Annotated in this window: 44 protein-coding genes, 2 tRNA genes and 1 pseudogene (2 of these 47 cut by a window edge); 29 read left to right on the top strand and 18 right to left on the bottom strand. The window is 30.4% G+C overall.

The features are described 5' to 3' along the window. The 11 genes from ACQY1Q_RS02870 to ACQY1Q_RS02920 all read left to right on the top strand — a co-directional run. Positions 1-7331 carry the 3' portion of an amino acid adenylation domain-containing protein gene (locus tag ACQY1Q_RS02870; protein WP_431003780.1) on the top strand. Its footprint begins 5383 nt before the window's first position, so 7331 of the gene's 12714 nt are visible here — the last part of the coding sequence; its start codon lies beyond the left edge, outside the window; the stop codon is at positions 7329-7331. Between the two features lie 2 nt (positions 7332-7333). Further along, positions 7334-9013: a cyclic peptide export ABC transporter gene (locus ACQY1Q_RS02875; RefSeq protein WP_431003781.1), complete on the top strand. Its 1680-nt coding sequence runs from the start codon at positions 7334-7336 to the stop codon at positions 9011-9013. 12 nt (positions 9014-9025) lie between these two features. Further along, complete coding sequence (locus ACQY1Q_RS02880; protein WP_431003782.1) at positions 9026-9463, top strand: hypothetical protein; 438 nt, start codon at positions 9026-9028, stop codon at positions 9461-9463. Positions 9464-9478: 15 nt separating this feature from the next. After that, on the top strand, positions 9479-10186 hold the full coding sequence (locus tag ACQY1Q_RS02885) for a thioesterase II family protein (RefSeq protein WP_431003783.1): 708 nt from the start codon (positions 9479-9481) through the stop codon (positions 10184-10186). Between the two features lie 68 nt (positions 10187-10254). Further along, positions 10255-12780 carry a TonB-dependent receptor domain-containing protein gene (locus ACQY1Q_RS02890; RefSeq protein ID WP_431003784.1) on the top strand — a complete coding sequence of 842 codons (2526 nt, stop codon included), beginning with the start codon at positions 10255-10257 and terminating at the stop codon, positions 12778-12780. A gap of 746 nt (positions 12781-13526) precedes the next feature. Beyond that, on the top strand, positions 13527-15497 hold the full coding sequence (locus ACQY1Q_RS02895; protein ID WP_431003785.1) for a hypothetical protein: 1971 nt from the start codon (positions 13527-13529) through the stop codon (positions 15495-15497). 25 nt (positions 15498-15522) lie between these two features. Continuing rightward, complete coding sequence (locus ACQY1Q_RS02900) at positions 15523-17592, top strand: M50 family metallopeptidase (protein ID WP_431003786.1); 2070 nt, start codon at positions 15523-15525, stop codon at positions 17590-17592. Positions 17593-17615: 23 nt separating this feature from the next. Next, a complete protein-coding gene (locus tag ACQY1Q_RS02905; RefSeq protein ID WP_431003787.1) occupies positions 17616-18293 on the top strand; it encodes a 4'-phosphopantetheinyl transferase family protein in 678 nt (225 codons plus the stop codon). 158 nt (positions 18294-18451) lie between these two features. After that, positions 18452-19840 carry an aspartate kinase gene (locus ACQY1Q_RS02910; RefSeq protein WP_431003788.1) on the top strand — a complete coding sequence of 463 codons (1389 nt, stop codon included), beginning with the start codon at positions 18452-18454 and terminating at the stop codon, positions 19838-19840. 43 nt (positions 19841-19883) lie between these two features. Further along, positions 19884-20795 carry a cupin-like domain-containing protein gene (locus ACQY1Q_RS02915; protein ID WP_431003789.1) on the top strand — a complete coding sequence of 304 codons (912 nt, stop codon included), beginning with the start codon at positions 19884-19886 and terminating at the stop codon, positions 20793-20795. A gap of 33 nt (positions 20796-20828) precedes the next feature. Next, on the top strand, positions 20829-21743 hold the full coding sequence (locus ACQY1Q_RS02920; RefSeq protein ID WP_431003790.1) for a cupin-like domain-containing protein: 915 nt from the start codon (positions 20829-20831) through the stop codon (positions 21741-21743). Positions 21744-21809: 66 nt separating this feature from the next. Here the strand turns inward: ACQY1Q_RS02920 and ACQY1Q_RS02925 are convergent. The 4 genes and pseudogenes from ACQY1Q_RS02925 to ACQY1Q_RS02940 all read right to left on the bottom strand — a co-directional run. Next, a pseudogene (locus tag ACQY1Q_RS02925) lies at positions 21810-22715 on the bottom strand (alpha/beta hydrolase family protein); the annotation flags it as partial. Positions 22716-23152: 437 nt separating this feature from the next. Continuing rightward, positions 23153-23773, bottom strand: a complete 621-nt coding sequence (locus ACQY1Q_RS02930; protein WP_431003791.1) for a hypothetical protein — start codon at positions 23771-23773, stop codon at positions 23153-23155. A 209-nt stretch (positions 23774-23982) separates the two neighbouring features. Further along, a tRNA-Asn gene (locus ACQY1Q_RS02935) sits at positions 23983-24056 on the bottom strand. A 61-nt stretch (positions 24057-24117) separates the two neighbouring features. Then, a tRNA-Asn gene (locus tag ACQY1Q_RS02940) sits at positions 24118-24191 on the bottom strand. Positions 24192-24463: 272 nt separating this feature from the next. Between ACQY1Q_RS02940 and ACQY1Q_RS02945 the strand changes: the two genes are divergently transcribed. From ACQY1Q_RS02945 to ACQY1Q_RS02955, 3 genes are all read left to right on the top strand, one after another. Next, positions 24464-27187, top strand: coding sequence for a 2-oxoglutarate dehydrogenase E1 component (locus ACQY1Q_RS02945; protein ID WP_431003792.1), 2724 nt, complete (start codon positions 24464-24466; stop codon positions 27185-27187). A 74-nt stretch (positions 27188-27261) separates the two neighbouring features. After that, positions 27262-28467, top strand: a complete 1206-nt coding sequence (gene odhB / locus ACQY1Q_RS02950; protein ID WP_431003793.1) for a 2-oxoglutarate dehydrogenase complex dihydrolipoyllysine-residue succinyltransferase — start codon at positions 27262-27264, stop codon at positions 28465-28467. A gap of 108 nt (positions 28468-28575) precedes the next feature. After that, positions 28576-29094 carry a GNAT family N-acetyltransferase gene (locus ACQY1Q_RS02955; RefSeq protein WP_431003794.1) on the top strand — a complete coding sequence of 173 codons (519 nt, stop codon included), beginning with the start codon at positions 28576-28578 and terminating at the stop codon, positions 29092-29094. 75 nt (positions 29095-29169) lie between these two features. Here the strand turns inward: ACQY1Q_RS02955 and ACQY1Q_RS02960 are convergent, their stop codons facing one another. Further along, on the bottom strand, positions 29170-29880 hold the full coding sequence (locus tag ACQY1Q_RS02960; protein ID WP_431003795.1) for a DUF547 domain-containing protein: 711 nt from the start codon (positions 29878-29880) through the stop codon (positions 29170-29172). 264 nt (positions 29881-30144) lie between these two features. On the opposite strand from ACQY1Q_RS02960, the gene ACQY1Q_RS02965 reads away from it, so the two are divergent. After that, a complete protein-coding gene (locus ACQY1Q_RS02965; protein ID WP_431003796.1) occupies positions 30145-32475 on the top strand; it encodes a trypsin-like peptidase domain-containing protein in 2331 nt (776 codons plus the stop codon). A gap of 135 nt (positions 32476-32610) precedes the next feature. On the opposite strand, the gene ACQY1Q_RS02970 is transcribed toward ACQY1Q_RS02965, so the two are convergent. The 9 genes from ACQY1Q_RS02970 to ACQY1Q_RS03010 all read right to left on the bottom strand — a co-directional run bounded on the left by ACQY1Q_RS02970 (position 32611) and on the right by ACQY1Q_RS03010 (position 41349). After that, positions 32611-32814 (bottom strand): hypothetical protein, encoded by a 204-nt coding sequence (locus tag ACQY1Q_RS02970; protein WP_431003797.1) that lies wholly within the window; start codon positions 32812-32814, stop codon positions 32611-32613. A gap of 38 nt (positions 32815-32852) precedes the next feature. Then, positions 32853-34166 carry a Fe-S cluster assembly protein SufD gene (gene sufD, locus ACQY1Q_RS02975; RefSeq protein WP_431003798.1) on the bottom strand — a complete coding sequence of 438 codons (1314 nt, stop codon included), beginning with the start codon at positions 34164-34166 and terminating at the stop codon, positions 32853-32855. Positions 34167-34229: 63 nt separating this feature from the next. Next, on the bottom strand, positions 34230-34982 hold the full coding sequence (gene sufC, locus ACQY1Q_RS02980) for a Fe-S cluster assembly ATPase SufC (protein WP_431003799.1): 753 nt from the start codon (positions 34980-34982) through the stop codon (positions 34230-34232). Positions 34983-35060: 78 nt separating this feature from the next. Further along, entirely contained in the window at positions 35061-36509 is a 1449-nt protein-coding gene (gene sufB / locus ACQY1Q_RS02985; RefSeq protein WP_431003800.1) for a Fe-S cluster assembly protein SufB, read from the bottom strand. Between the two features lie 31 nt (positions 36510-36540). Then, the gene (locus tag ACQY1Q_RS02990) at positions 36541-36870 is read right to left on the bottom strand and encodes a HesB/IscA family protein (RefSeq protein ID WP_431003801.1); all 330 of its coding nucleotides are present in this window, start codon (positions 36868-36870) and stop codon (positions 36541-36543) included. 115 nt (positions 36871-36985) lie between these two features. After that, positions 36986-38041, bottom strand: a complete 1056-nt coding sequence (locus ACQY1Q_RS02995) for a cytochrome-c peroxidase (RefSeq protein WP_431003802.1) — start codon at positions 38039-38041, stop codon at positions 36986-36988. Positions 38042-38046: 5 nt separating this feature from the next. Beyond that, entirely contained in the window at positions 38047-38802 is a 756-nt protein-coding gene (locus tag ACQY1Q_RS03000; RefSeq protein ID WP_431003803.1) for an MbnP family protein, read from the bottom strand. Beyond that, positions 38802-40127, bottom strand: a complete 1326-nt coding sequence (locus ACQY1Q_RS03005) for a hypothetical protein (protein WP_431003804.1) — start codon at positions 40125-40127, stop codon at positions 38802-38804. Before ACQY1Q_RS03005 ends, ACQY1Q_RS03000 begins: the two co-directional genes overlap by 1 nt. A 7-nt stretch (positions 40128-40134) precedes the next feature. Beyond that, positions 40135-41349, bottom strand: coding sequence for a choice-of-anchor B family protein (locus ACQY1Q_RS03010; RefSeq protein WP_431003805.1), 1215 nt, complete (start codon positions 41347-41349; stop codon positions 40135-40137). 112 nt (positions 41350-41461) lie between these two features. Here ACQY1Q_RS03010 and thiL point away from each other — a divergent pair, with 112 nt between their 5' ends. From thiL to ACQY1Q_RS03080, 14 genes are all read left to right on the top strand, one after another. After that, on the top strand, positions 41462-42508 hold the full coding sequence (gene thiL / locus ACQY1Q_RS03015) for a thiamine-phosphate kinase (RefSeq protein WP_431003806.1): 1047 nt from the start codon (positions 41462-41464) through the stop codon (positions 42506-42508). A 161-nt stretch (positions 42509-42669) separates the two neighbouring features. After that, positions 42670-43140 (top strand): peptidoglycan-binding protein LysM, encoded by a 471-nt coding sequence (gene lysM / locus ACQY1Q_RS03020; RefSeq protein WP_431003807.1) that lies wholly within the window; start codon positions 42670-42672, stop codon positions 43138-43140. Positions 43141-43309: 169 nt separating this feature from the next. Continuing rightward, on the top strand, positions 43310-44209 hold the full coding sequence (locus ACQY1Q_RS03025) for a DMT family transporter (RefSeq protein ID WP_431003808.1): 900 nt from the start codon (positions 43310-43312) through the stop codon (positions 44207-44209). A gap of 31 nt (positions 44210-44240) precedes the next feature. Then, positions 44241-45107, top strand: coding sequence for a YicC/YloC family endoribonuclease (locus ACQY1Q_RS03030; protein ID WP_431003809.1), 867 nt, complete (start codon positions 44241-44243; stop codon positions 45105-45107). Between the two features lie 2 nt (positions 45108-45109). Continuing rightward, positions 45110-45709, top strand: coding sequence for a guanylate kinase (gmk, locus tag ACQY1Q_RS03035; protein ID WP_431003810.1), 600 nt, complete (start codon positions 45110-45112; stop codon positions 45707-45709). Positions 45710-45722: 13 nt separating this feature from the next. Continuing rightward, a complete protein-coding gene (gene nadD, locus ACQY1Q_RS03040) occupies positions 45723-46310 on the top strand; it encodes a nicotinate (nicotinamide) nucleotide adenylyltransferase (protein ID WP_431003811.1) in 588 nt (195 codons plus the stop codon). A 70-nt stretch (positions 46311-46380) separates the two neighbouring features. Next, complete coding sequence (locus ACQY1Q_RS03045; RefSeq protein WP_431003812.1) at positions 46381-47217, top strand: hypothetical protein; 837 nt, start codon at positions 46381-46383, stop codon at positions 47215-47217. A 129-nt stretch (positions 47218-47346) separates the two neighbouring features. Beyond that, positions 47347-47910 (top strand): RNA polymerase sigma factor, encoded by a 564-nt coding sequence (locus ACQY1Q_RS03050; protein ID WP_431003813.1) that lies wholly within the window; start codon positions 47347-47349, stop codon positions 47908-47910. 6 nt (positions 47911-47916) lie between these two features. Further along, the gene (locus ACQY1Q_RS03055; RefSeq protein WP_431003814.1) at positions 47917-48294 is read left to right on the top strand and encodes a hypothetical protein; all 378 of its coding nucleotides are present in this window, start codon (positions 47917-47919) and stop codon (positions 48292-48294) included. 58 nt (positions 48295-48352) lie between these two features. Continuing rightward, a complete protein-coding gene (locus ACQY1Q_RS03060; protein ID WP_431003815.1) occupies positions 48353-48796 on the top strand; it encodes a hypothetical protein in 444 nt (147 codons plus the stop codon). Positions 48797-48867: 71 nt separating this feature from the next. Beyond that, a complete protein-coding gene (locus tag ACQY1Q_RS03065; RefSeq protein ID WP_431003816.1) occupies positions 48868-49749 on the top strand; it encodes a hypothetical protein in 882 nt (293 codons plus the stop codon). Positions 49750-49822: 73 nt separating this feature from the next. Then, positions 49823-50686, top strand: coding sequence for a M23 family metallopeptidase (locus tag ACQY1Q_RS03070; protein WP_431003817.1), 864 nt, complete (start codon positions 49823-49825; stop codon positions 50684-50686). Continuing rightward, complete coding sequence (locus tag ACQY1Q_RS03075) at positions 50687-52183, top strand: GH3 auxin-responsive promoter family protein (RefSeq protein ID WP_431003818.1); 1497 nt, start codon at positions 50687-50689, stop codon at positions 52181-52183. It begins immediately after the preceding gene. A 15-nt stretch (positions 52184-52198) separates the two neighbouring features. Beyond that, positions 52199-52756: an MOSC domain-containing protein gene (locus ACQY1Q_RS03080; protein WP_431003819.1), complete on the top strand. Its 558-nt coding sequence runs from the start codon at positions 52199-52201 to the stop codon at positions 52754-52756. 240 nt (positions 52757-52996) lie between these two features. Here the strand turns inward: ACQY1Q_RS03080 and ACQY1Q_RS03085 are convergent, their stop codons facing one another. The 4 genes from ACQY1Q_RS03085 to ACQY1Q_RS03100 all read right to left on the bottom strand — a co-directional run. Next, complete coding sequence (locus tag ACQY1Q_RS03085) at positions 52997-53788, bottom strand: hypothetical protein (protein WP_431003820.1); 792 nt, start codon at positions 53786-53788, stop codon at positions 52997-52999. Positions 53789-53906: 118 nt separating this feature from the next. Further along, positions 53907-54293, bottom strand: a complete 387-nt coding sequence (locus ACQY1Q_RS03090; RefSeq protein ID WP_431003821.1) for a hypothetical protein — start codon at positions 54291-54293, stop codon at positions 53907-53909. Then, positions 54268-55986, bottom strand: a complete 1719-nt coding sequence (locus ACQY1Q_RS03095; RefSeq protein ID WP_431003822.1) for a hypothetical protein — start codon at positions 55984-55986, stop codon at positions 54268-54270. Before ACQY1Q_RS03095 ends, ACQY1Q_RS03090 begins: the two co-directional genes overlap by 26 nt. 927 nt (positions 55987-56913) lie before the next feature. Continuing rightward, on the bottom strand, positions 56914-57671 hold the final stretch of the coding sequence (locus tag ACQY1Q_RS03100) for a S41 family peptidase (protein ID WP_431003823.1). 823 nt of this gene lie beyond the right edge of the window; the window shows 758 of its 1581 coding nt (coding positions 824-1581); the start codon falls outside the window, past its right edge; the stop codon is at positions 56914-56916.

Below are 57671 nucleotides of genomic sequence, written 5' to 3' on the forward strand. Positions count from 1 at the left end.
AGCAAATGCCTCTTAATAAAAACGGAAAAATAGACAGAAAATTACTTCCGTTACCAAATGCTCAAATAAGTGAATCAGAAGAATATATAGAACCCTCTACAGAAACAGAAAAACAATTAATTAGTATCATTAGAGAAATTTTGAATTTGACTGAAAAAATATCAGTTAAAGCTAATTTTTTTGAATTAGGGGGGCATAGCTTAAAAGCTATTTTATTAGCCAATAAAATAGAAGAAAACCTTAATGCTTCTGTGAGTTATAATACTATTTTTTCTGTGGGAACAATTGAAGAATTGGCTTCAATAATAGATGAGGAAGGTAATATTACAAAAGTTAATAAAATTCAACCAGCTCCTAAGCAAGAACTGTATTTAGCCTCATCAGCTCAAAAAAGATTTTATACCATTTATAAATATGATGAAGAATCATTAGCCTATAATGTAACAGGGAGTATACAACTTAGTAAAAAAGAATACTCGTTGGAAAAAATTCAAAAGGCATGTGATGAATTAGTTAAGAGGCATGAGAGTTTAAGAACGGAATTTGTAAATAGAGATAATGAATTGTATCAAAAGATACATGAAAATTACAATATTGTAATTGAAAGTTTGAGAGAAAATGATATAGAAAAATCATTACAAAACTTTGTAAAACCATTTAACTTAGAAAAGGGACCGCTATTTAGAGTTGGTTATGTTAAAACAAAAGACAACGAGAACTGGTTATTACTTGATATGCATCATAGTATAACCGACGGATTGTCACAGGTTATTTTAGAAAATGAATTATTTGCTCTTCTAGAAGACCAACCACTTACTACAGTACCATTCCAATATAAAGATTATGTATATTGGCTATTACAAGCACAACAACAAGAACGTTTTAAATTACAGAAAAACTATTGGGTAAAGAGGTATGAAGAAGAAGTTCCGGAACTTCACTTACCAATAGATTTTGAGCGTACAATACAACAAGATTTTAAAGGAAAAACAATTCAATTTAAAATATCTTCTGAAAATGCTGAGTTTTTAATAGAAAGAAGCAAAACACAAACAACTACATTATATACGATAATGTTATCTGTTTGGTCTATTGTATTGTCAAAATTAGGAGGAGTAGAAGATTTAGTTATAGGAACTCCGGTGGCAGGTAGAATGGATAAGAGTTGGATGAATGTCGTAGGAGTGTTTATCAATACAATACCGTTAAGGTTGCGTCCTAAAGGGAATCATCAATTCATAGATTATTTAGATGAAGTTAAAAATAATGTAATTAATGACTTAAATAATCAGGAGTATCCATTTCAAGACATATTAGAAGCAATTAACTATGATATAAGCTCAACAAGAAATCCTCTTTTTGATACTATGTTTAGTTTATTATCTTCTGAAGAGTTTAAACTGTCATCTGAAGATTTTTTAATTGAAGATTTTTTAATTGAAGATAAAGCAACAGGAGTTAAGTTTGATCTTAATTTTAAAGTAGCTGATTTAGGTAAAGAAATTGTATGTAGTTTAGATTACAGAACGGGACTTTTTGAAGACACTACAGTTATACAAATAGTAGAAAGGTTTAATTTACTTTTAGATATATTAAGAATTAATCCTAGTATAGATTTAAAAGAAATAGACATATTACTTCAAGAAGAAAAGGAAAAATTATTGATTAATGTAAATGAAACAGCTGTTGTTTACCCAGAATATGAAAAAACAATAAATCAATTATTTGCAGAAAAAGTTGCTTTGTATCCCGAAAAACGCTTTTTAGTTGATACATTTTCAAGTTTAACTTTATTGGAGGTAGAATATAAAGCAAATTGCTTAGCTTCTTATATTGTAGAAAAAGGATTCTCTAATAAGGTACTAGGTATTTATATGGAGCCTTCCGTTGAGGTTATCATTGCTATTTTAGCTATTTTTAAATCAGGATCGGCGTATTTGCCAATAGACACGGATTTGCCGGAAGATAGAATCTTATATACTGTTAAAGATAGCAGCGTTGAATGTATAATAGCATCTTCAAATTTTATGAAACAATTGCCTTTCGAAGGAGATTGGATAAATATAGATGATGAAGATAGTTGGAGTAGCTGTGAAAACTCTACAGTATCATTAAATACTCCTGAAAGTTTAGCTTACATTATTTATACATCAGGATCAACAGGTAGTCCTAAAGGAGTTAGAATTACTCAAAAACAATTGGTAAATTATACCACATGGTTTACAAATAAATTATCATATTCATATAAAGATAGTGCTGCTCTTTTATCATCATTTGCTTTTGATTTAGGACATAGTGCCGTATTTCCAACAATAGTAAATGGAGGTACTTTACACATGTTGAAAAAAGAAGAATATTTAAATGTTGAATACTTAACTACGTATTTACATCAAGAAAAAATATCGTTTATTAAATCAACACCTACATTCTTCTCTTTACTTATAAATGATCAAAAATTCACGATTCATTCCTTAAAATATTTAAGATGGTTGATGCTAGGCGGTGAAGCAATTAATACTAATGATTTACAGAAGTTTTTTAAGTACTATCCGAATAAAAAAATAATAAATCATTATGGACCTACAGAAGGAACCATTGGATGTATAGTAAAACCATTAGATTGTCATAATTATCGAGAACTGGAAAAAGAATCTATAATAGGTAAACCTATAAATAATATGAAGGTGTATATTTTAGATTCATACCAAAAACCGGTAGCCCAAGGAGTCCAAGGACAAATTTATATATCAGGAATAGGAGTATCAGAAGGTTATCATAAACAAAAAGAATTAACGGAAGAAAAGTTTATAGAAAGTCCTTTTGAAAATGGAAAAAAATTATATGCTACAGGAGATTTAGGATATTGGTCAAAAAATGATGAAGTAGTTTTTAAAGGAAGAGTAGATGATCAAATAAAAATAAGAGGATATAGGGTTGAATTAGGGGAAGTAACGAGAGCTATAATAGCGATTCCTTTCGTACGTAATACTAGTTTATTGGTAAAAAAGAAGAACGATGAAAGACAGCTTATAGCATTTGTTGAAGTAGATGAAAATAAGAAAGTTAGTGAAATAAGAGAAGCATTAGAAACATCATTACCTTCATACATGATACCTAATAGTATAATTCTTATAGATAAGATACCGGTAACACCAAATGGGAAAGTAGATAGAAAAGAGTTAGAGAGACTTTCACTAATAAATAATGAAGAAGAAGGAGAGCTACCATCAACTAAGTTAGAGAAAGAGTTAGCTGCAATATGGGAAGAAATTTTACAAGTTAAAGTTAAAGATATCAACGCTAGTTTCTTTCTTCTTGGGGGGCATTCATTAAAAGCATTGAATCTTATAAATTGTATAGAGCATCGATGGGGTAAAAAAGTCCCATTGAAAATGCTATATGCAAATGCAACCATAAAAAAGCTAGAGGTATATCTTGAAAGTTTACAGGAAGAAAGATATACGGGTATTGTAAAGTCGGAAGAACAAGTGTTTTATCCTCTGTCTTATTCACAAAAAAGACTATGGATGCTACATGAATTTTCTGTTAACAAATTAGCTTATAATGTTCCTAAAGTATATTGGCTTACTGGAGAAGTTACGGTAGAAGCTTTATCTCAAGCATTAACAGACATTGTAAAAAGACATGAAGTATTACGAACAGTTTTTAAGATGGTCGAGGGAGAACCAAGGCAGTTTATCATTCCTTTCAAAGAGTTAAAAAATTTAGTTAAAATAGAAAGCCTACCCGTTGAAGAAAACAAAGTTGATGGATTTGTATCTAAATTAATCAATAAAAATTTTGATTTAGCAGAAGGACCATTATTCGATTTTAGAATTTTTACAACAAAAAATAAAAAAACATTATTATCACTAAACTTTCATCATATTATATCAGATGGATGGTCTGCTACAATCTTATTAAATGAGTTATGTGAAAGGTATAATGCTTTAATAAAAGGAGAAGAGATTTATTTGCCAAAACTTGAAATTCAATATAAAGACTATGCGGTTTGGCAAAATGAACAATTTAAAAGAGGAATTTTTGAAAAAGATAAACTGTTTTGGAAAAAGAAACTATCAGGAGAATTTAATAAGTTTTCATTACCCTTAACGTATCCTAAATCGGGTACTAAGACTATTGGAAAATCTATAAATTACATAATTGATAACTCATTAATTGAGAAAATAGAAAATCTAGCAAATCGAAATGATGTGAGTTTATATATGATGTTATTAGCTTCATTTAAGACATTAGCATATAGGTATACAAATCAGAATGATATTTTAATAGGAACAGTAGTTGCCGGAAGAGAAAAACAGGAACTGGCTAACCAAGTTGGTTTTTACGTTAACACTATTGCACAAAGAACAATTTTAAATGTAAACAGGCCTTTTAAAGAGCTTTTAGAGACTATTAAAGAAGATTTATTAGAAACAGTAGAATATCAATACTATCCTTTTGATCAGGTGGTTAATGATTTAGGGATTTCTGGAAGTGAAGGAGAATCTCCATTGTTTGATATAATGTTTATTCATCAGAATACAGAAGAAGTAGATGAATCATCTCTTTTATTATCTGGGTTAAAAATAGAAGGGATTGGTGAAGGTCTATCCGAAAGTAAATTTGATGCTTCATTTGTAACCAGAAGAACAAAACAAGGATTACAAATATTTGTTGAATATAATGCAGCTGTTTATTCTGAGTCGTTTTTAACACAATATTTAAAACATTTTGAAAGGATATTAGAAGTTGTTTGTATAGATCCAAATCAAACTATAAATCAAATAGATTATTTAGGAACAGATAAAGAATTACTATTAACAACATTTAATAATACCCAAAAGGAAAAGGATTACAAGACAATTCATGAAATGGTAGAAAAGCAGGTTGAAAGAACTCCAAATAAAACTGCCATTATATTTAATGATAAACGAATCACTTATCAAGAGTTGGATGATAAATCTAATGCTTTGGCAATATGGATACTAGAGAACTATCAGCCAAAACCTAATGATATTATAGCAATTTCATTACAACGTTCTGAGTGGCAAATTATATCTATGTTGGCTATCCTAAAATCAGGTGCAGCGTTTTTACCAATAGATAGCAAGCTTCCTCCTAAACGTAAGGAAATTATTCTAGAAGATGCAAACCCCTTATTTGTTATTGGAGATGATAGTTTGCACATTTTTGATATAGATATACGCATAGAAAGTGTAGAAAAAATTAAGAAAGAAGTTTCTAGATTTAGGGTAGATAAACCAGAAGGAATAACTATTAAATCAAATGATTTAGCGTATGTAATTTATACTTCCGGTTCAACAGGTAAGCCTAAAGGTGTAATGATTGAACATAGAGGAAATATTAACATGGTTACAGATCAAGTTAATCAACTAAAAATTTGTGCGGACGACCGTTGTTTACAATTTGCCAGTATGTCTTTTGATGCCTCTGTTTATGAAATTTTTATAGCACTATATGCAGGTAGTTCTATTGTTCTAATATCGGAAGATACAATTGCAAACCCTTTAAATTTTACAAATTATATAACAGAGCATAAAGTAACGTTCGCAACCTTACCTCCAGCTTATCTTTCTAATTTAAACAAAGAATCATTAAGTACATTACGAGTATTAGTTACAGCAGGAGAAGCACCAAATGGTAAAGATGCCCGATATTTTGGAAAAAAAATTAATTATTTTAATGCATATGGACCAACAGAATATAGTGTATGTGCAACTCTTTATAAAGTAAATGGAGAGGAAAATAAAATAATTCCTATAGGTAAACCATTAGAAAATACACAGATTTATATCTTAAATGAAAAGATGAATTTGATGCCTATTGGGTGCTGGGGAGAAATGTATATTTCTGGTCATGGTATTGCTAGAGGCTATATTAATAGACCTGAACAAAATACAATGGCATTTATAAACAATCCATTTAAAGAAGGAGATAAGCTATATAAAACGGGAGATATATGTAGATGGTTGTATGATGGAAATATAGAGTTTAAATCTCGTTCAGGAGAAATGATAAAAATTAGAGGTTATCGAGTAGAAAAAGGTGAAATTTCGTCAGCTATCTTATCGTTTCCTGATATTAAAGAAGCGGTTATTTCTTTTAAAAAAGAACAGCAAATATTATCAGCATATATTGTTGCTGATAAGAGCATAACAAGTAAGAATTTAAAAGAATATTTAAAAGGAATACTTCCGGAATATATGATTCCAACTTATATTATTTCATTAGAAAAAATACCGTTAACAACTAATGGAAAAGTTGATTATAAAAAATTAGATACTCTTATAAAGAAAGAACAAGAAAACCATTTAAAACAAAAAAGAAAACCAGAGAATTATGTAGAAACCCAACTACTAGAAATATGGAGTGATATATTAAACTTAAATAAAGAGTTAATAGGTACAGATGATAATTTCTTTGAAATAGGAGGACAATCTATCTTATTAATGAAGTTGATAGGTCAGTTATGGAATGTATATCAGAAAGAAATTAGCTTGCAAAATTTCTTAGGGAATGCAACCATTAAAGAATTGTCTGGAATTATTTTAGGGAAAACTAATGAAGAAAAATCATTATTAGTTACACTAAATAAAGAAGGCTATGATGAGAAAATGTTTATGATTCCTCCGGTTTTAGGAACTTCAATAATCTATAAAGCACTTGCTGAGAAGTTAGAAAAAATAGGTATTACATGCTATGGAGTTCAGTACCGTGGATTTGACTATGAAACAAATTTAGATTTAAGTATTCCTGCTATGGCAAAAGGGATGGTCAAAGAAATTGAACCCTATTTAAGTACAAGTAAGAGTAATATTGTTTTAGGATATTCTATGGGGGCAATTTTAGCATTGGAAATAGTAACTGAGTTAGAAATAATGGGGTATGAAACAAAATTGGTTTTAATAGATAAAGACCCTGGAAATGCATTTATAGATATACTTAATAATGAGAAAGAATTTCATGAAGAAGAATTAATCCAACATGTTATAACTGAACATATGCAAGGAATTCCACTACCTGAAAGTAGTATGTCAAGAATAGAAAGGTTAGTTCAAAACAATATCCAACTACTAAAAGAATATGAAGGATTTACTAAAATTATTAATTCAGATTTATTAGCACTGGAAGCTAGTGAATCTGCCAAGAAAAATAAAATGTTATCATGGGAAACAGTAACAAATAAAAGATTTTATCATGAAACTATTTCAGGAAATCATTTTAGCATATTACAAGAAGCGAATCTAAATAATATAATTGAAGCTATTTTAAAATTAACTAATAAAAACTTTAAACAAAAACTATAGAAATGGGATTATTTAAACTATTACAAAAAAAATCAAAGTTCTTTTATTTTAATCTGGCATTGCTGGGTATTATTAATGCCGTTTGGGCATCAGCATTGCTATTATTTATAAATAATAAAGTAACAGGAGAAAAACTACCTTTTGTTAATGAAGAATATGATTGGGCAATTTTTTCAGCGTTAATCGTAGTATCATTTGTTGTTGCTCGATACTTTCAAGCTTACATGATTAAGTTAACTTATGAGCTAGGTAACGAATTAAACTTATCTATTTTTAATAAACTTAGATTTACTGATTATAAAGAATTTCAAGAATTAGGGGAAGATAAAGTAAGAACAGCAATGACTGATGTTACCACACTTCAAAAATTTCCTCAAAGTTTTATTGAAGCTTTCAATGCAGGAATAATGGTAGCAATAGGGGTTGTTTATCTGTTTGTAACACATGCAATTGGGGCTTTAATTGTGTCAGGTACATTACTAGCCTTGGCAATAGTGTATTATATAAGAAATATTAGTATTGAAAAAGATATTAATAAGGCAAGAGATTTAGCAAATGTATACCAAGAAAATGTAAATGATTTTTTACGAGGATTTCGTGAAATAAAGATGAGTACACATAGAAGCGATGTAATTTATAATGAGTATTTAAAGAAGAATAGAAATAAAGTAAAAGACTTGACCATTAAAACAGTTACTAAATATTTAGTCAATGATTTAATGGGGAATTATGCTGGTTACTTAATGATTGGGATTATTTTATTTGCCTTACCAGCTGTAATAGTAATCTCAGCAGATGTAAGAACCAACTTTGTAGTAACCATTTTATACTTGTTAGGACCTGTAAGTAGTGTGGTTGGAGCTATTCAGGAATTTACTAAAATGAAAGTGGCAGTTCAAAGATTACATCATTTTAATAAAATTTTAGGAGTAGTAGAAGGAGAAGTTTTAACACATGGAAATATGACAGATTTTAATACTTCATTTGAATCTATTCGTTTTGAAAATGTAACTTTTGAGTACTTCAATGAACAAAAAGAAGAAGTATTTAGGTTAAAACCTTTAAACCTTACTATAACTAAAGGAGAAAGTATTTTTATTACTGGAGGAAATGGAAGTGGGAAAAGTACTTTTATTATGCTTTTAGCAGGTTTGTATAAACCATCTTCTGGAAATATATACCTGAATGGAACTAAAATAGAGTTGGATAAGTATAGTTATTATCGTGATCAGATCTCTTGTATTTTCACAGACAACTATCTATTCTCAGAAAATTATAACAATTTTGATTATATCGTTAGATCAACAGAATTAGATGAATTGGTTAATGAAATGAAAATGGATGAGGTATATGAAATTGATAAAGAGAAAGGAAAAGTAAAAACAACATTATCCAAAGGACAACAAAAGAGAGTTGCTTTCATTTATAGTTTAATGGAAAACAAGGATGTTTTAATTCTTGATGAATGGGCGGCTGAACAAGACCCTGAATTTAGAGCCTATTTTTATAAAGAAATTATTCCAAATTTAAGAGAAAAAGGGAAAACCGTAATAGCTGTAACACATGATGATGCATATTTCAATGAAGCAGGAAGATTAGTGAAGTTTAATTATGGTAGAATAATAGAAGACAAACAAGATCTTCAAAAAATAACACCTCTTCAAGAAATAATGCCAAATTAAAAAAATAAAAAGATGATTAAAATTTTAAAAACCATAGTAATTTTATTAGCAATGAACACCACAGTCGTATCTCAAGAAATAACAAAACCACTTCAGTATGCTTTGAATTTAGAGCAGTTGCAAAAGGTATTTAAAGAAGAAGCAAAAGGCAAAGAGTTTTTACCAATTATATTGGTTACAGGAAACAGAATAAGTCCGGAAGTAAAAGTTACAATGTTTGGTGAAAAGGTGTCAATAATAGACAATAAAGAAACTTCTAACCTAATTAAATCTGGGCATCCATATCTTGAATTAGGAAAAGCATCATACGGAGAATGGTCAGGTAGAGCAGAGTTTATATTTTTTTGTGGAGAAATAAAAACAAAAATTAAACTTAAAAGGAAAGATGGTAAATGGGAATTAAAAAATATTTCACAAAAGAACAGAAAAAATTATTTCTGGAATTTTTAAAACTATTTACATTCTATGAAATTAATATGTTTAACATATGCAGGAGGTAATAAATATTCTTATCGAGATTTAGCTCCATATTTAGACAAAGATATCGAAATGATTACTTTAGAACTTCCTGGAAGAGGTTCTAGAATAGGAGAGCCTTTAATAGATAATTTAGATCAGTTAGTAATTGATTTATATAATCAAATTCAAGATGATTTAAATGATAATTATATGATTTTTGGTCACTCTATGGGAGCAATGCTAGGAAATTTATTAATTCATAAATTAAAGAATAATAATAATAAACTTCCGGTATGTTTTCTGGCAACAGGATGTTCTTCTCCTAAAAAAAGAGGATTAAAAACAAAAATACATCAACTAAGCAAAGCTGCTTTTCAACAAGAAATTTTAAATTTAGGTGGCATGCCTGATGAGGTAGTAAAAAGCCAAGATCTTTTAGATTTTATATTACCGGTATTAAGGTCTGATATAAAGGCTATTGAGACTAAAATTTATGAGGAAAATGAAAAATATAACGTGCCTGTTATAAGTATATGTGGGTCAGATGAAAATATAAAAGAAGATGATATTATAGATTGGAAAGATGAAACAAGCGCTTCATTTTCATATCATTTTTTATCCGGAGGACATTTCTTTATTCTTGACCATAAATCGGTAATAGCTGATATTATTAATACAGAGCTTCTTAAAAGAAAAAAAGAAGTAACTATCTAAAAAACAAACAAAAAACAAACAAGTATAAAATCTATCTGTTTTTACTAAGCAGGTTTAATGGAATAAATATGGATTTTAATTTTATAAAAGGAGTATGTAACACTCCTGTACGAATTTCAAAAAAAACACCTTTTTTTGAAAAAGGGAAAGTAAAAGGGTATCAAAAAAGATTTTTAGAATTGCTAGCTTTTTTATTTCTTACAACAGTTTCTTTTGGACAACAGAAGTATGGAAATATAACAACTAAAATTATTGATGATACAAAACAAGGGGTTGAGTTTGCAACAAATGTATTATACAAGGCACAAGATTCAACAATTGTAAAAATAGTAATGTCTGAAACAGACGGAACCGTATCTTTTGAAGGAGTGAGGTTTGGAGAATATTATATGCATACAAGTTATGTAGGTTTTAAAGAAGTGTATACAAATATTAAATTAGATACACCTTTAAAAGAAGTTCCTGTAATTCAGTTACAATCAAGTATGGTTTTGGAAGAGGTTGTTGTAAATAGTAGAAGAAAACTAGTACAAAAGAAGATAGATAGAATTGTTCTTGATGTAGGAGCCACAATGACTGCTGATGGAGGAAATCTATCTGATGTATTAAAAATTTCACCAGGAGTTAATGTAGGAAATAATGGAGCAGTTACTCTTCGAGGAAAAACTGGGGTTATTGTTTTAATTGATGGAAGAAGATCTTATTTAAAAGGAACCGATCTTGAAAATTATATAAACAGTATGCCTGCTAATCAGTTTTCAAAAATTGAAGTTATGACTAACCCTCCGGCTAAATATGATGCAGATGGTAATGCTGGTGTTATTAACATTGTAACGAATAGAAATTATCAAAAAGGATGGGAAATTGATATAGCTTCATCATATAAACAAGGGCGTTATGCTGAAATAGCTAATAGTATAGGATGGAATGCAAATACAAAAAGTGTTAACATTTTTGGAAATGTGAGTTTTACCGATAAGAATGATTTTGATGATTATAAAGTAGATAGAAATTTTAGAGATATTAATAATAATTTAGAATCTATTTTTGCGCAAAATACTTTTATAAAAAGAGAAAATAATTTTTTAACCAGCAGATTAGGATTGGATTATTTCATTAACCCTAAAACAACAATCGGTTTTTTAATTGGTTCACAGTTTACAAAAGGAGAATCTTTTACTACAAACAATACTCAGCTTAAAGATAATGCCAACACAGTAACGCAAACATTAATAGCCCCGGCAAAATCAGATGTTGATTATACAAATATTCAAGCAAACGTACATGCAATACATAAGTTTGATGATTCAACAGGCAAAACAATATCCCTTGATTTAGATTACTTAAGATATAAATCAACGATTGATCAAAATTTTGAAAACAATCTTTATGATAATTCAGGAAATCTTACTTCATCAGAAATTTTATTAAATAATTTACCACAATTAATTAATATTTATACTGCTAAAATTGACTATACACATCCTATATCTGATGAAAGTAAGGTAGAAGTTGGAGCAAAAACAAGTTTTGTGAAAACAGACAATAATGCTAAATACTACGAAAAAGTAGGTAGCCAGTTAGTAGAAAATATTAATTTAAGTAATCATTTCAAATATGATGAAAATGTTAATGCAGCTTACCTTAATTATACACAAAGTTTTGGTAGTTTAACAATGCAGGCAGGAGTTAGAGTAGAACAAACAAAAGTTGAAGGAAATCAAATTACTCAAAATACTAAATTTGAAAATAAGTACACTAAAGTTTTACCATCAGTATTTTTAACTTATGATTTAGATGAAGAGTCGCAAGTAGGAATTTCATATGGTAGAAGAATTCAAAGACCTGATTATAGAGATTTAAACCCTTTTAGATATTTTTATGATAAGTATACTTTTGAAGAAGGGAATCCAGCATTGAATCCTCAATTTAGTAATAATTATGAACTTTCATATTCAACATTTGGAGGAGCAATTACGCTTACAGGTTATTATAATAAAACTGAAGACATTATTACAGACGTGATATTTCAAAATACTGCTCAGAATGAAACGTATATCAAAAAAGATAATTTAAATGATTTAACTGTTTACGGAGTAAGTTTAAATGCGGGTTTACCTATTACGGAAAGATGGACCACTTCTCTTAACCTCAATTATAGTCAAAATAAATTAGAAGGAATGGTTAACGGAAATAATTTTGATATAAAAACAGGAACATTTACAGGTTTTATGTTAAACCAGTATAAACTAGGAGGAACATGGAAATTTGAACTTGGAGCATGGTATACTTCAAAAAGTTTAACTGATACATTTATTCAAGAGCCATATGGAAAGTTGGCCTTAGCAATAGGAAAAAGCTTGTGGGGAGGAAGAGGAAAAATTAGATTAAGTGGAAATGATGTTTTTGGTTGGAATAAATTTGTAGGAAAAAGTGCTTTCCCAAACACAGATGTTAGCATAGATAATACATGGCAAACCAAAACTATAAAGTTAGCTTTTACATATAAGCTTAGTGGAGGATATACTAAAAGTAGAAAAGATAGAGAATCAAGTATAGAACAGGAATCAGATAGATTAACGCAGTATAAATAATTTTTTAGTAGGTAATATACATTTAACAATCCTAAAACAAATTATTTAAATTAAAGCCTTTATTTTATAGCGAAACTCATTTGCTTGGCTAACCAAGATTAGCTTAAATCAATAACTTTTTTAAAGATAAATTTTATTAATGTTTTGTATACATATTTAATGTATGCAAGGATTTCTAATGTTAAAAATATAGGAGGAAGCCGAAAATCCTAAATAGAGTAGGTATAATTTAAAAATAATTTAATAATGAAAAATTTTAATCAAACTAATGAATTTCAAGTTGAACAATTAGAGCAACGTTTAGAAATGCAATCATGGGAATGTCAGTATTTACCAAACAACGTAAACTGCGATTTCTAAAAATCAATTAACATTAAAAGTTAATGTACAGAGTAAATAGATAGTATACCTTTTATTCGAAATGAAAAACTGTTTAAATATTCTGTTGTTAAAAAGGAGAAAGCCGAAAATCCTAAATAGAGTAGGTACAATTTTAAAATAATTTAATAATGAAAAATTTTAATCAAACTAACGAATTTCAAGTAGAGCAATTAGAGCAACGTTTAGAAATGCAATCATGGGAATGTCAATATTTACCAAACAACGTAAATTGCGACTTCTAATTTAATTATAGGTCTATTCTTTCAGAAAACATTGGAGGAATAGACCTTTTTTTACCCTCATATTTTTGAATAATTGCTTGCTATAATATTAATTAATAACCATCTATCCACTTTTACTATAAAATGATATATACTATAGAAAAACCTCAAAAATCTCAAGATTTAAAAAAACAATTTTTAGATCAATTGAAATATTTTATTAGTAAAAATAAAATGCCTGATAATATAAAAGGGCTAATAACAGATGAGAAGTTTATAAAAGAAAATCCTTCATATTATACCTATTACCCACACCTTTTTAACACTGTATTTAAGGTAACAAATGTAGAGATATTAAATACATTAACACTAGCAGGTTTTCTTTATTATAAAGCTGTAATGGTAATTGATGAAATGTTTGATGACAAGTCAAAAGAAAAAAACTTTTTAGGTTTTTTAATTTCAGATATATGTAAAGAAGAAGCTATTAAGTTGTTGTCAAGTTTGTTTTCTCTTGAACATCAATTTTGGAGCTCTTGGAATGGAAGAAAATTTCAATATGTAAAAGCCTATGAAATAGATAAAAACCCTCACAAAATAATTTCATATGAAGATTACGAGGAGTTAGCTGATTATAAATGTGCATTTGGTAAAGTAGCTATTGATGCTTTGTATCATATTTCAGAAACTAATGATTTAGTAGAATATTCAAATTTATTAAGTTCACATAAGTTCTTTTATACAGCTTTTCAAATAACAGATGATATAACCGATTTTCAAGAAGATATAGAAAATGAGCAATTTAATATAGCTTTATTTGAATTGGAAAAAAAACTTGGAAAAGAAGAAGTTAAACAAAAATCTATAGGTGAATTAAAAAAAATATTATACCTAGAAGGAATAATAAATGAATTGTATGAAAAAGCGCTTACTTATTTAAAAAAGGCAAAAGAATATGTTGAAGGTTATGACTTATATGAGTGGAAGTTTGAAATACAAAAACTTCATAATGCTATTGTAAAAAATCAATTAAACGTTAAGGGATTTATAGATGTCTTTTATATAAAAAATCAATTATCTAATGTATTATTAGAGACATCTGAAACAATTAAAAAGGCTTCTGAAAAAGGAAAAATATTTATTAAAAAAGAATATGATGAAAGAAAAAAATGTTGGCAAGACTATTTTAATGATGCAGGAATTAGTGATGTTTGGACAACAGGGTTTGTCTTATCTCAAGATTATTGGGATATTGAAGACATAGATTTTTTAAACGAAATAAAAGCAATATCTTTTTTAAAAAGCCAAGAAAAGGAAACTGGGTTATGGGGTTATAACACTAAATGGATACCTGATGCAGACTCATCTACATTTGTAATGAGAGCATTAACAAAACATAAAAAAAAAATAAGTAAAGAAACATTAGAGCTTTGGTGTAATTTTCAAAATGATGATGGTGGATTTAGTACGTATAAAAATGATGAAGAAGTCATAATATCTCTTAATTCAGAAACTATTGTTGATGTAAAAGGTTGGATGCAATCTCATTTTTGCGTGAGCGCTGCTGCATACCTATTTTTATGTGAACAAGGTATAAACAATAAATCTTTTCAAAAATTAAAAAACTACCTTAGTAAAGAATTAGAAAAGAAAGAGAACATACATTCATATTGGTGGACTTCAAATATGTATGCCTTTAATTTAGTGTATAAAGGAGCAATTATAGAGCAAGATAAAAAGTTGTTGTCTCTGGTTTTACCACATATCTGGAGTTTTATAGAAGAAGAATATATTAAAATTAAAGAAACTAATAATTACTTTTATTTAGGATTACTTTTAGAAGTGTTAAGTATTAGTAATGAGTTGAAAAAATATGAAATGTTAAGAGAAGAAATAAGTAATCTTTTACTCAAAAATCAATTTGAAGATGGGTCATGGAAAGAATCGGAGGCAATGAGAATACCGTATCCGTCGATAATAAATGCCGGACATCCTGAAATAAAATGGAGTGTGACAGATAAAGGAACTAATATTATTGTTAAGGACTTTCATAGATTATTTACTACGTCAGCATGCATATCAGGTTTAAGAGCTTATGCTAAATGTATAAAATAGCTCTTTTAAATAGAATAATAGAAGAATGATAGACTTACTACAAAAAATACCAGTTAAATCCCCAGATATTGAAATTTTACCTTATGATGGAGAAGGGCATTTAATTATTCAAAAAAAGTTAAATTATCATATAAGAGTTAATGAGTTAGTAATAAATCTTCTTAACTTAATTGATGGGAAACAAACAATTAGAGAACTTTCAGAAAATTTTAATAGTATCTTTAAAAAAGAAATTACACCTGAAAAGATTCATGAAATATTATACCAAACTTTAGGTAAGTATCATATAGTAGAAAATGATACACATGAGTATAAAGTTATTGATCGCCCGGATTATTTAAAGCTTGGTTTTACACTTCTGAGTAAGAATAAGGTAGCACCTATAGCTAATTTTATTGCGCCATTATTCTCATATAAAATATTTTATCCTCTTCTTGTAATTACTTTTCTATTTGTAATATTAGTTGGGATTGATAATTATAATTACTTTATTACAGAAATATATGCTAATTTAAGTTCAATAAACCCTCTTTTTGTAGGAGGAGTATTGGCAATAACAATTTTTATGCATGAATTTGGACATGCAGCAGCCTGTAAAAGATATGGTGGAAATCATGGAGATATTGGTTTTGGTTTTTATTTATTAACCCCGGTGATGTTTGCTGATGTTTCGGATGTTTGGAGATTAAAAAGATCTGAAAGAATAATAGTTAACTTAGGAGGACTATTTATGCAAATACTTGTTGCTGCCTTTTTTGGAGTGATGTATTTTATTTACCCTAAAATAGAATTTTTAGCATTAATGTATATTCTTGGGATTATGAGTGTTGCATTTAATCTAAACCCATTTTTTAGAACAGATGGTTATTGGGTGTTATCAGATATAACTGGGATAAGTAATTTAAGAGGAAATTCAACAAATAAATTAATAGAGTTATTTAATAGTGTTTTTGGAAAAAGCACATTTTTATTTACAAAAAGGAATATACTGTTGGCTATGTATGCCTTTATAAGTAGCTCTATTATAATTCTTTTTTTAGCAGGAATATTCTATACAGACTCACAAGCTATATTTAGTTTTCCGCAAAACCTTTATCAAACAATTAAAAGTATATTTATTACAGGATTTGATTTAAATAAATTTAAACCGCTTTTATTTCCTATTGTGTTTTATATTCTTTTAGGGAGTTTTTTAAGAGGAATATATAAAAAGAGAGTTAAAAATTTGAATAAAAATGAAAAGCTAGAATTTGTGTGGATATTGATAAGTATACTTTTATCATTAACATACTTGTTGTCTGCAGCGGGAAAAACATTAGATTTTACCTCATTTATAGAAAAAACAAAACAATATCCTCTTTATTTTTCATTATTACCTTATGGTATTTTAACTATTGAATACTTTCTGGCATTTGGCTTTGCAACTTGGATGTTTAGAAGAATAACACCTTGGTTTTCTGTGCTTTTTTTACTACTAATAACCTTAGTGTATAGTTATGGTTATGTATTTCTTGGAATTAAAGAGTGTGATTGTTTCGGAAGTATTAACTTTCTTAACTCTGATAAAATAGGGGTAATATTGATTAAAAATATCATTTTATTTTTATTATCAATTAGCTTATTAAAGTTTCATATTAAAGATATTCAGTATAAAATACCTAAACGCCTATTATCAATAGGTATTGTAATCTTGCTAAGTTTCCAAACGGTAAAAAATAGCGTGTCTAATTCTGATGAATATATTTATAAAAAAATAGGACATTCTATCTATGATTATGACTTTAAATTAAGTAATAAAATGAAAAGTACTCAGTACTGGTTTTTATTCTCACCAACATGTAAACATTGTAAAGAATCAATACCATATGTAAATAAAATGGTTATGGAAAATAAAAATGTTTTAGGTGTAACTATAGCTGGTAAAGAGTTGGAAATGAAAGAGCTTATGAAAGAAATACCTATTAATTTTTCTATTGAAAAAATAGAGAGAGATGAGTTAAAAAAAATTACAAAGTCTGTTCCCTATATTATGGAAATAAAAAATGACACAATTAAACAAGTGTTAGATAAAAACGTAATTAAAACTCTGTATTAATAGAAAAAAAACAATAAGGATCTATGAGTTTAACCGTAAGGGTTATAAGTGTGCTAAATAATAGCGATTTATCAAATTCGTTATGGCAAGAAATAAATAAGCTTCTTCCTGAAAACTACCTGTACAAAGCTAATAAATTTCGTTTTTGGAAAGATAAGCAAGCTTATGTTTTGGGGAAACTCCTAACAAAAAATATTCTGCAAACAACTACCAATAAAGACTTAGAAGATGTTCAGTATACCGAGTTTAATAAACCGTATGTAAACGATACTTTATCTTTTAATGTTTCACATTCGGGAGAATATGTTGTTTGTGCTTATTGTATTTCAAATACTCAGTTGGGTATTGATGTAGAACAAATTGATAACAGAACTAGAATAGAAGACTTTGATTTGGTATTAACAGCTTCTGAAAAAAAGAAAATATACAATTCAGCTACACCAAAATCAGACTTTTATACTTTATGGACACTAAAAGAAGCCGTTGTAAAAGCTGACGGGAGAGGACTTAATATCCCTCTTCAAGAAATTGAAATTTTGGAAGATAAAATAGCTGTTAATGAAAAAAATTGGTACTACCATTCATTGTTAATTGATAATAATTATAAGTGCCATTTGGTTGCTGATGAAGAAAAAATAGAAATTGTTATGAACAAAGTTACAGTAGAAGAACTTGTATCTAAACTATTACAAAAAGCATAAAAAAACAATCATTTACTTGATTCATTTACGATAGAATTCCCCATAAAACAATCGTCTTGTTAAAAACTTGAATAAAAATTAATTTATAAAACGTTCCAACTTTTTTATAAAAAAATGGTACGTAAAAATTAAAGCTAACCTTACTAAATAAACTTATTATGAATGTTTTAAAATTTGGAGGGACCTCAGTGAGCTCTAAGGTTTCTCTTCAAAACATGTTACGTATTATTGAAAGCTACAATGTAGAAACGGAACCTTTACTTATTGTTGTATCTGCCTTAAAAGGGATAACTAATGATTTGTTAGAACTTTTAGAGCATCTATCTAAACAAGATAATGATTACAGAGAAATTCTAACAAAAATAGTTAATAGACACAGAGATTTTGTAACTTTTCTTTTTGATGAAGAAAATATTGAGTTAATTAAGATACTTGAAAACTTAGAAGTTGAGTTAGAAAAAGACGTAAATAAATTGCTAGAACAACAATACGTTGGCTCAAAAGACTACGATAAAATTGTAAGTTATGGTGAGTTATTTTCTGCACAAATAGTTACTTCTTTCTTACAAAAGAATAATTTTTCATTTTTATTTAAAGATTCAAGAAACCTTATTGTAACTGACGATAATTTTAAGAATGCCAGAGTAAATTGGGAAGAAACATCAGAAAGAATTATAACATTCTTTTCTGAAAACCCGTCTAATTATGTCATAACAGGTTTTATAGGTTCAACCATAGATGGAGAAACGACCACTTTAGGAAGAGGAGGTTCAGATTATACAGCCACTATTTTCGGAACTGTTTTAGGAGCTAAAAGTGTTACGAAATGGACAGATGTTAATGGGATTATGACAGCAGATCCTAACAAAGTTTCCGGAGCATCCTCTTTAACAAATATTACATTTGATGAATTAAAAAACTTGTCAAAATTCGGTTCTAACGTTTTAGTACACCCAGAATCTATAGGGCAGTTATCAAAACATAATATTCCTTTTTTAATCAGAAATACATTTAATCATGATTTTGTGGGTACACAAGTGATTAATACACATTTATCTTCTCAAAAAGCATTGTCGTTACATCAATCTTGTAGTATTATAAGTTTTGAAAAATACTGGAACTTACCTAAAAAAGTAATTAAAGAAATTATAGATAAAGACTATTTGTTTTTCCGAATAAAAACGGACAACAAGGACAATAGAACTTACTACGTTGTTGCAGATGAATGCATACGATTTTTTACCCTTGAAAATAAACACCTTACAGATGTTGATTATGCAGAAATGAAAAACAATGTAATTCTTGAAAAAAGAAACATTGCATTAATAACAATTACAAGTCAGAGTATGGATAAAAAATATGAACTAAACCGAATTAAAGCGCTACTTGAAGAAGAAGGTATAGAAGTATTAGGAGTTAGATTATTTTTTAATTCTATCTCATTAATTTTTGACAAAGGTAATTTCCAGGAAGTTCTGAGTTTGTTGCATAGTTGTTTAGCTAAAACCAGTTTAGAAGGAGATTATATTTTACAAAATAACATATAAAAAAACTATAAAAACATAGGTGTGTAATTAAAACTAAAACAAAATGAATCTGCTAACACAAGAAAAACTAAAATCTTTTGAGCATATAACTATTGAAAATAAAATAGACAGAAAGACTTTTTATACCGAATATGTTAAGAAAAACAAACCGGTAGTTATTAGAGGAATGACCTCTGATTGGAAAGCTTTAGAGTGGGATACAGAATATTTTAGATCAAAAGAAACAGGAAAAAAAGTATCTATAAAAGTAGGAAACGTAAGCGAAGGAAAGCGAGAGCAAATGACATTAAGTACATATGTAGAGCTTTTAGAGGAGTATGAACAAAATTTAAAGTTAGGCTTAGAAGCGGAAAAACCAGGGTATTTACATGATATTCCTTTCTTTTACATGTTTCCTGAATATTTAGCTGATATTAACCCTTTTCCTAGAGACTTGTTACCTAAATGGTACAGAAATAAGTGGCAAAACTACATTCAGTTTTTTATGGGGTCAACAGGTAGTTTAACACCGTTACATTTTGATACCTTATTAACCAATAATCTGTTCTTTCAAGTAGCAGGAAGAAAAAAGTTTATTTTAATTGAAGCAAAAGACAAAAAAAACTGCTACATAAGAGGTTGGAGATGGGCAAATTTTGATCCTCAAAATCCGGATTATGAGAAATTTCCGGAAGCAAAACATATTAAAATAACAGAAGCTTTATTAGAAGCCGGAGATATTTTATACATGCCTGGAGGAATGTTACATCAGGTACACGGTTTAAGTCAATCAATTTCATTTAATATCGATTGGCACACACCAAAAAGCGCAGCAAAAGGAGTAGGCACTTTATGGAAAGGGGCGCCTTTAAAAAATGTATACTACAATGCGCTAATATATGCTGGATTACGATTAGGAGTACCGGAAAAAGTTATTTTTCCATTGTATAAATCCTACTTAAATTATGTTAGTTAAATAAATCAAAAAATAAACCAAATTAATAGAAAAATGGAAGTTACAAGAGTAAAAAACATATCAGAAGAAATCTTTATTGAAAAGTACATAAAAGGAAATCAACCGGTGATCGTAACTGACGGAATGGAGAAGTGGGATTTGGAAAGATTTACTCCGGAAAACCTTAAAAAAGAATTTGGAGATGAAAAAGTACAAGTGTACAATGATCTTTTTGATTTACAAACTATACAGTCATTAGAGCAATATATTGACGCTAATTTTTCTAGAAGTGAATCTGAAGGGCCGGCAAAACAATACATCAGATGGTACACAAAATTAAAAGAAGTTGAATTTTATTGGTCAGATTCAGTATTTGAATCCTTAAAAAAATCATGGAATCAACCTTATTTTATTCCATCTACTTCTTTAGTTATACCAAGTAATAAAGAAGCGGTTGAAAGAAATATTAATGAATATAGCTATCCTTATAAAGGACTATTTATTTCAGGAAGAGGCTCAAGAACAAGATTACATAAAGATCCATTTATGAGTAACGCTGTTTTATGTCAGTTCTACGGAAAAAAAGAAATTTACTTATACAGTCCGAATAAAGAGAAAGATGTAATGGTAAACAATGAGTTTGTAGATGTGAAAAACCCGGATCATGCTAAATTTCCAAACTTTAAAAATTTAACTCCAGATTATAAAGATGTGTTATCTCCGGGAGAAATTATATTCTTTCCTTCAGGATGGTTTCATGATGTTACCTGTATGTCAGATAGTGTATCTATTACTTGGAATTTTGTTCATGAAGTACAATTAGATAGAGTATGTAAGCATATAGAAAAGAATCCGGAAGATGATCAATTGGAAATTATGCGTTTTTTCCTTAGAAATGAAGTGCCGGAAGATATCAATTCAAAAGAATTGGTAGAATACTTACAAAATAAATTTATGGCAAAAATTTAATAAACTATACAACATATAAAACAAAAACCTCTGTAGAAATACAGAGGTTTTTTGATTTATACTAAACTATTTTAAATGTTTGGCAAAAAAACCTAACATGGTTTTATAAAGTTCAATTTTGTTTTCTTCATGGCCAAACCCATGTCCTTCATTGTATTTTACCATATACGGAACATTAATTTCTCTTGCTCTCATACTTTTTACAATTTGGTCAGACTCATTAATATTCACTCTAGGGTCGTTAGCTCCTTGCACAACCAATAAAGGCTTAGTTATTTTGTCTACATTTAAAGCCGGAGAAACTTGTTTCATAATTTCTTTTTCTTCCGGCTTTTCAGGATTATACCATTGCTCATAAAATTGTTTCATTAAAGGTTTCCAATATGCCGGAAAAGAATCAACAAAAGTAAATAAGTTTGAAACCCCAACATAATCTACTCCACAAGTATATAAATCAGGAGTTTTCACTAAACTTCCTAAAGTTGCTAAACCTCCATAACTAGCTCCGTAAATGGCAACTTTTTTAGGGTTAACCCATCCTTGTTGAATTACAAAGGCTACAGCATCTTCTAAATCATTCAACATTTTTCTTCCAATTTGTTTACTACCTGCCAAGTATAATTCTTTTCCATATCCTCCAGACCCTCTGTAGTTTACTTGAAGAGTAGCATAGCCTCTACTGGCAAATAACTGAGCTTCAGGATTAAATCCCCAAGAATCACGTATTCCGTAAGGGCCGCCATGAGGATTGATGATTAAAGGAACTTTTTTCCCTGCAGCAGCATCTTTAGGTAACGTAATATAACCTCTGATGGTAAATCCATCTCTGGTTTTATACGTTATCGGACGCATTTCGGCCATATCCTTTTCCTTTAGTTGAGGCATTAAGTTAAGTAGCTTTTTAAACTCATCTTTGGCAACATCATAAATATAATATTCACCAAATAGTTTATCACTACCAACAGAAATCAGAAGTTTATCTTCATCATCTGTAGTGTCAGAAATTCCAAACTCTTTACCGGTAAACTGTTTTTTTAACTTCTCATGAAGTTTTTTATAAGTATCACTTACAGGAATAATTACACTTTTTTCACCTTCATAAGCATAAAAATCTATCTCATAACCTCTTTTTCTAGATATACTTAAACCTCCAACATCAAAAGTGTCATTTTGATAAATTTCTTGTAAAATTTGTTTCTTTTGAAGGTCATATTTTATAATTCTATTAGTGTTACTTCCTATGTTAGTAGAAACAAAAACATCGTGCGGATTAGAAGTAGCATAATCAAAACTAATAATATTAAAACTATCTTTCCAATCTGTTGTCATAATTACTTCAAAAGGACTTTGTTGAGAGGTTCTATAATACAGTTGTAATTGAGTACCATCTACACGTTTAAGATATCCTCTTAAGTTTCCGTCTTATCTTTATTCTCATAAAGTTTTTCTAGTTCTCCGGTATTAATGTTTATTTTATAAGGTTCAAATACCTGTTTATTTTCTTTATTCATTTGAATAATCATATAGTCAGGTTGTTCTCTTAAACCATTAAGTAACCCCACATTCACATCTTTAAAAGGAGTTAAGGCTTTGTTGTTTGAACCATCAAGATTAGCAGCAAATAGTTGAAAGTTTTCATTTCCTCCTTGGTCTTTTACATAAATCAAGCGGTTGTTATTAGCCCATCCGTAACCACTAATTAATTCATCATCTTCTTCAATTGCTTTTTTTACCTCATTGGTTTCTGTATCTTTAACATATACATGTCTTTTTCCATTGGCATCTTTTTCTCTATAAGAAAAGTATTTTCCATTAGGAGAAAATTGAAAAGAACTAGTTTTAGGTTTTGCAAAGTAATCTTCTACCTTATAGGAGTATTTTCCGGCATCAAAATGAGCAATTTTAACTAATTCTTCTTTTGAAGAAGGAAGAGAAGTGTCTCCGGGTAATTCATTGCTTTGTGTCTGAGCGGTGAGTGTAAAACTACCTAAGGCCGCTAAGAAAAATAAGCTTTTAACTTTAGTTTTCATAAAAAATAAATTAAGTTTATATGTGGGTGTTTAATCTAAAAACGATACTTAAAGTATGGTTGTACCTTAAGTGTATAGTTGATTAGTTCATATAAGCATAAGAGTGTTACACCACCGATCAGTGATATATACCTTTTTAAGAAAACTTTGGGATTTTTAAATAAATAGTGTTAAAAATAAAAAAGCATCACTTTTAGTGATGCTTTTTGCTCCTCCTGCTGGGCTCGAACCAGCGACCCTCTGATTAACAGTCAGATGCTCTAACCAACTGAGCTAAGGAGGAATGTTCTAAAAGAACTAATATATGTAAAATTTGGGAATTATCGGCTCCCAAGTTGCCTTTGCTCCTCCTGCTGGGCTCGAACCAGCGACCCTCTGATTAACAGTCAGATGCTCTAACCAACTGAGCTAAGGAGGAATTTAAAAACATATTTGTTTTCAAATGCGAGTGCAAATTTAAGTGTTTTTTTAATATCTGCAAATAAAAAACAATAAAAAAAACACATGCTTTTTTTTGAGATTGAAAATCAGTGATTTGTTGGTTTATAAAATAAGCGAATCTTCTTTTGTAAAGAAAAAAAACACTTCAATGAGAGTTGTTAAATTAAGGCCAAAAAAAAACTTTGTTTTTACTAAAAGTTGTACTTTTGTACCCATTATTCTTATATAAAGAAAAGTATAGCAAAAAATATGGACAAGTTTTCGTTCTTAAACGCAGTACACGCAGGTTTTATAGGTGATTTGTATGAACAATATCAGAGAAATCCTGATGCGGTAGAACCAAGTTGGAGAAGTTTTTTCCAAGGATATGATTTAGCAAATGAAGACTATTTGCTAACAGAAGAAAATTCAATTGAGGTTCCTGAAGAAGTACGTAAGGAGTTTTTAGTAATCGATTTAATAAATGGATACCGTACACGTGGGCATTTATTTACCAAAACAAACCCGGTAAGAGAAAGGAGAAAATACTCACCAACCTTAGATATCGAAAATTTTGGGCTTACTAATAATGATTTGTCTACAGTTTTTAGTGCCGGTGAAATTTTAGGGATAGGCCCAAAAACCTTATCAGAAATTATAGAACACCTTAAAACAATCTATTGTGATAGTATTGGGGTAGAATATATGTACTTAAGAAATCCTGAGGAATTAAAATGGTGGCAAAATCGTTTAAATCAAAACGATAACCACCCTAATTATTCAACGGATACCAAAAAATACATTCTGTCAAAACTAAACCAAGCTGTTGGTTTTGAAAATTTCTTACAAACAAAATATGTAGGACAAAAACGTTTCTCACTTGAAGGAGGAGAAACATTAATTCCGGGAATAAGTATAGCACTTCGTGATGCTGCTGAAAAATACGGAGTACAAGAATGTGTGTTAGGAATGGCACACCGTGGACGTTTAAATACGTTGGTTAATATTTTCAGAAAACCGGTTAGAGATTTATTTAGCGAGTTTGAAGGGAAAGATTTTGAAGACCAAGATATAGATGGAGATGTTAAATACCATTTAGGACTAACATTAAGTAAAACATATAAGGAAGGACAGGAAATTAAAATGAATTTAGTTCCTAACCCTTCACACTTAGAAACTGTTGATGCTGTTGTGGAAGGAATTGTTCGTGCTAAAGTTGATAATAACTATGGTGGAGACAATGGTAAGATTTTACCGATTTTAGTACACGGTGATGCGGCAATAGCTGGGCAAGGAATTGTATATGAAGTAGTACAAATGGCACAGTTAAACGGTTATAAAACAGGAGGAACTATCCATGTTGTTGTTAATAACCAAGTAGGGTTTACTACCAACTATTTAGATGCGCGTTCAAGTACTTATTGTACAGATATAGCAAAAGTAACATTATCTCCGGTTTTACATGTTAATGCTGACGATGCTGAAGCAGTTTGTCATGCTATGCAGTTAGCTATTGAGTTTAGAATGAAATTTAAACGAGATATCTTTATTGACTTATTAGGGTATAGAAAATATGGGCATAACGAAGGAGATGAGCCAACATTTACACAGCCTAATTTGTATAAAGCGATTGCTAAACATGAAAACCCTAAGACTATTTATGCTGAAAAGCTAATCAATAACGGAACTGTTGATAATGCATATGTAGATCAAATAACAGGTGATTTCAAAGATATGCTTGAAGCAGAGTTTCTAGAGTCTAAAAAACAAGAATCATCTCGATTAAATGAATTTATGCCGGAAGTATGGGAAGGTTTTGTACGTAAGCAGTTAGAAGCTATGTTACAACCTGTTGATACTACCTATAATTTAGATAAATTAAAAGAAATTGCTAAGGTAATATCTACAACTCCTGATGGTGTTAAGTTTGTAAGAAAAGCAGAAAGAATCTTAAAAGATAGAGCTAAAAGAGCTTTTGAAACAAATGAATTAGATTGGGGAACGGCAGAAAATTTAGCATACGGAACTCTTTTAGAAGAAGGTTATAACGTACGTATTTCTGGAGAAGATGTAGAAAGAGGAACGTTCTCTCACCGTCATGCAATTTTACGTGATGAGGTTTCAGAAGAAAGAATCAATCTGCTAAATACCAATAAAAATAATAAAGGTGCTATGACAATTTATAACTCGCACCTTTCAGAATATGGCGTTTTAGGTTTTGATTACGGATATGCTATGGCTGCTCCGGATACATTAACTATATGGGAAGCACAGTTTGGTGATTTTGCTAACGGAGCTCAAATTATGTTCGACCAGTATATTTCTTCTGCAGAAGATAAATGGAAATTGCAGAATGGACTGGTAATGTTACTTCCTCATGGTTATGAAGGACAAGGACCTGAACATTCTTCTGCTAGAGTTGAACGTTTCTTACAATCATCAGCTATCGATAACTGGACAATTGCAAATTGTACCACGCCGGCTAATATGTATCATATCTTACGTCGCCAAATGAAACGCGATTTTAGAAAACCTTTAATTGTATTTACACCAAAAAGTTTATTGCGTTTACCAAAAGCAGTAAGCTCTATGGAAGAGTTAGCTAATGGAGGGTTTCAGGAAGTGATAGATGATACTATAGATGCAACTAAAGTTAAGAAAATGGTGTTCTGTACCGGTAAGTTTTATTATGATTTATTGGAAGAACGTGAGCTACAAGGTAGAGAAGATGTTGCATTAATCAGAATAGAACAGTTATTCCCGCTTCATAATGATAGAATAAAAGAAGTGATGAATAAGTACCCGAATGTAGAGCGTTATGTTTGGGCACAAGAAGAACCTAAAAACATGGGAGCTTGGGGGTACATGTTAGAGCGATTTGAATTGGCTAGACTAGAATGTGCATCACGTGATTACCATTCGGCACCTGCTGCAGGTTCTAGTGCACGTTTCAAACGCCGTCATAGAGCAGTAATAGACAAAGTATTTGATTAATAGTTACCTTTGTATATTTTTAGTCAAGAAAAAACAGAAATAAAATAAATTCAGATATATAAAATTTTGAACTGATGGTTTTAGAAATGAAAGTTCCTTCTCCGGGGGAATCAATTACCGAAGTAGAAATAGCAACATGGTTAGTTGAAGATGGTGATTATGTTGAAAAAGATCAACCAATTGCCGAAGTAGATTCTGATAAAGCAACATTAGAATTGCCTGCGGAGGAAAGCGGAATAATCACCTTAAAAGCTGAAGAAGGTGATACAGTAGCTGTAGGAGCTGTTGTGTGTTTAATTGATATGGATGCAGCAAAACCTGAAGGAGCGGCATCAGCAAAAGAAACACCTGCTAAAGAAGAAAAGAAAGAAGCACCTAAGGCTGAGCCTGCTAAAGAAACCTATGCTACAGGCACAGCTTCTCCGGCAGCTAAAAAAGTATTAGCTGAAAAAGGAATTAGTGCTTCTGAAGTTAAAGGAACCGGAAAAGATGGTAGGGTTACTAAAGATGATGCGATTAATGCAGTACCTTCTATGGGAACACCAGGAAACGGTTCACGTAGTACTGAACGTACAAAACTTTCTATGTTACGTAGAAAAGTTGCTCAACGTTTAGTATCTGTTAAAAATGAAACAGCTATGTTAACTACATTCAATGAAGTTAATATGCAACCAATTTTTGACTTACGTAATGAATATAAAGATACTTTTAAAGATAAGTATGGAGTTGGTTTAGGGTTTATGTCTTTCTTTACATTAGCAGTGGTAAGAGCATTGAAAATGTATCCGGATGTTAATTCTATGATTGATGGAGACTATAAAATAGTTAATGATTTTCAAGATATCTCAATAGCTGTATCAGGGCCTAAAGGATTAATGGTACCGGTAATTAGAAATGCTGAAAATTTAACATTTAGAGGAGTTGAAAGCGAAGTTAAACGTTTAGCGTTACGTGCCAGAGATGGGCAAATTACAGTAGATGAAATGACTGGAGGAACGTTTACCATTACAAATGGTGGAGTTTTTGGTTCTATGTTATCTACACCAATTATTAATCCTCCACAAAGTGGGATTTTAGGAATGCATAATATTGTAAACCGTCCGGTTGCTGAAAACGGTCAGGTAGTTATTCGTCCTATTATGTACGTAGCATTATCATATGATCATAGAATTATTGATGGACGTGAATCTGTAGGTTTCTTAGTAGCTGTTAAAGAAGCTTTAGAAAACCCAACAGAATTATTAATGGATAATAATCCTAAGAAAGCATTAGAATTATAATAGATTAAAGAATATTAATTCTTTTAAAATATTTGATTATTAAATCCTGTACAGTTTTTGTACAGGATTTTTTACATTTATAGACCAAGATATCAGAGAAAAATAAGTATGAAGAAATATGAACTATTAGAAACAGAAAGATTGGTTTTAAAACTGGCAACTGTTGAAGATGCACCGTTTGTTTTAGAGCTATTAAATACGCCTAAATGGAAGCAATTTATAGGTGATAGAAATGTAAATACATTAGATGAAGCAACTGATTATATTAAACAACGAATGTTGCCTCAACATGATAGGTTAGGATATGGGAATTATATAGTCGTCCGAAAAGAAGACAATGTAAAAATGGGAAGTTGCGGATTGTATGATAGAGACGGCGTTGATGGTTTAGATATAGGTTTTGCTTTTTTACCGGATTTTGAAAAAAAAGGATATGCTTATGAAGCGTCAAAAAGAATACTTGATGCAGCTTTTAATGAATTTAGTATACGTAAAATTTCAGCAATAACAGTAAAAGATAATTTTAACTCTCAAAATTTATTAAAAAAATTAGGATTAGAATTTGAAAGATTAACTAAAATACCCAATGATGATGAAGAGTTAATGTTATTCACGCTCAATAAATAGAATAAAAAACAAAAAAGGAATTAACTAATTAGTTAATTCCTTTATCGCTTAAATACTAACCTAAATAAGCTGGGGTTATTTCTCATTTAAAGACCAATCATAATCTAAATACACTATCTCAGCATTGTCATTAGCCTTGATAGTAGAATATCTATTAATATAATCAATCAACGTGTTTTTAATAGTGAAATCTTCCTGATACCACTCAAAAATCATTGAGATTTCAATTTTATCTAATGAAACTTTATTCTTGCTAGGATCGTTAATAAAATCTTTCATTAATTCTTCTAATTTTGAATCCACATTTTTCTCTGTAAAAGCGAAATTCACAGGTTTAGGCCCAGACTTTGAAGCAGCGTTAATGCCAACATGAATTCTAGGATCATTGTGCCATCTACGTAAAATTTGGTGTTCAATATAATCTAATGAATAAATTTCTTTACCAATGGTTGCAAACGGAATTTTCCAAGCATTTCTACCTTTACGTTTAATGTCTGTTATTTGTTTAAGAGGATAACTGTCCAGAATTAATTTTATAGTGTAGGCATTATAAGCGTTAATCCAAAAAGCTTTTGATTTATTCGGAGACCATTTCTTTCCTGGTATAGTTTTTTCTAAATGTTTAAGATAAATATCTAAAAGAGCTCTGTTCTTTCGTAAGCCAACATAATCCATATTTCCGTCTTTATCTACATATGTTTTTAAAAGAGCATCAAAAACATCTGTTTGAGCTTGTGTTTGTAAGCCTATGAAAAGTATAAAGTAAATAGTAATAATTTTTCGCATAATTTTTCAGTTTAATAATCTTTACATAGTTTTTTGGACGTACGAAAGCTTATGACATTACAGAAGAAAAAGAAATTTATAAAAAAGTTAGATGTTTTTAAATGCTTAGTACGATCAATTTGTTTACTATATGCAGCGTATCTAGAAAATATTTTTTAAATGAAATTTATCAAAATTATAATTGAAAATTAAAAATATATTTTGCCTTTTATATTGATTATTAATATATTAGCTATAATTAATTAACCAAAATACCCTTCTAAAATGAAAAATTATTTTTTTAAAGCGGTTATAATAACCGTGGTACTTCTCTGTACAAAAAATTTAAATGCCCAAAAAGTTTTTAAAATTGGTGATGAGTTTGACTCTGACATTAAAGTAACCAAAACGTATCAAAGGTTTAAAAAAGTGAACCCGGGAGAAAACGGACTGGAGTTAGTTTACAAAAAAGAATTTTTTTCTAAAAATTCTGCTTATATCAAATTGTATTTTAAAAATTTTGATCTTGCCCCCGGTGATTATCTTGAAATTAAAGGAAGTAATAATAAAGAATCAATTATTTATGGAGGCCAAGGAAAAATAGTTGATACTAATATGACAATGATAAGTGATTTCTGGTCTAAGGTTTTGTTTGATGACAAAATTGAAGTAAAACTGTATTCTTCTGGTAAAGCAAGTAAACATAAAGGGTTTGAAATTACTAAAGTTGCTTATGGTTATAGTGAAAAGAAAATCATTGAAAAAATAGCTAGTCAGGAAAGGTCAATTTGTTCTTCAGATAATAAAGAAAGAATAGCTTGTTATCAAGGAACGGAAATGTATGAAAAAGCAAAGGCAGTTTGTAGATTGTTAATTGGAGGAAGTTCTTTATGTACCGGATGGTTATTGGGAAGCGAAGGACATTTAATGACTAATAACCACTGTATAGGATCTGTATCTGATGCACAGAATACTGATTTTATGTTTAATTATCAATATCAAAGTTGTACGGGTACTACAAGTGCGCAATCAGATGTAGTAGCATCTTCATCAACTTTTATAAAAACAAATTCCAGTTTAGATTATACGCTGGTAAAATTACCGGTAAACCCAACAACAACTTATGGATATTTGAGTTTAAGTTCTGTAGCACCAGTTAAAGGAGATAGAATTTACATTCCGCAACATCCGGGAGGAAGAAGAAAAGAAATTTCTGTTAACACAGATACCGATGGAACTGCAGGAGGTTTTTCTAGAGTATATGAAAGTTCTTCAGAATCTGGTCAGCAAGTTAGGTATTATGCAGATACAGAAGGAGGAAGCTCAGGATCACCGGTGTTAGATTACAATTCAAACTTAGTAATAGCTATTCATAACACAGGGGGGTGTCCTAACGGATCGTATGGTAGATGTGATAATTTAATTAGTGCAATAGGAACAGATATGCCAACGAACGGAGTTGATGATGGCGGAGGAAATCCACCGGGTGGCGGAAGTTGTGAAAATACAGTAACCACATTTCCGTATAGTCAAAGTTTTGAAAATACAATAGGGTTATGGTCGCAAAGCACTCAAGATGATTTTAATTGGTCATTACGTACAGGAACAACACCATCAAGTAATACAGGGCCAACAGCGGCTGATGACGGATCTTATTATTTGTATATGGAATCATCTTCGCCTAATTATTCTAATAAAAATGCGATTATTTCTTCTCCTTGCTTTGATTTAAAACAGGCTAATAATGCTACTTTTACTTTTAAATATCATATGTACGGAAGCACTAGTATGGGGAATTTAAAGTTAGAAGTAAGTACAGATAAAGGTGTAAGCTGGGCGAATGTGTGGCAAAAATCAGGAAATCAAGGAAATTCATGGTTAGTAGCTTCGGTAGATTTAAGTAGTTATGTTGGAAATGATGTTCAACTTCGATTTAACGGAACTACAGGAACTACATGGCAAGGAGATATGGCTATTGATGCTCTTGCTTTAACTACCGGAACTTCCGGAGGCGGAGGAACTTCAGTAGTAATGTTAGAGATTGTATTTGATAATTATGCTTCTGAAACAAGCTGGGAAATTAAAAATAGTTCAGGAACTATTGTGGCATCTGGAGGTAATTATAATGGGCAGGCTAGCGGCTCAAAAGTTACTGAAACAGCAACGTTATCAGATGGATGTTATGATTTAGTTTTTAAAGATACTTATGGTGATGGTATTTGTTGTAGTTATGGTAACGGATCGTATAAACTATTGAATAATAGCGGAACAATATTAGCCTCAGGAGGAGAGTTTGGAAGTACGGATACTAAGAATTTCTGTGTAGGGACAAATACTGTTGAAAGTAGCGTAGAAGCGTTTGTGCCAACGACTGAAGTAATTACCGACTTAATGATTTACCCTAACCCGGTACAAAGCATGTTAAGTGTAAGAATACCTGAAAGAGAGTATAAAGGAACTTATAAAATAGTAAATATTTCAGGAGCAGTTATTAAGCAAGGTGAATTGGCTAAATTAATTTCTGTAAGTGAGATGAAAGAAGGCTTTTACGTTTTAGATATTAAAACCGAAAAAGCTACCTATTCAAAAACTTTTATAAAAATAAAAGGGAAATAGAAAATAGAGTGATAAACTCTTGTAGAGTTTTAAGGCTGCTAGAAATTTTTAGTAGCCTTTTTTAGTATAGCATATAAAAAAAATCGAAAGAGTATTCTTTCGATTTTTTGTTTTATATTAAAGTTATATTGTTTTTTACTTTTTACCCACAAAAGAACTTACAGCAATTGCTATAATACCTATAGCTATGGTAATGTATGAATTTGTATTATCCTGAGCTTTTACTAAGTCTACATCGCCAATTGATACTTGCGTTTCAGGTTGAATAAGTGTGTAAACTCCGTACGCTAAAATGATGATTCCTGCGATTAGTAAAACTAATTTTATTGATTTATTCATAATATGAAGTGTTTTTTATAAATATATAAAAAATCACATTATAAATCAAAGCCTATATTAACACCTAATTTATCGGCAATTAACTTGGTAATTCTCTTTTTTACTTCAGGTATTTTTACACTTTCCAGTACCGTATTAGCAAACGCATACATTAGTAAAGCTTTTCCTTCTTTTTTTGGAATTCCTCTTTGTTGCATGTAAAATAAAGCCTGCTCATCTAATTGTCCAATAGTACATCCATGAGAACATTTTACATTATCAGCAAAAATTTCTAATTGAGGTTTAGCATTCATGGTTGCTTTATCACTAATTAAAATATTGTTGTTTTGCTGATAGGCATTTGTTTTTTGAGCTTCTTTTTCAACAATCACCTTACCGTTAAAAACTCCGGTAGAACGATCGTTATAAATACCTTTATAATCTTGATGACTTTCACAGTTAGGTTCAATGTGGTGTACTAATGTATGATGATCTACATGTTGTTTTTCTTCAATAATAGTAACTCCTTTTAAAATTGAATTAACACGTTCTCCTTTTTGAAAGAAATTAAGATTGTTTCTGGTAATATTTCCACCGAATGAAAAAGTATGAATTGAACAAGTACTTTCTTTTTGTTGCTCAATATACGTGTTGTCAATTAAAGAAGCATTGTTGTGATCATTCTGAATTTTATAATAATCTACAGTAGCATGAACATCTGTGAAAATTTCAGTAACAGAATTGGTTAAAATAGGATTTTCTGTTACACTTTGATGACGTTCAATAATTTGTACATGAGAGTTATTACCTACCACTATTAAATTTCTAGGTTGAAGCATTATCGCATTTTCTTTACCTGTAGAAAAGTTAATAATTTGTATCGGTTTTTCAACTTCAACTCCTCTAGGAATATGAATAAAGGCTCCTTCACTGGCATAAGCCGTATTCAGAGAAGTCATATTATCCGGCTTTGCTATTTTGTTGAAATAATTTTCAACAATAGGTTTGTATTTTGGTTTTGAAAGCGCTGCAGATAATAAACAAACGTCCATTCCGTCATGAGTTGTTTCAGATAAAAATGAACTATACTTTCCATTGATAAACACAATTTTATAACTGTCTATATCGTGGATAAAGTATTTTTTTACATCAGCTAAATCAATAGCTATATCATGATTATGAAAAAGGCTATAATCTTGATTTAAAACTGAGTTTAATGAGGTGTATTTCCATGCTTCTAATTTTTTAGAAGGAAATCCTAACTCCTCAAAATTTTGTAAAGCTTTTGTTCGAATATCGTGAATATCGGAATTAATATTTACTCCGTTTTCAAAAGCTACGTATGATGATAATAATTTTTCTTTTAACTCCATTGTCTTTAGTTTAAAAGCCTAAAGGATATAGTTACCTTTCTTTAGACTTACGTCTTATAACTTTTAACTATTAACTTCTTCTTTAATCCAATCGTAACCTTTTTCTTCTAGTTCTAAAGCCAATGAAGCATCACCGGTTTTAACAATTTTTCCGTTATATAAAACGTGAACATAATCAGGTACGATATAATCTAATAAACGTTGGTAGTGTGTAATTACAATTACAGCATTGTCATCAGATTTTAATTTGTTAACACCATTAGCTACAATACGTAAAGCATCAATATCTAAACCAGAATCTGTTTCATCTAAGATGGCTAATTTAGGCTCTAACATAGCCATTTGGAAAATTTCATTACGCTTTTTCTCTCCTCCTGAAAAACCTTCGTTTAAAGAACGAGATAAAAACTTACGGTCAATTTCTAATAATTCAGATTTTTCACGAATCTTTTTAAGCATATCTTTAGCAGGCATTTCCTCTAATCCTTTAGCTTTACGAGATTCGTTTATAGCTGTTTTTATAAAGTTAGTTACTGTAACACCTGGTATTTCAACCGGATATTGAAAAGATAAAAATACACCTGCATGTGCTCTTTCTTCCGGTGCCAATTCGCTAATATCTTCCCCCTCTAATTCAATAGAACCTGCTGTAACTTCATAATCTTCTTTACCGGCTATAATAGAAGATAATGTACTCTTTCCTGCACCGTTAGGCCCCATAATAGCGTGTACTTCACCTGCTTTAACTTCAAGGTTAATTCCTTTTAAAATTGCCTTATCTTCTACCTTTGCGTGTAAGTTTTCTATTTTTAACATCTTAATTTATGCTATTTGCTTTAAGCTATTTGCTTAAGTATGATTTTTATAATTAATAATAGTTATTGAAAGATAAATTTACCCAACACTTCCTTCTAACGAGATTTCTAATAATTTCTGAGCTTCTACTGCAAACTCCATAGGAAGTTTATTTAATACCTCTTTACTAAAACCGTTTACAATTAAGGCAATAGCTTTTTCAGTATCAATTCCTCTTTGGTTACAATAAAATAATTGATCTTCTCCAATTTTACTGGTAGTAGCTTCATGTTCTATTTGAGCAGTTTTATTTTTAGCTTCTATATATGGAAACGTATGAGCACCACATTCATTACCCATTAATAAACTATCACATTGTGAAAAGTTTCTGGCATTTTCTGCTCTTGAGTTTATTTGTACAAGGCCTCTATAACTGTTTTGAGATTTACCTGCTGAAATACCTTTTGAAATAATGGTAGATCTGGTGTTTTTACCAAGATGAATCATTTTAGTTCCGGTATCAGCTTGTTGATAGTTATTGGTTACGGCAATAGAATAAAATTCACCTACTGAGTTATTTCCTTTTAATATACAGCTAGGGTATTTCCATGTAACGGCAGATCCTGTTTCTACTTGTGTCCAAGAAATTTTAGCATTGGTTTCACATAGACCTCTTTTCGTAACAAAATTAAAAACACCTCCTTTACCGGAAGCATCACCCGGAAACCAGTTTTGTACTGTTGAATATTTAATTTCTGCATCATCTAATGCAATTAATTCAACAACAGCAGCGTGTAATTGGTTCTCATCTCTTTGAGGCGCTGTACAGCCTTCTAAGTAAGATACGTAACTGCTTTCATCAGCAATAACTAAGGTACGCTCAAATTGACCGGTTCCGCCTTCATTAATACGGAAATAAGTAGATAATTCCATAGGACAACGTACTCCTTTAGGAATATAACAAAAAGATCCGTCAGAAAATACAGCAGAGTTTAAGGCTGCATAAAAATTATCTGTAGGAGGAACTACGGAACCTATATATTTTTTTACTAATTCAGGATGCTCCTGTATAGCTTCAGAAATAGGCATAAAAATAATTCCTTTTTCAGCTAAAGTCTTTTTAAAGGTAGTTGCTACAGAAACAGAGTCCATAACTACGTCAACAGCAACATTAGACAAACGTTTTTGCTCATCTATAGAAATTCCCAGTTTTTCAAAAGTTGCTAATAACTCCGGGTCAACTTCATCTAAACTATCTAATGTTGGTTTTTTTTTGGGTGCAGAGTAATAAGATATATCCTGAAAATTTGGTTTTTCGTAGGTTACGTTTGCCCATTCAGATTCTTCCATTTGTTGCCAAATCTTAAAAGCCTCTAAACGCCATTCAGTCATCCATTCCGGCTCATTTTTCTTTTTAGAAATGGCACGAACGATTTCTTCATTTAACCCTTTCGGAAACTTTTCACTTTCAATTTCAGTATAAAAACCGTATTCGTATTCTTTATTTTTCAGTTCTTCTCGTAAATCGTCTTCAGTATATTTACTCATCAGTTCTATATCTTCTGTTTTCTACAACTATTTATAATGAAAAGCTTTCTCCACAACCACAAGTTCTATTGGCATTCGGGTTGTTAAAAACAAATCCTTTTCCGTTTAAACCTCCGGAGTATTCTAGTGTGGTGCCAACAAGGTATAAGAAACTTTTTTTGTCAACAATAATTTTTACACCATTGTCTTCAAACATTTTATCTGTTTCTTCTTGGTTTTTATCAAATTTCAAATCGTATGACAAGCCTGAACAACCTCCGCTTTTAACACCAACTCTTACATAATCGTTAATGGCATCAAATCCATCTTCAGTCATTAATTCAATAACTTTCTTTTTTGCTGTATCTGAAACTTTTATCATATCTTAAATAGATTAAATCTAAATCAATTGCAAAGATAGTGACAAAATATGACTTATATCATTTTTTAGGATGAATATCGTTTATGATACCATAAGAATTGCTGATAGCAAGTGACTACTTTTGAAAAGCAGGATTGTTCACAAAATTATTATCGGATAGTGAAAGTAGAAAAGCTTTTAAATCTGCTTTATCTTTATCTGTTAGTTGAACGCCTCCGTTATTTAATTTTTTCATTAAAGGATCAATAGTAGAGGATGGTTTAAGACCTTCAGAGTAATGATTAATCACTTCTTCTAAAGTAGCAAACCTTCCGTCGTGCATGTAAGGAGCTGTAAAGGCTAAGTTTCTTAATGAGGGAGTTCTAAATTTTCCATTGTCATTTGGATCACCGGTAACTTTGCCCAATCCTAAGTCGGCAAAATTAGTATCCAGTCCGTTATTATGGAATTTATTATCAGTCCATAAAGGATTATTATTACTTCCGTGGCAATGAAAACAATCGCCTCTGTTTTCATCCATAAAAACGTTAAATCCGTTTAGTTCTTCAGGAGTTAATTGTACTTTGCCTAGTAAGTAATAATCAAATTTTGAATCGGCAGAAATTAAGGTTCTTTCAAACTGAGCAATGGCTTTTGTAATCAATGTTGAGTCAATTTTTGAAGTGCCAAAAGCTTGTTTGAAAAGAGTCGGATATTCGGAATTATTTTGTAGTTTATTAGCAACCTCAGTCCATTTACTATGCATTTCTATAGGATTTCTAACGGGGGCTAATGCTTGTCTTTCGATGCTTAATTCTTTTCCGTCCCACATAAAACGCTCATCAAAGTTCCATGCTAAATTGAATAAAGGCATTGAGTTTCTATTACCAAAAATACCGTCAACACCTTCACTAAATCGAGTGTCATCTGTAAAAGAGTTTTTAGGATTGTGACAACTGGAACATGACTGGGTGTTATCTTTAGATAAAATGGGGTCAAAAAAGAGTTTTTTACCTAAGGCGATTCCTTCTTCTGTTAACGGATTTGTAGAAGGTACAACCGGAGCTATAAGCTTTTGCTTTAGAATTTCCGGAATTTCTAAAGCTATAGGTTTAGGAGTATATTGCTCTACTTCATCTTTAGAAGAACAGCTTAAAAATATCAGTAAGAACAATATACTTATTTTTTTCATCTTATTTATTGATTAATGGTGCCTAGTGTGAAAACATTCTTTCCATTATCAGCTATTTTTTTCTGAGCTTCAAAGTTCATCATTAATTTTACATTTAGTTCTTTTAAGTCCCAAATGTTAGGGTCTTTAAACCATTGAGCAATATTCATTTTAATGTCTATCGTGGCATTATTTTTTAAAGATATAGTTCCTAAATTCACTGTAAAAAAGGTGTCTTTAGTTTCTTTGGTAGTTGTATCATAAGCTTGTATAGCATGGAAATTGTAAGGTTGTTCAGCATTATCCTTATCTTTATATTTTCCGTCCATTTGCATAAAGTGGTAACCGCCGCCCAGCATAGCCGGTACTCCCCAAGAAACAGAATTTAAATCCTGATATTTTCCATCAATATTGTCTTCTTTATTAAAACCAAAAGTAAATGATATTTTATAGATACCTTCTGAAATAGTCTTTGGAAGCTCATGTGATAGTGATTCCGGGGAATTTAAATCTACTAACTTATAGCCATCAAATTCAATAGCTTCATTAGCACTATTAACAAGGGTAATTCTGGAAATTAAGTAACGAAGTCTTTCAATGCTTAAGTTATTGTCTTTTTGGTTGATAAATTGTATCTTGTTGAATTCGTCTTTGGTAACAGAAGTGCCATTCCAGTTGTGGGTAAAGTTTAAGGTAACTGACACTTTTTTTATAGGTTCATCATTATCTGAACTACATGATAGTATAAAGATTGATAAGAGTAGTGCAATATATTTTTTCATTAGTTTAATTTTATAATTAATAAATCGGAGAAACCTTTATTAGTAGCAATATCATTGTCATTACTACTACTTTCTCCTACAGCAATAATATGTCCATTGGCTAGTTGAATAGCATCATTAAAAAGATCTATGTTACTACCTCCGAAAGTTTTTTGCCATTTTAAATTACCTTCATTACTTATTTGAAGTACCCAGGCATCATTTTGACCTTTATTGGCAATATTATTATCTGAACTTCTAGAGCTTCCTGATATTAAGTAGCCTCCGTCAAATGATTTGCTTATAGAGTTACCGGCATCAAAATTACTTCCTCCGTATACTTTTTCCCATAATAGGGTACCATTGTTAGAAATTTTTATAACCCAAAGATCAGCATTTCCGTTATTTTTACTTACGTCTTTATCAGAGCTACGGGTATTTCCAACAATCAAAAAGTTATTATCATCCGTTTTTATAATGGCTTTTGCTTCATCAATTTCAGAACCTCCGAATGATTTTTCCCACAGTAATTTTCCTGCTTTATCAGTTTTTACAATCCAAAAATCATAACTTCCTTTGTTTCCTTTGCTATCTACATCATTACTATCAGAAGAACCGGCTAACATGTAACCGTCTGAAGTTTCAATAACGTCGTAACAAGTATCGGTATTAGTGCCTCCAAAATAGTTGCGCCATTGAATTACACCGCTAGCATTGAGTTTAATTCCCCAATAATCTCCTCCTGCATGTCTTGCATAGGAACGGGAGTTTCCTTGACCTCCGGAAGCGGTTACATCTAAAATGCCCCCTGCAAAATAACCGCCATCACTAGTTTGGACAATAGAAAAACCTTGATCAGAGCCGGAGAAACCGGTATTAGTTTTCCATAGTATATTTCCTGTTGTATCTATTTTTATAATCCAAACATCTTCAAAACCTTCATTTGTAGCCACATCAAAATCATTACTTTTACTAAATCCAACAACTACAAATCCACTATCATTAGCTTTGATTATTTTATAAGCTTTTTCATCTTTTGAGCCTCCAAAAACTTTTTTCCATTGTAGTTTATCGTCTTTGTCAAATTTTAATAACCAATAATCATATTGAATTGAAGCCTGTGTAGTAATAACATCTCCATCAATACTCTGGGTAAAGCCTAAGACAATATATCCACCATCATCAGTTGCAATAATACTTTGAGCACTTTCATTTCTGGTTCCACCAAAAGTTTTAATGTAATCAACAGTATAGTTTTTAACCGGTTTAATTACGGGTGTATCATCTTTACTACAAGAGAAAAATAGTAAGGATATAGATAAATATTTTACTAAGTTTTTTATCATTGAAGCGTTACTGTTTCTTTAGGATAAACAAGCCTCTGTTAATATCACTTACTACAATTTTGCCGCTTTTAAAGTAAGGATATACATTCCAAACTCCATTAAAGTTAGCACCATCGTTTGAAGGATACGTATCAAAATATCCTGTTTCATTAATGGTTGAGCTAGCTATATTGGTAATATCAATAAAACGTACTCCGGCTGTGTAATTAGCTAAGTAAAAAGTATTACCATTTACGTAACCATTATGGTCAATAGCTCCGGTAGGTCCAAAATATGTAAAATGTTCTTTTGGAGCGTCTAAATCTGTAAAGTCGAAGATTACAGATCTGGTATTGTTTCCAAATTTTTGCTCATCTAATTCATCTCCTAAAATAAAATATTGTTGGTTTTCAGTAAACCAACCTTGATGAGTATAACCTACATTTGAATAAGAAATTTTTGAAATATTTTTTGGATTTGCTTTGTCAGAAATATCTACAATTACCACTTCATTTTCATTACTTCCTATTAAAATTTCTTTTCCGGTGTAGTCAGCATCCGGGCCTTTATAAGTTACAACCTGTGCATCATGACTATAGTTGTCTACTCCCCATCCACCTTCACTTACAGGGCTTTTAGGGTTTTGTATGTTAATGAAAAGAGGCCCTCCTTTATATATTCCGGATTTATCTGCGCCAACAGGGTAAGCGTAACTACTTTCTTCATTAATTACAATATTATGAGCTTTTCCAAAACCAGTAAAATGAGTATCCGCTGAAAAATTTTGAGGAGGTTTTGGAACATTTCTTAATCGAGTTAAATCAAAAACTTGCATCCCGTGATTTGAAGCTTCACTTACAATGAAAGCATGATTTTTATATACTTTAATATCTCTCCAGTCGCTATCAACTGTAGCTGTAGGTAATTTCCCTAAGTATATAGGAGCTTCGGTATTTGTTATGTCAACAAAAGCAGTTCCATTATTTAATCCTATAATAGCATATTCTTTATTAGTGGTTGGGTCTGTCCAACCCCAAGAATCATTTGCCAAAGAGGCTCCTAAAACATTTAAATCTATATTTAATAATAAATCATAATTATTACATGGATAAATTCCAGCTTTTCCGTTTTCACAAATAACTTTGTTAGTTGTGCTAGGAGCGTCACTTTCACCTTCAGGAGATGAGCAAGAGAAAGCTAAAAGAAGCACTAAAAGGACAGAAAGGTTTTTTAAGAGATTCATAATGATAGTTTTTAGCTAAGTTATAAAATAAAGTAATAATATAACAGTGAAAAAAATAGAAACCCTACTTTATATATATTGTAGTATAATTTGATGTGTTTATCTTTGCAGTATGTTAGAAGATAAAAATAACGAAAGAACATCATTGGCAAAGTTAGGTGAATTTGGATTGATTAATCACCTAACAAAACATTTTAATACCTATCATTCATCAACTATTAAAGGAGTTGGTGATGATGCGGCAATCCTTGATTCTTCAGATAAACAAACAGTTATTACTACTGATTTGTTAATTGAAGGAGTACATTTTGATTTAAGTTACATGCCTCTTAAACACCTTGGATATAAAGCTGTAATGGTAAATTTATCAGATGTTTATGCAATGAATGCTGAAGCAGAGCAAGTTACGGTGTCCATTGCTGTATCTAATAGGTTTCCGTTAGAGGCATTAGAAGAATTGTATGCTGGAATTCAATTAGCATGTGATACGTATAAAGTAGATATGATAGGAGGAGACACAACATCATCTACAAAAGGAATGCTAATTTCAATAACAGCTATAGGAAGAGCAGTTAAAGAAGATATTGTATACAGAAATGGTGCTAAACCTACAGATTTAGTAGTTGTGTCTGGAGATATAGGAGGAGCTTATTTAGGATTGCAAGTATTAGAGAGAGAAAAACAAGTGTTTCAAGTGAATCCTCAGAATCAACCGGATCTTGATAAATACGCCTATATTATAGAAAGACAGCTAAAACCGGAGGCAAGAAAGGACATACCAAAATTGCTGAAGGAATTAGAAGTAAAACCAACTTCTATGATTGATATCTCTGATGGACTTTCTTCAGAAATAATGCATATTTGTTCACAAAGTGAGGTTGGGTGTAAGGTTTATGAAGATAAATTACCTCTAGATCCTCAAGTAATATCTACTTGTGAAGAATTTGATATAGATTCAACCATGGTTGCTCTTAGTGGAGGGGAAGATTATGAATTGTTATTTACAATTTCTATCGATGATTTTGATAAAATAAAAGGAAACCCTCACCTAAGTGTAATAGGTCATATTACTGAAAAAAGCCAAGGAATTAACTTAGTTACCAGAGCTAATCAGGAAATCCCTTTAAAAGCACAAGGATGGAATTCGTTTCAAGAATAACTTTTTAAAGCTGCATAATGCAGCTTTTTTTATGAAGTAAAAATAAATTTTTATAAATCATTGTATAGTTAAACCGATTAAAAAGGTAAATAAAATTGGTATAAAAATTGTATATTGGTCAGATAGAAAATAATTATTAATCAACAAAAAATTAAAAAAGAATGGGAATTTTTTCATTTATTAAAAATGCCGGAGCAAAAGTTTTTGGAATCGGAAAAACAACGGAAGAAGAAGCTGCTGAAAAAGCTGCTAAATTAGTTAACGCTGTTAATGCTTTAGAGTTATCAGTAAATGGTTTATCAATTGAAGTTGATGATGATAAAGCTACTATTAGCGGAGAAGCAGAAGATTTAGCAACTAAAGAAAAAGTAGTATTAGTTGTTGGTAATACTGAAGGTATTGCGTCTGTAGAAGATAATATGACGGTTGCTGAAGTAGAAGAAATTAGAGAAGAAGAAATGGCACAGTTTCATACGGTTGCTAGTGGAGACAGTTTAAGTAAAATAGCTAAAAAGTTTTATGGTGATGCTATGAAATACCCGGTTATTTTTGAAGCAAATAAGCCAATGTTAACGCATCCTGATAAAATTTACCCAGGACAAGTATTGAGAATTCCACCTTTAGTGGACTAATCAAAAGTTAATCAACCAAAGGAAAAAAGCACTACATATGTAGTGCTTTTTTAGTTACAAACGATATAATTTAAACAAAGAATTGAAAAAATGTTATTTATAAAAAATAACGTATAGTTTGAAGTAATATTACGCATCTTTGCAACTTGAAATAAATAGAATTCTGATAATGAATCCAAGAGTATTAGCGTTAACCGCAACTTCTATTGCCACTCTTATTTATGGAATTACTTTTACAGTAGCCAAAGAAGTTATGCCACTTTATATAAAACCATTTGGTTTTATTGTATTAAGAGTAGGAGGAGCTGCAAGCGTTTTTTGGTTACTAGGACTGTTTTTGAAAAAGGAACAAATAGAAAAATCTGATTATAAGAAAATTTTTATAGCTGCCTTTTTCGGTATTGCCTTAAACATGCTTACTTTTTTTAAAGGGTTAAGTTATACCACCCCTATAAGTGGTGCTGTAATGATGGTAACCACTCCTATTATGGTGTTAATCTTTTCCAGTATTTTATTAAAAGAACGATTGTTTTTAAGAAAAATAATTGGCGTAGTTATTGGGTTAATAGGAGCAGTTGTGCTAATTCTGTATGGTAATAATCAAGAAGACAATGCAGAAAATATGATGTTAGGAAACTTTCTTGTTTTTATAAATGCAGCTTCTTATGCAATGTATTTGGTATTGGTTAGAGAGGTGATTCAAAAATACAATCCGATAGTCTTCGTAAAATGGCTGTATTTATTTGGTTTTCTATTAGTATTGCCTTTTGGAATTTCAGAATTATTAGAAGTAAAATGGCAAGTTATGCCTGTGAGTATATATTTAAAAGCGGGTTTTGTAGTATTATTTGCTACGTGTGTAACATACTTGTTTAACCTTTTTGCACTATCAAAGTTAAAGCCAACAACGGTTAGTGTGTTTATATATTTACAACCGGTAATAGCATCTATTTATGCCTTAATTGTAGGAAGCGATAATTTAAACGCTGTAAAAATAGGAGCCACACTTTTAATTTTCTTAGGAGTATTTCTAGTAACCAAGCAAACTCCGGCCACAACTAATAAATAAGTGTATCTTTGCACCTCATAAAATTGAAATTATGATACATTCAATGACCGGATATGGTAAATCTGTTTTACAGTTGCCAACTAAAAAAATAACCATTGAAATTAAGTCGTTAAATAGTAAAACACTAGACTTAAACACGCGTATTCCTTCTTATTACAAAGAAAAAGAATTGGAAGTACGTAAAAAATTAGCGAGTAGTTTAGTAAGAGGAAAAATAGATTTTTCAATTTTTGTTGAAATGACAGCTGATGAAACTTCTACAACAGTTAATAAAGGGGTTGTAAGAGAGTATATGGATCAGTTAAGAAATATTGTTCAGTCAGGAACCAGTAATGATATAGAGTTGCTTCATATGGCTATTAAAATGCCAGACGCTTTAAAAACAGAAAGAGAAGAATTAGATGAAGAAGAATGGAAGCAAATTGAAGTGGCAGTAAATGAAGCCGTAAAAGAAATTATTCACTACAGGGTTGATGAAGCTAAATCTTTAGAAGAAGATTTTAAAGAAAGAATAGCAAATATAAAAACCGGACTTAAAGATATTGAGCAACTTGATGGGGAAAGAATAGAGCATGTAAAAGAACGATTACAAAAAGCGCTATCTGAACTAAAAGTTGAAGTAGATGAAAATAGGTTTGAACAAGAGTTAATCTACTATTTAGAGAAATTAGATATTAACGAAGAAAAAGTTCGTTTGGCTAATCACCTAGATTATTTTTTACAAGAATTAGGGAGTGATGATTCTAATGGGAAAAAATTAGGATTCATAGTGCAGGAAATAGGAAGAGAAATAAATACTACAGGATCAAAAGCTAATTTTGCGCCGATGCAAAAATTAGTGATTCAAATGAAAGATGAATTAGAAAAAATTAAAGAACAAATATTAAACGTATTATAAAAATGGCGAAAGATTTTCAAGGTAAACTTTTTGTATTTTCTGCACCTTCGGGTTCGGGTAAAACAACTATTGTACGCCATTTATTGGCTCAAGAACGGTTTAATCTAGAGTTTTCTATCTCGGCTACCTCTCGTAGTCCAAGAAGTAATGAAAAAGATGGGGTAGATTATTATTTTATTTCTTTATCAGACTTCAAACAAAAAATTAAAAATGGAGAGTTTTTAGAATGGGAAGAAGTTTATAGAGATAATTTTTACGGAACTTTAAAAACAGAAGTAGAACGTATTTGGGCTGAAGGAAAACACGTGATTTTTGATATAGATGTAGTTGGAGGATTACGTATAAAAGAAAAATTTCCGGAACAAACACTAGCTGTATTTGTAAAACCGCCGGATATTAATGAATTAATAAGACGCTTAAAAGAAAGAGGAGAAGAAAGTGAAGATAAAATCAACATGCGCGTAGCTAAAGCTTCTGTAGAATTAGCTACAGCTCCTCAATTTGATAAAATTATAAAAAACTACGATTTAGAAGTTGCTTTGAAAGAAGCAGAAGCTTTAGTAGATAGTTTTTTAGGAATAAAAAATCAGGAAAAAGCCTAGTATTACCATTCAAATGAATAAAAAAATAGGGTTATACTTCGGAACATTTAATCCCATTCATATTGGTCATTTAATCATTGCCAATCATATGGTTGAAAACTCTGATTTAGATGAAATATGGATGGTTGTAACACCCCATAACCCTTTTAAGAAAAAAAGCTCGTTGTTAGATAATCATCATAGATTAGAAATGGTATATCTGGCAACAAAAGAGTATGATAAAATTCAACCGTCTGATATTGAATTTAAACTGCCGCAACCTAATTACACAATTAATACACTAACCCATATTGCTGAAAAATATCCGGATAATGCTTTTAGTATTATTATGGGAGAAGATAATCTGAAAAGTTTTCATAAGTGGAAAAACTATGAAGCAATTTTAGATGATTATCAAGTATATGTGTATCCAAGAATATCTGAAGGAGCTATTGAAACAGAATTTGATAAGCACCCCAAAATTCACAGAGTAAATGCACCTATTGTAGAAATTTCATCTACTATGATTAGAAATGCTATAAAAGCAGGAAAAGGTGTACGTCCATTACTTTCTTCAAACGTATGGAACTATATTGATGAAATGAATTTTTATAAAAAATAAAAAGTACTCTTAAACTTTTTACAAATCTTAAGGTCAAATAACTGATTAACTTTTTAAAAAATTAGAAATTATGGCGTTAAGATTTGTAAAAAGAAATGTGTACTTCCTTTCATTCTTAGGTTTTTTAGCTTTAGCTTCATGTGAATCAAATGAAACTAATGGTTTGTTAAATGAAGAATTAACTGCTGAAGAAGTTTTAAATGTTGTTTTAGAAGATAATATCTCATCAGATGTAGAAGAGGTTATTGAAGATGATGCAGCTTTAGGAGAAGTAGCAGGTAAAGGAACAGAATCAGCTAATAAACATCCTGAGTGTGTAACAAGAACAGTTGAAGAAACTGCTGATGGTAAAATTGTAACTATAGATTTTGGAACAGATTGCACAGGAAAAAAAGGCCGTGTTTTCAAAGGGAAAATTATTATAGAGTATGTTAAAGTAAACGGAGAGTTTTCTAAAACAGTTACGTTTGAAAACTTTTCAATAAACGGAAATTCTATTGTAGGGACTATTTCAGTTTCAAAAGTAAAAGAAAATATAAATGGAAATCCGGAAAGATCATATGCAATCAATCTTACGATTACTCTTAGAACAGGAGAAGTAATTATTAAGAAAGGAGAAAAAGTTAAAGAAATGATTGAGGGTGCAGATACAGATGATAGAGGAGATGACGTATTTTTAATTTCAGGATTTTGGGAATCAGTTAATAAAGCGGGTAAAACTATAAAAGTAACAATCACAACCAGTTTAAGAAGAGAATATGCTTGCAAATATATAGTAAGCGGTGTTGTAGAAATTACAAAAGGCGAAAGAGAATATACTGTTGATTTTGGTGATGGTTCTTGTGATAACTTGGTTACAATTACTGATGCTGACGGAAATACAAAAGAAATTACCTTAAAAGATTAAAGTAGTAATAGTTAACTTCAAAAACCAGCATTTTGCTGGTTTTTTTGATTTAAAAATAAATAGATAAGAAAAGTGCCTAAACTTTTCTTATTTTTTAGGGTCAAAGAAAGTAAGTTCCAATAAATCATAATGGAGGAAGCAAACTTTATAGAACAATTAACCAATAAAAAGTATAGAGAAAAGGCTTTTATAAAGCTGTTAAATCTATACCAAGAACGATTGTATTGGCATATAAGAAAAATAGTAGGAACACATGAAAATGCTGATGATGTTCTTCAAAATACTTTTTTAAGAGTGTATAAAAGTTTGCCAAATTTTAAGCAAGAAAGTTCATTGCATACATGGATGTATAGAATAGCCTATAATGAGTCGTTACGATTTTTAGAAAAAGAGAACAAAAAAAACGTTTCCTCTTTACAAGATGTGAATAGTCATTTTTTAGATAATTTGAAAGAAGACACATTTTTTGATGGTGAAGAAGCGCAGGTAAAATTACATGAAGTTCTTAATCAATTATCTGAAAGTCAAAAAAGAGTATTCAATATGAAATATTATGATAATTTGAAATTCAGAGAAATAGGGGAGTTATTAAATATGAGTGAAAATACCATTAAAACACATTATTACGCAGTTGTAAAACACATTGAAAAAAATATAACAGCTGTTGCCTATATAGATAAAATTAAAGCCTAGTTTGTTATGAAAGCACAAAATAATAACTTTAACCATAGAAATACATTAGATATGAGTTTAGAGAAAAAACATAAGGTAGATTTAGGTTTGAGTTTACCGGAAGATTATTTTGCAAAATCAAAACAATCTATCATAAAACAAACAATTAATCAGTCTAATAAAAAAGTAATTAATTTTTCAAGAGCAATATATATAGGGTCTGCTGTTGCGGTTATAGCCCTTATTATTACTCTTACCGTAGCTAATCCGTTTCAATCTCAACATAAAGTTATAGAAAGTGATATTTTAATAACTTCCATAATGACCGATGATGCCAATGCAGATAAGTTGGTAGATGAATTTGTAAATGAAGAAATGCTAACGGAAGAAATTTTTTTAGAATAAAATAAAACTTTATACAAATAAAAGGGTCTAAAAAATAATAGAGAACAAGAAGATGGAAATGAAACATATTAAAGTTTTTTTAGTGGTTTTTGCAACGTTGTTTTTGGGAACATTTACAATGCTTTCTCAAGAGTTGGAAGATGAATTACATCTTTCTGAAATGCAAAAAGAGCTGTTAAAAAATCAAAAAGAATTAATTAAAAAAAACAGAGAAGCTTTTAAGGCTACGCTTACTCCTGAGCAATTAGCAATACTAAAAAATAATGCGTTATCAAAAATAGAAAGAGAAAAAGCCTTAAAAAGAACACTTACGCATTCGCAAAAAAAAATTATAGAACAAAATAATTTAAGTGTTAAAAATGCAAAAATAAAGTTTAGAAAAACGCTTACGGCAGCCCAAAAACAAGAACTAAAAACCAGATTAGGTAACAATAGAAGCAAGGTTAAAAAGGATGTTAGAAAAAACGTAAGAAGAGAAAAAAGAAAGGGAACGCGCAACTAATTTAGTTTGCACAGATTTGGTTGATTTTAGTGGTTGAATTTTCAACCACTTTTTGTATTTTAAAACCTTGTATGAGGAATGTATATTTAATTTTTTTAGTAGTATTTAGTTTTAAAACCCTTTATGCCCAAGAAGCATCACCGGAATTTAAAAATAAGACTAGTGAAGAAGATGAAATAATAGATAATTTATTAAATCAAAATGAGGCTGATGAATTGTTTAATTTATCAGACGATTTAGATTTTCTTTACGTGTCGGTAGATTATACCAATAACACCTATTTTGCCGGAAGAGATATTGGCATAAATCAATTTAATGTTACTCCTCAATTAACCTATATAAATTCAAACGGTTTTTTTATCAATATTTCCGGAGTTTATTATAGTCAGTTTACTCCAAAATGGGATTATACCTCGGTTTCTTTAGGATATGGAAATACTTTTGGAAAAAATGAGCAGTATAAATGGTTAGTATATTATGATCGATACTTTTTTTCAGATGAAGAAAATAATCCTTTTAAAAATGCCTTTAATGTAGGGTTTGAAGTAACTAATAAAGCCAAAACATTAGGAACAGAACTAACATCAAGCATACTGTTTGGTAGTGAAAATTCAATACAACTAACCTCTTCAACCTATGGAGAAATAGAGTTGTATAAGAATAAAAGAAATGAATTAAAATTAAGACCTGAGTTACGTGTAACTGTAGGGCAACAAACCATACAATTAGCCAGAACTTTTAAATACAAAGGAAGAGAAATTACTGTATATAACGAAAACAACCACTTTGGTTTGTTGAATACTCAATTATTAGTACCAGTTCAGTATTCGATTAATAATATAGATTTTGAGTTGGGGTATATAGTCAATTTTCCTTCAGCGCTTGAAGGAGAATCTAACCTTAAAATAACTCAAACTTTCGCTTTTTCAATAGCTTATATGTTTGATTTATAATTATATTTTAAAACTTTTTTAAGAAAAGAATTGAAATTTTTTCGTTGTATATTTGAAGTTTAAATTAATCACTGTGGCTAAAAAAGACAAAAAACGAAAATTAAAACAAAAACTTACAGACAAATACAGGTTGGTTATTTTGAATGAAGATACGTTTCAAGAGCGTTTCTCATTAAAATTATCAAGGTTAAATGTGTTTGTTTTCGGAGGATTGTTTTCTATTGTGCTTATTGCTTTAACAGCCTTACTTATAGCATTTACATCTTTACGTGAATACATTCCAGGGTACTCATCAACAGCTTTAAAAAAGAAAGCTACCCGATTAACATATGAAGCCGATTCTTTAAAAAGCAGGTTAGAAATTTTAGAAGCGTATACCAAAGCGCTAAAACCTGTTTTAACCGGAGAAATTGAACCGGAAAAAATAGATACTATTATTAGTAGTGAAGGAGGAGTTGTTTTTGATGAAACAAAATTACAAGCAACCAAACACGATTCATTATTTAGAGAAGAAGTAGAAAGTAAAGATAGATTTCCATTATCAGATGCGGCTTTAAACAGAGCTAAAAACGTATTTTTCTCACCTTTAACAGGTACCATATCACAAAACTATGATGTAAATGAAAAACATTACGCGGTAGATATTGTTGCTCCAACCGGAACTCCGGTAAAAGCTATAGCTGATGGTACAGTTATATTAGCAGAATGGACAGCAGAAACCGGATATGTAATTATGATACAACATTCAAATCAATTTATATCTGTATATAAACATAACGGAACGCTGTTAAAAGAACAAGGTGAGTTTGTAAAATCAGGAGAAGTAATTGCCAATGTAGGTTCAACAGGAGAATTATCTACCGGACCCCATTTGCATTTTGAATTATGGAGTGACGGATATCCGGTAAACCCAACTAACTATATAGCATTTCAATAAATGAGTATTAAATCACTATTAGCAATTCCATTTGCCAAACAAGTAAAAAAACAAGTTTATAAATGGGCTAATAATCCGCATAAAACCCAAAAAAAAGTCTTTGAATATTTAGTTACAGAAGGATGTAAAACAGTCTTTGGAAAGGATCATGATTTTGTATCGATTAATACCTATGAAGATTTTAAAAAACGAGTACCTATTAACGATTATGAAGGCTTAAAAAGCTATGTTAACAGAGTAGTTGATGGAGAGGAAAACGTATTATGGAAAGGAAAGCCATTGTATTTTGCTAAAACCTCAGGAACTACTTCCGGAGCTAAATACATTCCTATATCAAAAGAATCAATGCCTACTCATATCAAAGCAGCACGTAATGCGCTGTTATTTTATATAGCAGAAACCAACGATGCCGGTTTTGTAAACGGAAAAATGATTTTCTTACAAGGAAGCCCTGTTTTGGAAGATAAAAACGGAGTTAAGTTAGGCCGTCTAAGTGGAATAGCAGCACATTATGTGCCGAATTACTTGTTAAAAAATCGTTTACCTAGCTGGGAAACGAATTGTATTGAAGATTGGGATACCAAAGTTGATAAAATTGTAGAAGAAACCTTACCGGAAAATATGACGGTAATTAGCGGAATACCTTCTTGGGTGCAAATGTATTTTGAAAAACTTATTGAAAAGACCGGAAAAACCATCTCAGAAATCTTTCCTAATTTCAATTTCTTTGTTTACGGAGGAGTCAATTTTGAACCTTATAAAAACAAGTTTGAAGCCTTAATTGGTAAAAAAATAGCATATGTAGAACTATATCCCGCTTCGGAAGGTTTTATTGCGTACCAAGATTCTCAAAAAGAAAAAGGAATGTTGTTACAGTTAAACTCGGGTATTTTTTATGAGTTTATTCCTGCTGATGAATTTTTTAACGAGCATCCAACCAGAATTTCATTAGCAGATGTAAAGCGAGGAGTAAATTATGTAATTATTTTAAACACTTCTGCAGGTTTATGGGGATATAATATTGGAGATACGGTTGAGTTTACATCATTAAAACCCTACAGAATAAAAGTTACCGGACGCATAAAACATTTTATTTCAGCTTTTGGCGAACATGTCATAGGAAAAGAAGTAGAAAAAGCGTTGAACGATGCTATTATAGGTACTTCTATAAATGTAAGTGAGTTTACCGTAGCCCCTCAAGTAAGTCCGGAACAAGGATTACCGTACCATGAATGGTTTATTGAATTTGAAAATGAACCACAGGATTTAGAAGAAATTTCGTTAAAAATTGATGCTTCAATGCAAGAGCAAAATATTTATTATCGAGATTTAATTGAAGGAAAAGTATTACGCCCATTGATTATCCGTAAAGTTAAAAAAGGAGGATTTCATGAATATATGAAATCGATAGGAAAATTTGGTGGACAAAATAAAATCCCACAATTATCAGACAATCGAAAGATTGCCGAAGTATTACAAAACTTTCTCGTTGAATAAATATCAATAAAACCCATGAAAATAATTACAACTAACATAGGAGAACGAAAAGAAATTAACTGGAAAGGAAAAATAGTAACTACCGGAATTTTTAAATTTCCTGTTGATACACCTATTTTTTTGGATGTAGAAGATGTAAAAGACGATACTATTTGTGATAGAGAACATCATGGAGGGATTGACCAAGCTGTGTACGGATATTCGTTAAAACATTATGAATACTGGAAAGCGCATTACACCAATTTAGAATGGGAGTACGGAATGTTTGGTGAAAATTTAACTATAGATGATTTAGATGAAACTAGCATTCATGTAGGAGATACATTTAAAGTGGGCGAGGTAGTTTTAGAGGTAACAAAACCTCGTCAACCATGTATGAAGTTGGGAGTACGTTTTAACGATATGAAAATAGTAAAGCAATTTTGGCAACAAGATTATCCGGGAGTATATTTTAAAGTAATTCAAACAGGTAAGGTAACTGCCGGAGATGAATTAATTCAAGTTAAAAAATGTATTGAAAACCCTACCATTGCTGAGGTTTATAAAAGAAAAAGAGAAGAAAAAGGAATGTAGTGTGTTGTATATACAGATATAAAACTTGTCAATCAATCTAGGTCTTTGTATCAATCCTTTATAAAACAGATAAAAAGAGGCTGTCTAAAAAGTAAAACAGCCTCTTTTTTGTTGTTAAATATTTAATAAAACCTTATAATTAGTGCTTTATATTGGTTGGAAATTAATAAATTGATTGATTTTTTAAAGATTTTATATTGAAAATTTTATCAAAAAGACTTTTTGGACAGCCTCTTTTATTTACTCCTGTAGGGTCTTTTTTAACCACTTTTGTTTTTTTCTCTCATAAATCCTTCTTTGGGTTAATTTTTTTACCTTTTTGTGTTCTTTTAAAGTCGATGTATAAAAAGCCCCATCGGGGTAAATAATTATTAATTTATTTTTCCCTGTACCATCATTAAAAGATTTTTTAAGTAACGTGCTAATATCATTATAATAACCATATTTTTTTATGTCTTCGTCAGGTATTCCTTTGTTAACGGCATAAAAATGAAGTAATGTTGTTGAGGTATCTACATAGTTAGTATTTGTAATCTCTTTGTGCCAAGTATCAATGTAATCTGGGTAACTTTTTAAATGTTTATGATAAGGGTATTTCTCGTATAAAAAAGAATTATTGCCTTTTTCTAAAGCAGTTTGTGTAATAAAAATAGAATCAGTTGTTAAAGGATTTTTAAAAAGTATTCCGGATTCTTTAGGCATTTTACTTTTGTCAGGTAAAGTATCTACATAATGAATTAACCAGGTTTTTGTACTATCAATACCATAGCGTAAAGCATAAAGTTTTTGTAATTGTTTTATTTTAGTAGATGATAACTTTCCAAAAAAATCAGTATAACTAAGCTTTTTTAATATAGTATCTTCTTTTTTAATAGTAACATTGTCAAATAACTGTGTTTTTAATTTGTTATAATAGGCTTTAGAACTTGTTATTTGATGTTTTTCGTTTATATAAATAACTGTTTTCTTTTTTTGTGCATTACCTACAACACTACAAAGCAACCACGCTAAAATTACTAACTTATTTTTCATTTTTCTTTTTTAGAATTAAAAGTTTTTAGGTTTTTAACAATTCTTGTACTTATTTAATGATTCCTTTAAATCTGTTAATTTTAATAAAGCAGTAGGTTACCCTACCGCTTTTAAATTTTTAATCACTTATAGGTGTTGGGTCATCTTTTAAATAGGCATTAATAACTATTGAATTTCCTTCTTTTACAACTAAATCTTTTATTTTTATAGGTATTTTGCTAATAGAGGCTATTTCAACATTATGTTTCCCTTTACCAATATTAAATGAATTTACTTTTGTAAAATAAAGATTATTAATAATAATTACAGGAGAGATTTCACCATAAGGCGAACCTTTATCAAAGGTATGTATCGTAATCCAATTTCCAAATGATTTAAATTTTTTCATTTCATAACTGGAACTAGGTGTTGTATTATTAATAACTGTTTTGTTAGTATAACATCCTGTTATAGCCAGACAAACAGATAAATAAATTAACTTACGAACACTTAGTACTTTTGGCATCGTTTTTTGCATAACGCTCATTATTAATAATTTTTTGAATTTCATCTTTTTTATCTTGGTCTAAAGCTTTATAGGTATCTGAAGACTCTAAACCTCCCCAAGCCATGGCTTTATAATAATCCATCGGTTGCCTATGGTTATCATAAGCAGATAACGAATAAGCTAAAGCTTCTACAAATTCAGCCATAAATTTATGCTGTGTTAGATTATTGGCAATATCATGAGGATAATTATTTCTATACTTTTGATAATAACTATTTAAAAGTACAGCTAGACCAGATCTTCTATCTTCATACATTTTTAAATTAATAAAAGCATGTAAACTTTCATGTATTAAGGTTTTAGCTATAGATAGTTGAGTAGCATCATTTACTAAATCAATATCTAAAGTAATACTTTCTATTCCATCAGTTTTAGCATTTAAAGGAAATCCTTGAGAGTTGGTGCCTAGTTGTGCTATTTTTATTTCTAAATCGTGGTTGGTACACTCACCAAATAAATCTAATACCATTTGAGATAAATGTGAGGCTCCTGCTAAATCAGGTACGATAGCTTTATTTGTATCTTTTTCTTGTAAAGCTTTAATAATATTGGTAACACAGGGGTTATTGGTGTTGTTTATAATATCATCAACATAATTAGGTTTTTCCATTAACGTTTTAATTGCTTTACTGGCAAACTTTTCAGCCTCTTCAGAATTGTTGTTTTCAATTAAAAAAGCGTTAAGTTGGTTTTTAAATGTTAGGTTTTCCGGTTTGTCTAAAAAAGCTGCTTCAGCAGAGGTAAGTCGTAAACCGTTCACACCGGTTAATTCTCCTGGAGTTAAAATAGGTACTTCATCTACAGGAGGGCAATCAGCACCTTCAGTGCGGTTGCTTTTAACTGTGGTAGTGCCTTTTTTATGAAATTCTGAGGTACAAGGCTCATTATTGTCTAAAAACTTTCTTAACTCTTCTAAATAAGCTAGTTTAATATGAGGTAGCGTTCCATTCGCTCTCAATTCTAATTCTAAAGTAGACCAGATATCGGTTAAATCACATATAATTTCAGGGTCATTAGTAGCAATAGTTAAATCTACAGGATTTTCTCCGGTAGTAAGTAGCAATTCATTAGATATGGTTACTATTATTGGAGTACAAACATTGCTAGTAACCGTTTTAGTACCGGTACCACTATAGCCGCTACTGGCATCCCCGCAATCTTCAGAGCTGTGGTCTTTATCTCCGTTAGGACCATTGCAATTATACCTAATTGTTTTTGTTATAGTATAACAAGCACTACCAACACCGGTGACAGAACCATAAGAAGTATTGTTTTTAATAAGATTTCCTTCTGAAGAAAAATAAGAACTTATTTCTCCTGAGGCATTGTTAAAATAAAAATTACCACTAGAATTTGTTGTGCCATCAATAGTAACTTCACTACAAGGGCTATCACTAGCTCTTTGTAAATTTCCGCTAACATATGCTAAAAATTCACTTACCCTATACGTTTTAATGGTCCATATGTTATTAACTACTTTATGTAGGGTAGTTTTTTTATGAGGGGTAGTGTATTTTTTTACAAAAGGGGTGCTTAAAGTACCGTCACTTTTTTGCTCTATACCCCAATTATAAAACTCATAGTCACTGGTGTTTTTTAAAGGTAAAAGTATACTGTAGGTTTTGTTGCCTTGCAAATCGGTAACTTCCATGGCAGGCGTTTTGGTGTACAAAGCAGTATTAAGTTGCGCTTTTACCGTGGCGTGAGTTAAAATAGGTTCAAAAGCTTGTAAAATTTCGGGTAGTTTTTCCTTTTTTCTATAAGCATAGGTAGAAGAGGTTTCTGATATAGTAGTTGCCTTTGTAGGTGGTATAATTACTTCTTCTTCGTATTTACAGCTATAAAACGTAGATAATAAGGTTATAAAAATAGCCAGTAGGTTAAAAAAGTTCTTTAAATTTATTCATAATTTCAATTTTTAATTAATAATGAGTTCTCAAAACTAATAGTTTACAAAATAAAAGCAGTAAGTCACTGACTTACTTTTTTGTACGATTTTTGCAAAAAATGCACATTTGTACGTGTTTTTGTACAAAACTGTACGTAAACATGTAAAAAGTCAAAAATTTGCAGGTTTAAAAATTGTGGCTGTTTTTAATAGTAAAGTAAAAAAGCTTTACCAACTAGTTTTATTCTGGTAACATGAATTTTTAGTTGTTTTTTCAATGTCATTTATAAAACTCCTGTTGTCAATCTAAAAAGAAGTGTTGGTGTTTATAAAACTTCCGTTGGCAACTTCAAAATAATCAATGGCATTTATAAAATTTGCGTTGGCAATTTCAAAATAATTGTTGGCATTTGTAAAACTATCATTGGCAATCTCAAAACAACCAATGGCATTTATAAAGTAATCGTTGGCAACTTTAAAGTAATCAATGGTATTTATAAAACTACCGTTGGCAACTTTAAAATAAGTGGTAGTGTTTTAAAAACTAAAGCTATTCAACAAAGTGTATCAAGGCTTATAAAAAATCATAGATTTATAAATAAACAATACAATGAGAAATTAGATCATTCTCATAATAGTAGCAGTTAAAAAAGTTGTCTTCTAAAAACTTAAAGAAACAAATAACTTAATTTATTGCGAGTCTTCTTTTTGAGTATCACCTTCAAGCTGTAGTACTTTTTGTAGCATACTATCATCTGCCTGATTCAATTTATACAAACCTTCATCATTAAATAAATCTCTGGCAATTAATGTTTTTAAACTTTTTCGTAATTGCTTTTTAGTACTTTCAGAAATAGTAAAATCTTTAAGCTTCGCAAAAAAGCTGTCAGAAACAGACCTGTCAGCATCAAAATTGGTAATGAAATCATCAATAGTAAGCTTCGTTAACTTTTTTCGGTTAGAATCAACATAATCAAAAGCAAAGTTGTTCAGTGGAGCAAATAAATACGTTGGTAAATAAGCAGTAGTATCAATAGGAACAAAAACATCAGGAATAATACCTCCGCCGCCATATACAATTTTACCTTTCGGAGTTTTGTACTGTAAACTGTCAACTGTTTTTATACTATCTTTATTAAAAAGCTCGCCATTAGAATACCTGTTTTCTAAATCATGTCGGTATTCGGTTGAATTTTCATCTTTTTTATAAGGCTTTTGAATAGAACGTCCGGTAGGAGTGTAGTAACGAGCTGTAGTTAATCTAACAGCAGAACCATCACCTAAATCCATTTCTTGTTGAACTAAACCTTTCCCAAAAGATCTTCGACCTATAATAGTTCCTTTATCATTGTCTTGTAAAGCTCCGGCAACAATTTCAGAAGCAGAAGCCGTATTTTCATCAATTAAAACATAGAGTTTTCCCTTTTCAAAGCTTCCTTTTTCAGTAG

It is taken from the genome of Tenacibaculum sp. TC6, assembly GCF_050606265.1.
Taxonomy (GTDB): Bacteria; Bacteroidota; Bacteroidia; order Flavobacteriales; family Flavobacteriaceae; genus Polaribacter.

Bases quoted from the DNA above. Each gene is read 5' to 3' on its own strand.
- ACQY1Q_RS03060 (WP_431003815.1), top strand. From the start codon at position 48,353: ATGAAACATATTAAAGTTTTTTTAGTGGTTTTTGCAACGTTGTTTTTG.
- ACQY1Q_RS03025 (WP_431003808.1), top strand. From the start codon at position 43,310: ATGAATCCAAGAGTATTAGCGTTAACCGCAACTTCTATTGCCACTCTT.
- nadD (WP_431003811.1), top strand. From the start codon at position 45,723: ATGAATAAAAAAATAGGGTTATACTTCGGAACATTTAATCCCATTCAT.
- ACQY1Q_RS02910 (WP_431003788.1), top strand. From the start codon at position 18,452: ATGAATGTTTTAAAATTTGGAGGGACCTCAGTGAGCTCTAAGGTTTCT.
- sufB (WP_431003800.1), bottom strand. From the start codon at position 36,509: ATGAGTAAATATACTGAAGACGATTTACGAGAAGAACTGAAAAATAAA.
- ACQY1Q_RS02875 (WP_431003781.1), top strand. From the start codon at position 7,334: ATGGGATTATTTAAACTATTACAAAAAAAATCAAAGTTCTTTTATTTT.
- ACQY1Q_RS03080 (WP_431003819.1), top strand. From the start codon at position 52,199: ATGAAAATAATTACAACTAACATAGGAGAACGAAAAGAAATTAACTGG.
- ACQY1Q_RS03085 (WP_431003820.1), bottom strand. From the start codon at position 53,788: ATGAAAAATAAGTTAGTAATTTTAGCGTGGTTGCTTTGTAGTGTTGTA.
- ACQY1Q_RS02965 (WP_431003796.1), top strand. From the start codon at position 30,145: ATGAAAAATTATTTTTTTAAAGCGGTTATAATAACCGTGGTACTTCTC.
- ACQY1Q_RS02995 (WP_431003802.1), bottom strand. From the start codon at position 38,041: ATGAAAAAAATAAGTATATTGTTCTTACTGATATTTTTAAGCTGTTCT.
- ACQY1Q_RS03010 (WP_431003805.1), bottom strand. From the start codon at position 41,349: ATGAATCTCTTAAAAAACCTTTCTGTCCTTTTAGTGCTTCTTTTAGCT.
- ACQY1Q_RS02955 (WP_431003794.1), top strand. From the start codon at position 28,576: ATGAAGAAATATGAACTATTAGAAACAGAAAGATTGGTTTTAAAACTG.
- ACQY1Q_RS02880 (WP_431003782.1), top strand. From the start codon at position 9,026: ATGATTAAAATTTTAAAAACCATAGTAATTTTATTAGCAATGAACACC.
- ACQY1Q_RS02990 (WP_431003801.1), bottom strand. From the start codon at position 36,870: ATGATAAAAGTTTCAGATACAGCAAAAAAGAAAGTTATTGAATTAATG.
- ACQY1Q_RS02900 (WP_431003786.1), top strand. From the start codon at position 15,523: ATGATAGACTTACTACAAAAAATACCAGTTAAATCCCCAGATATTGAA.
- ACQY1Q_RS03030 (WP_431003809.1), top strand. From the start codon at position 44,241: ATGATACATTCAATGACCGGATATGGTAAATCTGTTTTACAGTTGCCA.
- ACQY1Q_RS02905 (WP_431003787.1), top strand. From the start codon at position 17,616: ATGAGTTTAACCGTAAGGGTTATAAGTGTGCTAAATAATAGCGATTTA.
- ACQY1Q_RS03045 (WP_431003812.1), top strand. From the start codon at position 46,381: ATGGCGTTAAGATTTGTAAAAAGAAATGTGTACTTCCTTTCATTCTTA.
- sufC (WP_431003799.1), bottom strand. From the start codon at position 34,982: ATGTTAAAAATAGAAAACTTACACGCAAAGGTAGAAGATAAGGCAATT.
- ACQY1Q_RS02945 (WP_431003792.1), top strand. From the start codon at position 24,464: ATGGACAAGTTTTCGTTCTTAAACGCAGTACACGCAGGTTTTATAGGT.
- ACQY1Q_RS03065 (WP_431003816.1), top strand. From the start codon at position 48,868: ATGAGGAATGTATATTTAATTTTTTTAGTAGTATTTAGTTTTAAAACC.
- ACQY1Q_RS03005 (WP_431003804.1), bottom strand. From the start codon at position 40,127: ATGATAAAAAACTTAGTAAAATATTTATCTATATCCTTACTATTTTTC.
- ACQY1Q_RS03055 (WP_431003814.1), top strand. From the start codon at position 47,917: ATGAAAGCACAAAATAATAACTTTAACCATAGAAATACATTAGATATG.
- ACQY1Q_RS03050 (WP_431003813.1), top strand. From the start codon at position 47,347: ATGGAGGAAGCAAACTTTATAGAACAATTAACCAATAAAAAGTATAGA.
- ACQY1Q_RS02895 (WP_431003785.1), top strand. From the start codon at position 13,527: ATGATATATACTATAGAAAAACCTCAAAAATCTCAAGATTTAAAAAAA.
- sufD (WP_431003798.1), bottom strand. From the start codon at position 34,166: ATGGAGTTAAAAGAAAAATTATTATCATCATACGTAGCTTTTGAAAAC.
- odhB (WP_431003793.1), top strand. From the start codon at position 27,262: ATGGTTTTAGAAATGAAAGTTCCTTCTCCGGGGGAATCAATTACCGAA.
- ACQY1Q_RS02885 (WP_431003783.1), top strand. From the start codon at position 9,479: ATGAAATTAATATGTTTAACATATGCAGGAGGTAATAAATATTCTTAT.
- ACQY1Q_RS02920 (WP_431003790.1), top strand. From the start codon at position 20,829: ATGGAAGTTACAAGAGTAAAAAACATATCAGAAGAAATCTTTATTGAA.
- thiL (WP_431003806.1), top strand. From the start codon at position 41,462: ATGTTAGAAGATAAAAATAACGAAAGAACATCATTGGCAAAGTTAGGT.
- ACQY1Q_RS03000 (WP_431003803.1), bottom strand. From the start codon at position 38,802: ATGAAAAAATATATTGCACTACTCTTATCAATCTTTATACTATCATGT.
- ACQY1Q_RS03095 (WP_431003822.1), bottom strand. From the start codon at position 55,986: ATGGAAGTTACCGATTTGCAAGGCAACAAAACCTACAGTATACTTTTA.
- ACQY1Q_RS03075 (WP_431003818.1), top strand. From the start codon at position 50,687: ATGAGTATTAAATCACTATTAGCAATTCCATTTGCCAAACAAGTAAAA.
- gmk (WP_431003810.1), top strand. From the start codon at position 45,110: ATGGCGAAAGATTTTCAAGGTAAACTTTTTGTATTTTCTGCACCTTCG.
- lysM (WP_431003807.1), top strand. From the start codon at position 42,670: ATGGGAATTTTTTCATTTATTAAAAATGCCGGAGCAAAAGTTTTTGGA.
- ACQY1Q_RS02970 (WP_431003797.1), bottom strand. From the start codon at position 32,814: ATGAATAAATCAATAAAATTAGTTTTACTAATCGCAGGAATCATCATT.
- ACQY1Q_RS02915 (WP_431003789.1), top strand. From the start codon at position 19,884: ATGAATCTGCTAACACAAGAAAAACTAAAATCTTTTGAGCATATAACT.
- ACQY1Q_RS02890 (WP_431003784.1), top strand. From the start codon at position 10,255: ATGGATTTTAATTTTATAAAAGGAGTATGTAACACTCCTGTACGAATT.
- ACQY1Q_RS02930 (WP_431003791.1), bottom strand. From the start codon at position 23,773: ATGAAAACTAAAGTTAAAAGCTTATTTTTCTTAGCGGCCTTAGGTAGT.
- ACQY1Q_RS03090 (WP_431003821.1), bottom strand. From the start codon at position 54,293: ATGCCAAAAGTACTAAGTGTTCGTAAGTTAATTTATTTATCTGTTTGT.
- ACQY1Q_RS02960 (WP_431003795.1), bottom strand. From the start codon at position 29,880: ATGCGAAAAATTATTACTATTTACTTTATACTTTTCATAGGCTTACAA.